This window comes from Georgenia wutianyii, from assembly GCF_006349365.1.
GTDB lineage: Bacteria > Actinomycetota > Actinomycetes > Actinomycetales > Actinomycetaceae > Oceanitalea > Oceanitalea wutianyii.
In genome coordinates this window covers 1,201,594-1,259,264 of record NZ_CP040899.1, presented here as the reverse complement: position 1 = coordinate 1,259,264, position 57,671 = coordinate 1,201,594, and the positions used below count along the sequence as shown (strand labels likewise).

Below are 57,671 nucleotides of genomic sequence, written 5' to 3'. Positions count from 1 at the left end.
CCTCGACGGCGGCGCCGTCGAACGTCGGCGGGGTGTTCTCGGTGGACTCGACGGTGATGTCGAGGGTGAGCACCGCGGTGAGGCCCTCGGGGTCTTCGGCGCTCTGCCCGTCGGTCACCTCGAAGGTGAGCGTCGCCGGGCCCGCGTAGGTCGGCGCGGAGGTGAAGGTGAGCGTCGTCGGGCCGACGACCGGGGAGCTGCCGTCGGAGTTCGTCGCCCGCACCTTGTCGGTGCTGGTGAGCCGCACCTCCTTGCCGCTGGGCGCGACGACGTAGTCCGCGAGCTCGATCTGGCGCGTCTCCCCCGTCGCGACGACGATCGGGTCGACGTCGGTGCGCAGCACCGGCCCGGAGTCCTCCAGGCCGGGGACGTCGACGAACGCGTAGGAGGTGAGCCCGTCGATGTCGGTCACGGAGTAGGTGAGCACCTGCCGCGAGGCCATGACGTCCACCTGGACCTCGTCGCCGACGACGCGGGCGTTCTCCGGTGAGCCGACGAGACCGACCGTGAGGTCCTCGCGGGTGCCGTCGGGGTCCACGTCGTTGTCGAGGACCGGGATCGTCACCCGCTCCTGGCCGAGGATGGTGATCGCCCGGACGAGGTCGTCCACGGCGACGGGCGCCTGCAGCGGCGCCTCGGCCGACACCTCGACGGTGACGATGCCGGTGGACCGCCCGCCCCGCTGGTCGGTCACGTGGTAGGGCAGGGCGAAGGTGCCCTCCGCCTCCGGGGTGGTGATCCGCAGCCGGCCGCTGTCGAGCTGCTCGACCCCGAGCTGCTCGACCGCGTCGAAGGCCGGGTCGGCGAGGTAGAGCGGGTCACCGTCCGGGTCGGTGTCGTTGGCGACCGGGTCGACGTCCACGACGCGGCCCGGGCGCGCGAGCACCTCGTCGTCGATCGCCTGGGGGGCCCGGTTGAGGTCCGGCGGGGCGATGACGGCGACCTTGGCCGTCGCCGAGGCGTAGGTGCCGAGCCGGTCGCGCACGGCGTAGGTGAAGGTGTCGGTCCCGCTCGCGCGGGAGAAGGCCTCGTAGTCGATGTACGTGGGGCCGACCTCGACGATGCGGCCCTTCGTCGGTGCCTGGTCGGCGCCGAGGAGCTGGACGGAGTCGCCGTCGGGGTCGATGCCGAAGAGCGGCACCTGGATGCGGATCCGCTCGCCGGCGAAGGCGCGCGACTCCACCGGGAGCGGCTGCGGCGGGGCGTTGCGCTCGCCGTCGTCGGCCTGGACGTAGATCGTCACCTGGGCCGAGGCGCGCTGGTCGGACTCGTCGACCACCTCGTAGACCGCGTTGATCGTCTGCGGCTGCTCGGGGGCACGGAAGCGCAGCGTGTCGCCCGAGGCGAAGAGGTGTCCCGCCTGCGGCTCCTCGACGAGCTCGGTCGCGAGCTCGAACTCCAGGCCCGCGGGGTGTGAGTCGTTGGACAGCACGGGGATGGTGACGAAGTCGCCGGCCCGGACGTTGGCGACGTCCGCCTGCGCCACCGGCGGCTGGACGAGCGCGTCGGGCGGGACCTGCATGACCACGACCTCACCGGTCGCGCTCGTCTCGCCGTTGGACACCTCGTAGGTGAGGCGCTGGGTGGCCTGGACGTCCTGGCTCGCGGTGATCTTGAGGATGCGGTGCTCGAGGACGGCGACGGACAGGCCCGAGCCTTCGGGCACGTCGACCTGGCGCACGGCGAGCAGCTGACCGCTCGGGTCCTCGTCGTTGGCGAGGACGTCGACGAGCACCTGGCCACCGGCGGGCAGCAGGCCGACGTCCTGGACGGCGACCGGCGCGGCCTCGGCGGGCTCGCGGACGTCGACGCGGATGAGGCCGGTGGCGCTCGCCCCGGCGTCGTTGACGACGATGTAGGTGAGGTAGTACGTCTGCGCGGCATCCGCCGAGAAGCGGAAGGTGCCGGTGTCGTAGTCCGGGACGACGCTCGCACCGGGGACCTGCTGGACGTCGGCCAGGCGCAGCGGCTCGGCCTCCCCGCCCGGGTCGGTGTCGTTGACGAGCGGCTCGACGACGGTCTCCTCACCGGCGATGGCGGTGACGAAGTCGAAGACCGGGACGGGCGGCAGCGCGCCGGCCGGGCGGACGTCGACCGAGAGCTCGACCTCCGCGGTGTCGGTGCCGTCGTAGACCTCGACGGCCACCGGCTTCATCCCCGGCGTCACGCCCGAGTCGACGAACGTGACGGCGCCGTCGGGGGTGAAGCGGACGATGTCGTCGGTCGAGGCGGTCGCCGCGACGACGACGACCTCGTCGCCGTCGGGGTCGCGCACGGTGTCCAGGACGTTGACGCTGCCGGTCGCGCCGGTGACGAGGGTGAGGGTGGCGGGGCGGACCTGCTCCGGCGGGCGGTTGACGTCCTCGGGCACGACGCTGACCCGGGCCACGGCCTCGGCCTCTCCCCCGCGGCCGTCGCTCACCGTGTAGCTCATGGCGACGGCGCCGCTCGCACCCTCCGCGACGGCGACCTGCAGGGCGCGCCCGCCCATGATCGGGCGGACGGTGCCGAAGGACTCGGCCGGGGTGTCGAAGGAGGCGACGGTGAGGAGGTCGCCGTCGGGGTCGGTGTCGTTCGCGAGCACCTCCAGGACGGTCGTCGACCCGGCGCGCACGCCGAGGTCGTCGTCCTGGGCGATCGGGTCGCGGTTCTCCTGCTCGCGGTCGAGCGGGAGCTGCTCCTCGATCTGCTGCTGGGACTCCTCCTCGTCGTCGCTCGCGGCCTGCGGGGGCACGACGTCGTCCCAGTTCTCGACGATCTCCATCGCGTCCTTGACCAGCCACACCGTGCCGGCGACGAGGTCGTTGAGGACGACGACGTCCCGGTTGACCCGGAAGACGAGGCGGGCGTCGGTGAGCGACTTGTCGATCGGCTCCTCGACGACCTCACCGTTGCCGCAGCGGGCCTGGTAGACGCCGGTCCCCCCGGCCCACGCGCCGTGGCCGCACCCGGCGACGACGACGGGGCGGCTGGGGGTGCCTGCCTGGGAGACGGGGTCGACCGTGGGCTCACCGCTGCCCAGGGGCACGCGGATCATGCCGTCGCGGGCGGCGACGAGGACCTCGCGGCCGGCACCGGAGGGCGCCTGGAGGGCGACCTGGGCGGTGTCGGCGAGGTCGGTGAGGTCGACCGGCTCGCTGCCCGGCCGCAGGAGGCTCACCCGGTCCTGCTCGTCGCGGACGAGGACGACGGCCTCCTGGCCGACGGCGCTCACCTGGATCTCGGCCTCGGCGAGGCGCTCGGGCTCCACTCCGAGGCCGGCGGGCTCGGGGGCCTCGTCGGTCTCGGCGTCGAAGCCGGCGGGCAGCGCGAGGAGGGTCGCGTCGGACGGGGAGACGCCGTAGGTGGTGCCGTCGACGCCGACGGCGATGACGCCGTTGGCACCGAGGCGAGCCGAGGCCTCGAGCTCCTCGTCGGCGAGCGTGCCCACGCGCCCGGTGTCGGTGGCGTGGAGCTGCCCGCTGCGCGAGTCGAGGACGGCGACGGTGCCGCCGCCGAGCTGGATCTGGCGCGGCCCGGGCAGCGAGACGGTCGTCGTCGTCGTCACGGTGGCCGGGTCGACCTGCTGGAGGAGGCCGGCGCCCTCGTCGACGAGGAAGACGTGCGAGCCGTCCTGGAGGACGTCGAAGCTGCCGCTGCGGGCGGCGAGGCCGCCGTCGAGCAGCTGGACCTGGCTGTTGAGACGGCCCAGGCGCATGTGCTCCTGGCTCGTCACCCACACCCCGCCGTCGTTGAGGTCGACGTCGGCCGTGGCCACGCCGTCGTACAGGACGCCGGCGACGACGAGACCCACCCCGAGAACACCGACGGTCACTCCGCTGACGACCTTCTGCCGGCGCCTGGGGTCGGTGGCCCGGCGGGCCCGACGGGTCGCCGGTCGTGCAGAGGCGCCGGTGGTCCCGGCCCGACCACGTCCGAATCGCACAGCTTCGCCCCAAGCTCTCGTGTGACAGGTAGGTGTCGGGCCCACGCCCTGACACCGCTCCGCACAGTAACAAATGTCAGGAACAAAGGTCCTACGTAAGGATGGGGAAATTTCCCCGGGTAGTCCTCCCCACGACCACCCGGCCTCAGGAAGGAGTACTGGTGTTGCGCGCGTGCTCCTCGTCCAGGGAGGGAAGCTGGTCGGAGCTGACGATCCGCGAGGCGACAGCGTGCTCGACGAGGCGGGCGCGCCGGTTGACGGCGAGCTGCTGCGGGCCGCCGCGCAGGCCGCGCACCCCGTTGCGGTCGAGCTTGTCGCACACGTTGTCGAGCTTGCGGTTGAACTTCGTCAGCGCCCAGCCCAGGCGGGCGGCCGCCTGCGCGGAGGTGGGGATGGCGGCGCTGCCGCGACCGGACAGGACCGGCTCGGACAGGGCGAGGACGAGCAGGTGCTGGGACTCGGTGAGGGTCACCGGGCCGATCGTCGTCTCCCCCACGTGCACCGGCTCGGCCTTGGCGGGGGCGAAGGTGGGGTCGGGGTTGACGAGGTTGACCTCGTAGGTCGTGGGCCCGGCGGTGAAGAGGATGGTCGTCCCGGCGTAGACGAGCGGCAGCCGGGCACCGGGGGCGAGCCACGCCTGGGTGTTGCCCTCGCTGTCGGCGAGGGTGGCCGACAGGCGCGAGCCGACGTTCTCGATCCACCACAGGTCGTCGACGTAGGCGATACGCAGGAACCGCCGGTGCAGGTAGGGGTTGTCGTCGATCTCCAGGGCGCCCTCGCGCCCGATGTAGAACGGCTCCTCCCGCTCGATGGGGAACCACTCCCCGCAGAACTCCAGCTGCAGCGTGGTGCTCACGTCACGTCCTTCCTCAGTCGACGCAGGCCTCGGCGGGACGCGCCGAGACCTGTCCCTGCTCGGAGATGGTCCTCAGCTCGATGCACACGCGCCCCACTGAGTCGACGACCAGCGGCGGCTCGGCCACGGGCTGGCTCTCGGTGACCTTCCCGCCGTCCGTCCGGGTCCACGCGTAGGTCACGTCACCGAGCTCGTCCTGCGGGGTCCAGGTGAACTCCACGGTCCCGTCACCCACCCGTTCCCCGCGCAGGTCCTCCGCGCTCGGCACGACGTCGGGGATGACGACGGTCCCGATGGTCCCGGTCGGCGCCGGGTCGGGCACCTCCTCCCCGCGCAGCGCTCCGGCGGCGACGATCCCGCCGGCGACGAGGACGGCGGCACCGGCGCCCGTGGCGACCCACCGCCACCGGGCGCGCGGGCGGGGCGCGGGCTCCTCGTCGTCGTCGGCGCGGAGGGCGGCGGACCGGCCACGGGTGCTCTCGGTCTCCTCGGGCACCCAGCCGACCTCGCCGACCGGCCGCAGCACGGTGTGCGGCTCCTCGTCGAGGACGGGGACGGGCGTCGCGCCCGTGGGGTCGACCGCGGTGACCGCACGCACGATCGTGCGGCCGTCGTCGCCGTCGTCGCCGACGACCGGCGCGGTGGCCGGGGACATCCACGAGGTGTCCGGCACCTCGATGTCGGTCATCGCCAGGCGCAGCTCCTGCTCGACGACCTGCAGCGCACGGCCGAGCTCGAGGGCCGACGCCGGACGGGCCGCCGGTGACTTCGCCATCGCCCGGGCCAGGACCTCCTCCAGCGAGGCGGGCACGTCCGTGCGGCCGATCGGCGGCACCGGGTCACGCTTGATCCGCATGGTGAAGTCGAGGCGGGTGTTCGGGCCGCCGGGCCGGGCGAAGGGCGAGCGCCCCGCGAGCAGCGTGTAGAGCGTGGCGGCGAGGGAGTACACGTCTCCCGCGACACCCGTGGAGTGCCCCTCGACGGCCTCGGGCGAGGCCCACGGGATCGACACGCCGCCGGACTCCGCCGCCCCGGTGAGGCCGGCGATGCCGAAGTCGCTGAGGGCGGGGCGCCCGTACTCCGTGGTGAGGATGTTCGCGGGCTTGATGTCGCGGTGGACGATGCCCGCCCGGTGGGCCGTCTCGACGGCGCCCGCGAGCCGCACGCCGATGCCGAGCACCTCGGGCACCCCGAGGGGGCGGACCTTGACCCGCTCGGCGAGGGTGGGCAGCGGGCAGTACTGCATGACGAGGTAGGGGCGCCCGTCCGCGGCCGTGTCCGCGTGGTAGATCGTGACGATCGAGGAGTGCGTGGAGAGCTGGGCCATGAGGTTGGCCTCGGCGACGAACTGCTCGCGGGACTGGCCCTCGGCCGCCTCCTGGGTGAGCACCTTGATCGCCACCGGCCGCCGCGGCAGGCGCTGCTGGTAGAGGAAGACGTCGGCGAACCCGCCCGAGCCCAGCAGCCGCTCGACAGTGTAGCCCGGCAGGTCCGGCGGCGACGCCGGCTGTCGACGTGGGCTCACTGCGCTCCCTCGACCCGCTGGACGGTGAGCTCGACGCCCACCCCGAGCTCGATGACCGCGCCCGGCCCGACCGGCACCCCGGTGCCCGGCTGGAGCCGGAAGGAGGGCTGGTCCGGCAGGTGGACGACGGTGCCGTTGGTGGAGTTCATGTCGGTGACGACGACGTGCCCGCCCGCCGGGCGGACCTCGACGTGGGTGGAGGAGATGTCGCGCTCGGGGTTCGACACGCTCACCAGCCGGGGCACCTCGGTGCCGGCGAAGCGCGTCGCCTCCGGGGCGCGCCCGAGGAGGACCGGCCGGTCCATCTCGATCCGCGGCCCGGTGGACAGGACGAGCTCGACGCCGGGCGCGGGGCGCACCACGGGCTCGAGGGCCACCGGCGTGGCGGTGGCCGGGATCTCCGACGTCGCGATCGTCTCGCCGTCGTGGTCGCCGTCGTCGACGGCCGGGGGCGGCGGCAGGTCGACGGGCGCACCCACGGGCGCCGCGGGGCGCGACAGGCCCGGCACCGAGTCGATGATCGGACCCGGGGCGAAGATGCCGGTGGCGTCCTCGTCGGACTCGGGCAGGCGGGTGGCCTCGAGGTCCGGCGGGCCGGACTCGGCGGGCTCCGCGCCGGCGGGCTCACCGGCGTCGACAGGCGCGGCGTCCGCAGGCGCGGCGTCGGCAGGGTCGGTGGCAGCCGCCGCGGGCTCCGAGCGGTGGGCGTGGACCTGCTCGGTCGACCAGAGGAGGAAGTCGTAGTCGTCGGAGTCCTCGGGCTCCTCCTCGACGAGGGCCGCGTCCGGAGCCTGCGGGACGGGCGGCGGGGCGGGTGCCTCGTCCGACTCCTCCTCGTCCGGCTCGTCGGCGGTGACCGCGGTCTCGGCCGCAGCAGCCGGGACCGGAGCCGGATCGGCCGGCGGGACCGGGACCTGCACCGGGGCGGGCGGCGCGACCGGAGCCTGCGTGACGGCAGGCGGGGCGACCGGAGCCGGAGCAGGGGCCGGCGGCGTGGCCGGAACAGGGGCAGGCGCAGGCGGCGGGGCGTCACTCACGTCGGCGACGGCCGCGGCGGTCCCCGCGTCCGCCGAGGCTGCGGGGCCGGAGGAGGACACGGGCGCGGCTGCCGGCCGGACGCCGACGGCGGCGGCGAGGGCGGGCATGCGCGCGACGGTGAGCTCGACGTCCTCCTCGTCCTCCGGCGGCGCGGGCGGCGGCTGGGGCGAGGCGAGCAGGCGAGCCGCGGACGCCCGGACGATGCCACCCGTGACGGGCAGCCAGCCGCCGTCGGTGGTCTCGGCGCTCACGGTGACGTCGGCGGCGGGCAGGAGCTCCTCGCGCCAGGTCGTCAGGCCCCGGCCGGAGACGATGCGCCCGCCCTGCTCGACGTCGATCTCGCCGCGGACGACGACGCGCAGCCCCTCGGGGTGCGCCTCGACGATGGCGAAGGACGGCAGCGCCGAGATCCCGGCGGCGGCGAGGTACTCGACCCACGCGCCGAGCCGGGTGCCGGTGGCCGACAGCTGCCACAGCTCGCGGGCGACGTCCTCGGGGACACCGGGAGGGAGCAGGGCGAGGGCGTCGTCGGTGACGAGCGCCGTCCAGCCGCCGGGCCGGTACTCGTGCCCGCTCATCGGTTCACCCCGGCGTCCGCGCGGGGCAGGGTCGAGCCCTGCTCCGCGCACTCCTCGCGCCGCTCGGTGGTCTCGAGGTCCTCGCCGCGGGCGGACACGACGACGACGGAGACGTTGTCGTTGGCCCCGCCGCCCTGCACCGCGCGGTCGAGGAGGGTCGCTGCCGCCTCCTGCGGGTGGCCTGCCGCGGCGACGACGTCGTGGATCTCGGCGTCCGCCAGCTCCCCGAACAGCCCGTCGCTGCACAGGACCAGCTGGTCCGGCCCGCCCACGCGCAGCATCCAGAAGTCGACGTCGGGCACCGGGCCGGTGCCCACCGCGCGGGTGATGACGTTGCGCTGGGGGTGGTGACGCGCCTCGTCGGCGCTGATCGTGCCGAGGTCGACCATCTCCTGGACGAGGGAGTGGTCCACGCTCACCTGCTCGATGTCCTCCTGGGTGCACCGGTAGACCCGGGAGTCCCCGACGTTGAAGACGAGCCAGAACGGCTCGCCGTCCTGCTCGGTGAGCACGGCCCCGGCCACGGTCGTGCCGGCGACGGCGTCGGTGCCGGCCATCTCCGCGCGGATCCGCTCGCCGGCGCGGCGCAGCGCCGCGACGACGTCCTCGGGGCGGACCGGGCCCTCGGTGCGGGCGAGGCCGGCGAGCTCGGCGACGGCGTGCCGGCTGGCCATGTCGCCGCGCGCGTGGCCGCCCATGCCGTCGGCGACGGCGAAGACCGGAGGCTCCGCCAGCACGGCGTCCTCGTTCGCCTGGCGTCGCCCGCCCGTGTCGGTGGCCACACCCCAGTGGATCTGCATCCGCGTCCTTCCCGCCGTTCCGTCAGGGGATCCTACGTGTCCGCGCGCGATCCACGTGCGCCACGCCTCAGCGGAGCGTGGGGAAAACTCCCCAGTAGGCGGCCGCGAGGAGCAGGACGAGGGCCCCGAGGTGGACGGTGACGAGCGTGATCGTACCGACGGTGCCGGTGCGGACCCCGCTGCGCCGCACCCGCAGCCAGCTCGACGCGGACCAGACGCCCACCGCCGTCGCGCCGACCGCAGCGAGCTGGACCCCCAGCCAGCCGCCGGTGACGACGACCGGGCTGCGCTCGTAGTTGAGCGCCAGGCCGGCGACGACGAGCAGGTAGGAGACGAACAGCACCCACACGGCGAGGACGGCGAGCGCCAGCGCGGCGCTCGCGCGGGCGAGCGGCGAGGGCAGCGGCTCGCTCGGCCGGCGGACGAGGCGGGTGAGCAGCCAGAGCAGCGGGCCGACGACGAGGAGCACTGCTCCCCCGACGAGCGTGAGGACGATCATGTCCCCCGAGGCGTACCAGCGCGGGCTGTCGAGGGGCTCGGCGCGGAACCGCTGCTCGGGCTGCCCGCCGGCGATGCGGGGCTGGGCGTCGGCCGTCTCCGGCAGGCCGAGCACCCAGCGCGCGACGGCGTCGGCGAACCCGGGGGCGAGCTCGCCGTCGATGCGGATGCCGTGGTTCGCGCCCTCGAAGTAGCGCAGGGTGTAGTCGCCGTTGTCGGCGACGGCGAGGTCCTCGATGACCTTCGCCGGCGCCTGGACGACCGGCATGGAGATGTCCTCGGTGCCGTAGACCATGAGCACCGGCTGGCGCATCTGCTGCTGGTAGGAGCTGACGTCGAAGTCGGCGTAGACGAACCCGCCCCCGGGCACCTCGCTGCCGAGCAGGCGCGGCACGGCCCGCAGCAGCTGCTCGGGCGCGCCCAGGGTGCGCAGGTAGGTGTCGGTGGCGAGGGCGAACTGCTCACGGGCGGGCACCACCGGCGCCGAGACGAGGACGACGAAGGCGACGTCGGGGTTCTCGGTCGCGGCGACGGGCGCGACGAACGCGCCCTCGCTCTCGGCGTACAGACCCACGCGTGCCGGGTCGACGCCGGGCCAGGCGGCCAGCGCGTCCCAGCTGTGGAGGTAGTCGCGCGCCATCGCCGGGTAGTCGCGGTAGCGGACGGTGTAGGTGTCCATGCGCTTGTCCGGGACGAGGGCGACGATCCCGGCGCTGGCCAGCGCCTCGCTCATGTTCCAGAAGTTGTCGTGCGTGGCCGTGCCGGCGCCGTGCATGAAGACGACACCGGGGCGCAGGCCGGGAGCGCCGACCGGCTCGTGCACGGTGGCCTCGACCGTCGCGCCGTCGAGCTCGACGGTGAAGGTCTCGGTCCTGGTCTCGTAGGTGCCGACCGGGTCGGTGACGACGTCGCCGCCGATGGCCGTGTCCTCGGACTGGACGATGAGCGCCTGATCGAGCGGCTGGGGGTTCCACCCCGGACCCGCGACGGTCCCGATGAGACCGAACAGGAGCACGGCGACCACGGTTACCGCGACTCGCCAGGACCTCACCGCAACAGGGTAGTCGGTGGCTCGTGACCCGGCCGCACGCACCCGCGGACGGGCGCGTGCGGCCGGGCGGTCAGAAGCCGAGACGGCCGAGCTGCTTGGGGTCGCGCTGCCAGTCCTTGGCGACCTTGACGTGGAGGTCGAGGTAGACCCGCGTGCCGAGGAGCGCCTCGATGCCGCGGCGGGCCCGGGACCCCACCTCCCGCAGGCGTGAGCCGCCGCGACCGATGATGATCGCCTTCTGCGAGTCACGCTCGACGTAGAGGTTGACGTGGACGTCGAGCAGCGGCGGACGGTCCCCGCGACCCTTGCGCTCGTTGATCTCCTCCACGACGACGGCCAGCGAGTGCGGCAGCTCGTCGCGCACCCCCTCGAGGGCGGCCTCCCGCACGAGCTCGGCGATCATCACCGTCTCCGGCTCGTCGGTGAGCTCGCCCTCGGGGTACAGCGGCGGGGACTCGGGCATCTGCTGCAGGAGCAGCTCGGTGAGGAGGTCGACCTGCTCACCGTTGACCGCCGACACCGGGACGATGTGCGCCCAGGAGCCGAGCTGGTCGATCTCCAGCAGGTGCTCGGCCAGCCGCTCGCGGCTCACCGTGTCGCTCTTCGTGGCGACGGCGATGACCGGCGTGCGCACCTCGGCCAGCTCGCGCGCGATGTACCGGTCGCCGGGACCGATCTTCTCGTCGGCGGGCAGGCAGAAGACGAGGACGTCGACCTCGCTGATCGTCTCGCGCACGAGGTCGTTGAGCCGCTGCCCGAGCAGGGTGCGCGGGCGGTGCAGACCGGGGGTGTCGACCAGGACGAGCTGGCCGTCCTCGCGGTGGACGATGCCGCGGATCGTGTGCCGCGTCGTCTGCGGGCGGTTGGAGGTGATCGCCACCTTCTGCCCGACCAGCGCGTTCGTCAGGGTCGACTTCCCTGCGTTCGGGCGCCCGACCATGGAGGCAAAGCCTGCTCGGTAGCCCTCGGGCCACGAGTACGTCATGAGTGCTCGTCCTCCTCGTCGGCGGCGGGCGGCTCGACCGCCCGCGCCAGGATCGTCGCGATCTGCCGGCGACGGCCGCCGGCACGTTCTGCCTGCAGGTGCAGGCCCCCCACCTCGACCTCGGCGCCCGGGATGGGCACCTTGCCGAGAGCCTTGGCGAGCAGTCCGCCCGCGGAGTCGACGTCGTCGTCGTCGAGCTCGAGACCGAAGAGCTCGCCGAGCTCGTCGACCGGCAGCCGCGCGGGGACGCGCACCGTGCCGTCCTCGAGGTGCTCGACGACCGGCTCGGCCCGGTCGTGCTCGTCGGTGAGCTCGCCGACGAGCTCCTCGAGCAGGTCCTCGATGGTCACGAGACCGGCGATGCCGCCGTACTCGTCGACGACCATCGCGATGTGGAAGTTCTTGGCCTGCATCTCGCGCAGCAGGTCGTCCACGAGGATGGTCTCGGGCACGAACACCGCCTCGCGCACGGTCGTCTCGACGGCGTCCCCGGCGGCCTCGGGGCGCATGTGCGTGCGGCGCAGGACGTCCTTGAGGTAGAGCACGCCGCGCACGTCGTCGACGGACTCCCCGACGACGGGCACGCGGGAGAACCCGGAGCGCACGAACAGGGCGAGCGCCTTGGTGAGCGGCTTGCCGGCGTCGATCGTCACCATGTCCGGGCGCGGCACCATGACCTCGCGCACGAGCGTGCTGCCGAGCTCGAACATCGACTGGAGCATCGTGCGCTCGTCGTCGGCGAGCTGCTCGGACTGGCTCACCCGGTCGACCATGTCGCGCAGGTCCTCCACGGCCTCCTCGCGCGCCTCGGCCTCGGTGAGCCGCGAGCGCGGGGTGAGCGCGCGGGCGACGGCGACGAACGGGCGGGTGAGCGCGAGCACGAGGCCGAGGAACGGCACGAGGGCGTGGAGCACCTGGCCGGGCTGACGGGTCCCCAGCCGCCGCGGCGTGGCCCCGGCGACGACGGCGATGAGCAGCGCGGCGACGAGGACGGCGACGAGCAGCACCTGCCACCACTCGGGCAGCAGGTCGGCGACGACGAGCGTGAGCGCGACCGCCGTCGTCATCTCCGCGAGCACGCGGGCCAGGGTGATCCCGGGCAGGGTCGTGTCCCGCTCGGCGGCGAGGCGGGCGACGCGCCCGGCACGGGGCCGCTCGGCGACCTGGAGCTCGGTGAGCGCGGTGCGCCCGATGCGGCGCAGCGCGGCCTCGGCGGCGATCAGCGCGGCCGTGAGGAGCAGGGAGACGAGGGCGAGCGCGAGCAGCCACCACTCGGGTACGTCGGGGAGGAGACCGTCCATCAACGCTCCGCGAGGAACGTCAGCAGCAGGCGGCGCTGCAGGGCGAACATCTCCTTCTCCTCCTCCGGCTCGGCGTGGTCGTAGCCCAGGAGGTGGAGGATGCCGTGGGTCGTGAGGAGCAGGAGCTCCTCGGCGGTGCTGTGACCCGCCACCTTCGCCTGCGCGGCCGCCACCTCCGGGCACAGGACGATGTCCCCGAGCATGCCCTCGACGGGCTCCTCACCGGGCCGGCCGGGCCGCAGCTCGTCCATCGGGAAGGACAGGACGTCGGTGGGACCGGGCTCGTCCATCCACTTCTCGTGCAGCTCGGACATGACGTCCGTGGTGACGAAGACGATGGACAGCTCGGCCTGCGGGTGGACGTGCATCTGCTCGAGGACGTAGCGGGCGAGCGCCGCGAACTCCTCCTCGGCGACGTCGTACCCGGACTCGTTGGCGACCTCGGTGCTCATCGGCGCGCCCCGTGGGACGGTGCGGTCGGGGTGGCGGCGTGGTGCGGCATGGGCAGGGCGCGAAGGCCCGACATCTCCTCGAGGACGGGGGTGGCGCACGCGGTGTGCGCTCACCCGATGCTACCAACGCGGCGCGCGCCGCGACGGCGGTGACGGGTCAGCGGGCCCCGCGGCGCTGGGCGGCGCGGCGGTCGGCACGGTTGCCCGCGGGCCCGGCGTCCCAGCGCTCGTAGGCGTCGATGATCTCCGAGACGAGCCGGTGGCGGACGACGTCGGCGGAGGTGAGGCGGCAGAAGGCGACGTCCTCGATGCCGGTGAGGATCTCCTCGACCACCCGCAGGCCCGAGCTCGTCCCCGAGGGCAGGTCCACCTGGGTGACGTCGCCGGTGACGACGACGCGGGAGTTGAACCCCAGCCGGGTGAGGAACATCTTCATCTGCTCGGGGGAGGTGTTCTGCGCCTCGTCGAGGATGATGAACGCGTCGTTGAGGGTGCGCCCTCGCATGTAGGCGAGCGGCGCGACCTCGATCGTCCCGGCCGCCATGAGCTTGGGGATCGACTCGGGGTCGAGCATGTCGTGCAGGGCGTCGTACAGCGGCCGCAGGTAGGGGTCGATCTTGTCGTTGAGCGAGCCGGGCAGGAAGCCCAGGCGCTCCCCCGCCTCCACGGCCGGCCGGGTGAGGACGATCCGGTTGACCTTCTTGGCCTGCAGGGCGTGGACGGCCTTGGCCATCGCGAGGTAGGTCTTGCCGGTGCCGGCGGGGCCCACCCCGAAGGTGATGGTGTGCTCGTCGATCGCGTCGACGTAGGTCTTCTGCCCGAGCGTCTTGGGGCGGATGGTGCGCCCGCGCGCCGAGAGGATGTCGAGGGTGAGGATGTCGGCGGGGCGCCCGCCCGTCGGCGCGGTGAGCATCGTGATCGCGCGGCCGACGGCGTCGGCGGTGAGCGCCTGGCCGGAGCGGGCCACCTGCGCGAGCTCGTCGACGAGCCGCTCGGCGAGCGCCACGTCCCCCGCCGGCCCGGCGAAGGACACGACGTTGCCGCGCACGTGGATGTCGACGGTCGGGAAGCCGGACTCGACGGCGCGGAGCACCTCGTCGCGCCGGCCGAGCAGGGAGACCATGGGCACGTCGTCCGGGACCGTGATCTGGTGGTGGAGCATGGCGTCCTGCGTGGACGCGTCGTCGCTGCGAGCCATGGGCGCGGGCTTGGGGCCCCGATCCTCCCGGTGTCGGTGACAGGTGTACGGGGAGTCTAACGACGGCGTCCAGCCGAAACTTCCCGGACGGGGGAGGTTCCTACCAGCGGCCCAGCCGTGCCGAGACGAGCGCCAGGGCGACCGGCCCGGCGGTGGAGGTGCGCAGCACGTGCGGCCCGAGCCGCACGACCCTCGCGCCCCGCTCGGCGAGGTCGGTGACCTCGCGCGGGCTCAGCCCGCCCTCCGGCCCGACGACGAGGAGCACCTCGGCGTCCGCGGCGGGCAGCGGCACCTGCGTCACCGGCTCGGTGGCCTCCTCGTGGAGGACGAGGACGGCGCCGCCGGCGTCGACGACGCGCGCGACGCGGTCGAGCAGCCCCCGGCCGACGACGAGCTCCTCGACGTGCGGGAGGCGCGCGCGGCGTGCCTGCTTGGTCGCGGCGAGCGCCACGGACTGCCAGCGCTCCCGGCCACGCCCGGCCTTCTTCCCGGCCCACACGGACACGCACCGCTCGCTCTGCCACGGCACGACGCCGTCGACGCCGACCTCGGTCGCCGTCTCGACGGCCTGCTCGTCCCGCCCGCCCTTGGCCAGCGCCTGGACGAGGGTGAGCCGCACGGAGGGCGCCGGCTCCCGGGTGAGGTCCGTCACCCGGACGGTGAGCTCCTCCCCCGCCGCGGCCGTGACCTCGCCGCGGGCGCGCACGCCCTCACCGTCGACGACGTCGACGACCTCACCGGGCCGCACCCGGCGCACGGCGACGGCGTGGCGGCCCTCCGGCCCGCTGACCGTGAGGGTGGCCCCGACCTGCGCGACGGCGAGGTCCTCGGGGCGGCCGAGGAAGACGGGCGCGCTCATCAGCGGCCCGAGAGCTTGTCCCGCAGCCGCGAGAAGACGCCGTTGGACGCGGAGGCCAGGCGCGGCTCGGCGCGCTCCTCGCCGCGCATCCGGGCGAGCTCGGTGAGCAGCTCGCGCTGCCGGTCGTCCAGCGCGGTGGGCACCTCGACGTCGACCTCGACCTTGAGGTCGCCGCGCCCGTTGCCCGACAGGTGGCCCACGCCGAGGCCGGGCAGGGTGAGGACCTCCTCGGGCTGGGTGCCGGGGGCGATGTCGATCTCCTGCACGCCGTCGAAGGTCTCCAGGCGCAGCACGGTGCCGAGCGCGGCGGCCGTCATCGGGACCTGGACGCGCGCGACGAGGTCGTCACCGCGGCGCGCGAAGACGGGGTGGGAGCGGACCTTGAGCTCGACGTAGAGGTCCCCGGCCGGGCCGCCGCCGGGGCCGACCTCGCCGCTGCCGGTGAGCTTGATCCGGTTGCCGGTGTCCACGCCGGCCGGCACGGAGACCGGGATGGCACGACGGGTGCGCACCCGGCCCTGGCCGGAGCACTCGGGGCACGGGTCCGGGATGGTCGTGCCGTGCCCGCCGCAGGCCGAGCAGGGCGAGGTCGTCATGACGTTGCCGAGGAAGGAGCGCGCCACCCGCTGGACGGAGCCGCGCCCGCCGCACACGGCGCAGGTCTGCACGCTCGTGCCGGGCCGGGTGCACGTGCCGTTGCACGTCCCGCACAGGACGGCGGTGTCGACCTGGACCTCCTCCTCGACACCGAAGACGGCGTCGCGCAGGTCGACCTCGAGCCGGATGAGGGCGTCCTGGCCGCGTCGGCCGCGCGGGGCGGGCCCGCGCGAGGCTCCGCCCGCGGCGCCGAAGAAGGTCTCGAAGATGTCGGAGAACCCGAAGCCGCCGCCGGCGCCCCCGCCGCCGAGCGCCGACTCCCCGCCGAGGTCGTACATCTGGCGCTTCTCGGGGTTGGACAGCACCTCGTAGGCGCGCCCGACCTCCTTGAACTGCTCCTCCGCCTCCGGGCCGGCGACGTCCGGGTGCAGCTTGCGCGCGAGCTTGCGGTAGGCGCGCTTGATCTCCTCCTGCGTCGCGGTACGCGGCACACCGAGGATCTCGTAGTAGTCGTTCACCAGGTCTCTTCCTGTGGGGTTGGGGCGGTGGAGGCGGGTCAGCCCTTGAGTATCCGCGAGAGGTAGCGGGCCACGGCGCGCACGGAGGACATCGCCGAGGGGTAGTCCATCCGGGTGGGCCCCAGCACGCCGAGCCTGGCCACGCCCTCGTTGCCCCCACCGTAGGCCGTGGCCACGATGGATGCCTCCGACAGCGACTCGTGCTGGTTCTCCTGCCCGATGCTCACGGCCACGGCGTCGTCGGCCGACATCTCCTCGAGCAGGCGCAGGAGGACGACCTGCTCCTCCAGCGCCTCGAGGACGGGGCCGATGGTGCGGGAGAAGTCGACGTCCGCGCGGGCGAGGTTCGCCGTCCCGGCCATGACGATGCGCTCCTCGGCGTCCAGCCGCAGCGTCTCGGTGAGCAGGCCGACCACCTGGGAGACGAGCGGGCGGTGCTCGGGGGCGAAGCGCCTGGTCGTGTCCTCCAGGGCGGTGCCGATGTCGGCGACCCGGCGCCCGATGCTCCCGGCGTTGATCCGGGCGCGGAGCTCGGCGAGCACGACGGGGTCCAGGGCGGTGGGGACCTCGAGGGAGCGCTGCTCGACGCGGCCGGAGTCGGTGATGACGACGACGAGCAGCCGGCGGTCCGACAGCGGCACGAGCTCGACGTGGCGCAGCGCGGAGTTGCGCAGCGAGGGGTACTGGACGACGGCGACCTGGTGGGTGAGCTGGGCGAGCAGGCGCACGGTGCGCTCGACGACGTCGTCGAGGTCGACGGCGCCGTCGAGCAGGTGCGCGATGGCGCGCCGCTCGGCGGCCGTCAGCGGCTTGAGGGTGGAGAGCTGGTCGACGAACAGCCGGTAGCCCTTGTCGGTGGGCACGCGCCCGGCGGAGGTGTGCGGCTGGTGGATGTAGCCGCGCTCCTCGAGCATCGCCATGTCGTTGCGGATGGTCGCCGGGGAGACGCCGAGCGCGTGGCGCTCGACGAGCGCCTTGGAGCCCACCGGCTCGCGCGTCTCCACGTAGTCCTCGACGATCGCCCGCAGCACGTCGAGCTGGCGGTCCTGAGCCATGAGGTCCCTCCTCCCGCGCGGTCGGCCCGGGTACGACGGTGAGGCCGGCGGTCAGCACTCACCGACCCAGAGTGCCAATTCTACGCGCCACGCCACCCCGTGTCCCGTGACCTCACCCACGGCGCGCCTAACCTGCGGGGGTGATCGATCGCTACGGCTCGGACGTCCTCGCCTCCGACCCGCACCGCACCGGTGCCCACGCCCACCGCCGCACGACCCAGGACCAGCCGGCCGAGACCGGCCTCGTCGTCGAGGACGTCGAGACCGGCTGGGTGGGCGCGGTGACCCGGGTGGAGAAGTCCGGTGGGGTGCACGTCGTCGTCCTCGAGGACCGCAAGGGCCGCACCCGCACGTTCCCGCTCGGGGCGGGCTTCTGGGTGGAGGGCAAGCCGGTACGGCTCGTGCCCCCGGCGCGCCGGGCCGCCCCCCGCGGGCCGGTGACGGCCGGTGGGCGCCGGCTCACGGCGTCGGGCTCGATCGCGGTCGAGCAGGACCGGGCCCGGGTGGCGCGCGCGTCGCGCATCTGGGTGGAGGGACGTCACGACGCCGAGCTCGTCGAGCGGGTGTGGGGCGACGACCTGCGGGTCGAGGGGGTCGTCGTCGAGCTGCTCGAGGGCGTGGACAACCTCGCCGCGGTGCTCGCGGACTTCCGTCCCGGACCGACCCGCCGCGCGGGCGTGCTGGTCGACCACCTCGTCACCGGCTCCAAGGAGACCCGGCTCGTCGCCGAGGCACTGCGCTCGCTCGGCCCGCGGGCCGCGGCCAACGTCAAGGTGCTCGGCCACCCGTACGTCGACGTGTGGCAGGCGGTGCGGCCCGAGCGGGTGGGGCTGCGGGCGTGGCCGGACGTGCCGCGCGGCACGGACATCAAGGTCGGCACGCTCGCCGCGCTCGGCTGGCCGCACGCCGACCAGGGCGACGTCGCCCGCGGGTGGAAGCGCATCCTGGGCACCGTGCGGAGCTACAAGGACCTGTCCCCCGCCCTGCTCGGTCGCATGGAGGAGCTCATCGACTTCGTCACCGAGATCCCCGAGTAGGTGGCGCCCACCGTCCGGCCCGGGGCCGAGGCCCGGGCACTGCTCGACACGCGCACCGCGCTCGCCGGGGCCGCCGCGGCCGTGCTGGCCGAGGAGGAGGCGCTGCGGCGAGGCGTCGTGGAGCGTGTCGAGGCGTACCGCGACGCACGGCTGCGGACCGAGCTCGCCGGGATCGACGTCGAGCGGCTGAGGGAGACCACCGAGCGCAACCTGCGCCTGCAGGCCCTCCAGGACGCGGGCGTGCGGACGGTGCACGACGTGCTCGACGCCGGGCCCGCCCGGCTCGAGGCGCTGCCCGGCGTGGGGCCGCACACGGCACGTGCCGCGGTGGCCGCCGCCGACCGTCTCGCCGGGGCGCTGCGCGCCGGCTTCCCGGTGCGCGTGGAGCCGGGTGAGGACGGCCCGCTCGGGCGGGGGCTGGCTGCCCTGCTCCACCGCCTCCACGGCCTGGACCTCCTGCTCACGCCGCACCGGACGGAGCTCGCCGACTTCGCCTCCACCGTGGCGGTCCAGGCGGCCCAGGCCGCACCCGCGCGCAGCCGCCTGAGCCTGCTCCTGTCCCGTCCCCGCACCCGCGACCGCGCCCGCCGGGCACTGGCGTCCCTGGCCGGCTGGGAGCCGTGGCTCGCCCGGACCGGCCTGCCCGACGTCGTCACGCGCCTCACCGCCCACCTCGCCGCGCCACGACCCGGCCCGCTCGCCGTGTGGGAGGCGTTCGAGCGCGACGCCGCGACGTACTACGCCCTGCTCGGGGAGGTGGTGCCCGGCGTCAACGCCGTGGGCCACGGGGCGCTGCCGGCCGACCTCGTCGAGCGGATCGAGGCCTTCCCGCTCGACACCTCGCTGCTGCGCGTGCGGCTGCGCGGCTACCAGGCGTTCGGGGCGAGGTTCGCGCTCAACCAGGGGCGGACGCTCCTCGGCGACGAGATGGGCCTGGGCAAGACCGTGCAGGCGATCGCCGTCATGGCGCACCTGGCCGCGCGCGGTGAGGACCGGGCGCTGGTCGTGTGCCCGGCGAGCGTCGTCGTGAACTGGTGCCGGGAGGTCACCGCGCACAGCGACCTGCGGGTGCACCGGGTCCACGGCCCGGGCCGGGACGCCGCCCTGGCCGCGTGGCACCGCGAGGGCGGCGTCGCCGTCACCACGTTCGAGACCCTCCGCCACCTCCCCCTCCCCGCGACAGCGGACTTCCGCGCGACAGCGGACTTCCCCGCGACAGCGGACTTCCGCCCCGCCGAGACGCCGCCGCCCGCCGTCCTCGTCGTCGACGAGGCGCACTACGTGAAGAACCCGCACGCCCGCCGCAGCCAGGAGGTCGCCGCCTGGGCGGAGGCCTGCCCGCGCGTGCTCCTCCTCACCGGCACGGCGCTGCTCAACCGCGTCGAGGAGCTCCTCTCGCTCACCGGCCTCCTGCAGCCCGAGCTCGTCGCCGCGCTGCCCGCGCACCTGCGCCTCCTCGACGCCGAGACGTTCCGCCGGCACATCGCGCCGGTCTACCTGCGGCGCAACCTCGAGGACGTGCTCGTCGAGCTGCCACCCCGCCTCGTGGTCGACGAGTGGGAGCAGTTGACCCCGGCCGCCGAGCACCGCTACCGCGAGGCCGTGGCGAGCGGGAACCTCATGGCCATGCGGCGTGCCGACCTCACCGTGCCCGACCCGGCGGACTCGGCGAAGCTGGAGCGCCTCCTCGAGATCGTCGAGGAGGCGCGCGACGGCGGCCAGCGCGTCGTCGTCTTCTCCTTCTTCCGCGACGTCGTCACCCGGGTCGCCGAGCAGGTGGAGCGGCTGCCCGGCGTGCGCTCCTACGGTCCGATCACCGGCTCGGTGCCGGCGGCCGAGCGGCAGGAAATCGTCGACGCGTTCTCCGCGGGCGAGCCCGGCGCCGTGCTCGTCAGCCAGATCGCGGCGGGCGGGGTGGGGCTCAACGTGCAGGCGGCGAGCGTCGTCGTCATCACCGAGCCGCAGCTCGTGCCGGCCGTCGAGGACCAGGCCGTCGGGCGGGTGCACCGGATGGGCCAGGTGCGGCCGGTGCAGGTCCACCGTCTGCTCACCGAGGACAGCGTCGACGAGCGCATCGAGGAGCTGCTCGCCGGGAAGCGGCAGGTCTTCGACACCTACGCCCGCGAGTCGAGCCTCGCGCAGGGCGCGCTCGGCGCCGTCGATGTCACCGAGGGCGAGCTCGCGCGCCGGGTGGTCGCCGCCGAGCAGGCCCGGCTCGGCTACGGGCCGGTGTGGGACGACCTCGAGGACGCGGCCGGCCCTGCACGTTGAGTGCGCGGTAGCGCCCGTACGCTCCGGCGGGATCGCCCGGAAGCCGCCCGGAGGGCCCGCCGGTCCCGTGATCGCCCCCGCCGTCTTAGGGCACGGGCGCCCACGCGCCCGGCCCCGGACCTGGCCCTTGCGCAGGCGGTCCAGCCCTTCCCCGATCTCGTGATCTTGGGGGTCAGCCGGCCGGACGCCATGAGGTCATGGACGCCGGTGAGGTCCTCGACGCCACCGCCCAGGGAGCCGATGAGGTCGACCTCCTTGACGATGAGGTCGTTCATGTTGATCTCGGCGTCGAGCCTCCCCATCCCCACCTGGACGACGCGTCCGCCGGGACCGACGATGTCGACGGCCCCCGCCGTCGTCGTACCGAAACCGGCGAAGTCGAGGATGACGTCGAGACCGAGGTCGGCCAGCTCCGTGATGTCCGAGACGCACCGGACGACACCCAGCGACTCGGCCAGCGGCCACACCTCCTCGCGGACCTCCGCCGCGTACACCTCCGCCCCCAGGACGACGGCGACGGCCGGTCGCACGGACCGGCGCCCTCGCTCGGGCACGACGTCCACGTCTGCCGCGAGGAATCGCGACCACGCCCTCAGTCGGTGAGCGCCCGCACCACGGTGTCGGCGAGCAGGCGCCCGCGGCGGGTGAGCAGGATGCGCCCGGCGCGGGCGGCGGGCATGTCGATCAGCCCCTCGGCGATGAGCCCGGCCACCGCCTCACGGTGCCGCTCGGGGACCCGGCCGGTCCCGGGCTCCAGCTCCAGCCCCTCGGCCAGGCGCACGCCGAGCAGCACCCGCTCGAGCTCGCGGGCGGCGTCGTCGAGCACCTCGCGCCCGGCCCCCGGGCTCGTCCCCTGCTCCAGGCGCTGGGCGTAGGCCCGCGGGTGCTTGACGTTCCACCAGCGCACCCCGCCGACGTGGCTGTGCGCGCCGGGACCGACGCCCCACCAGTCCGCACCGCGCCAGTAGGCGAGGTTGTGCCGGCACGCGCGCTCCGGCGTGCGGGCGAAGTTCGAGACCTCGTACCAGGACAGCCCGGCGGCGGTGAGGACGTCGTCGGCGACCTCGTACTTGAGGGCTGCGTCGTCGTCGTCGGGCATGGGCAGCTCGCCGCGGCGCACCTGCGCCCCCATCCTCGTGCCCGGCTCGATGCCCAGCGCGTAGGCGGACACGTGGTCCGGCTCGAGGGCGACGGCGGCCTCCAGGCTGGTGCGCCAGTCCTCGAGCGACTCCCCCGGCGTGCCGTAGATGAGGTCGACCGACACGTCGAGCCCGGCGTCCCGTGCCCAGCGCACGACGTCGGGCAGACGCGCCGGGTCGTGGGTGCGGTCGAGGGTGGCCAGGACGTGCGGCACCGCGGACTGCATGCCGAAGGACACCCGGGTGAACCCGGCGGCGGCGAGCTGCTCGAGCGAGGCGGCCGTCACGGAGTCGGGGTTCGCCTCCGTCGTCACCTCCGCGCCGTCGGCCAGGCCCCACGTCGCGCGCACGTGCCCGAGCATGGCCGCGAGGTCGGCGGCGGGCAGCAGGGTGGGCGTGCCGCCGCCGACGAACACGGTCGACACCTCGCGGCGCGCCACCCCGGCCCGCTCGAGCACGCCGGCGGCCAGGTCGATCTCGCGGCGGGCGGTGTCCGCGTACGCGGCCTGGCTCGCCCCGCCCCCGAGCTCGGTGGCCGTGTAGGTGTTGAAGTCGCAGTACCCGCAGCGCACCCGGCAGAACGGCACGTGCAGGTAGACCCCGAGGTCCCGCTGCGCGGAACCCACGGCGGCGGAGGCGGGCAGCGCCCCGTCCGCGGGGACGGGGTCGCCCGCGGGCAGCGCCGGGCTCACTTCCTGCCCTTGGCGTCCTTGCCCGTCGGCGCGTCGGAGGACAGGGCGGCGATGAAGGCCTCCGGCGGGACCTCGACCCGTCCGATCGACTTCATGCGCTTCTTGCCCTCCTTCTGCTTCTCCAGGAGCTTGCGCTTACGGGAGATGTCACCGCCGTAGCACTTGGCGAGCATGTCCTTGCGCAGTGCGCGGATGGTCTCGCGGGCGATGATCCGGGCGCCGATGGCCGCCTGGATCGGCACCTCGAACTGCTGCCGGGGGATGATCTCGCGCAGCTTGCCGGCCATCTCCACGCCGTAGGCGTAGGCCTTGTCGCGGTGGACGATCGCGCTGAACGCGTCGACCTTCTCACCGTGGAGGAGGATGTCGACCTTGACGAGGTCGGCCGACTGCTCGCCGTCGGCGTCGTAGTCGAAGGACGCGTACCCGCGCGTGCGGGACTTCAGCTGGTCGAAGAAGTCGAAGACGATCTCGGCCAGCGGCAGGTGGTAGCGCATCTCCACCCGCTCCGGGGAGAGGTAGTCCATCCCGTCCTGGGTGCCACGGCGCTGCTGGCACAGCTCCATGACCGTGCCGATGAACTCCGACGGCGTGATGATCGTCGCCCGCACCACCGGCTCGTAGACCTCGGCGATCTTCCCGTCGGGGAACTCGCTCGGGTTGGTCACCTCCGTCCGCCTGCCGTCCTCGGTGACGACGCCGTAGACGACGTTCGGGGCGGTGGAGATGAGGTCGAGGTCGAACTCGCGCTCGAGGCGCTCGCGCACGATCTCCAGGTGGAGCAGCCCGAGGTAGCCGCAGCGGAAGCCGAAGCCGAGGGCCACGGAGGTCTCCGGCTCGTAGGTGAGGGCGGCGTCGTTGAGCTTGAGCTTGTCCAGCGCGTCGCGCAGCACCGGGTAGTCCGAGCCGTCCACGGGGAACAGGCCGGAGTAGACCATCGGCTGCGGGTCGCGGTACTCACCGGCCGCCTCGGTCGCCGGGCGCGCGGCGTTGGTCACCGTGTCACCCACGCGCGACTGGCGCACGTCCTTGACGCCGGTGATGAGGTAGCCCACCTCACCCACGCCGAGCCCGTCGGTGGGCCGCGGCTCCGGGGAGCTGACGCCGATCTCGAGGAGGTCGACGTTCGTGCCGGTCGACATCATCGTGAGCTTCTCGCGCGGCTTGATCGCGCCGTCGACGACGCGCACGTAGGTGACGACGCCGCGGTAGGTGTCGTAGACCGAGTCGAAGATCATCGCCCGCGTGGGGGCGTCCGGGTCACCGACCGGGGACGGGATGTCCCTGACGATGCGGTCGAGCAGGGCGGTCACCCCGACGCCCGTCTTGCCCGAGACCTGCAGGCAGTCCTCCGGGTCGCCGCCGATGAGGCCGGCGAGCTCGTCCGCGTACCGCTCGGGCTGGGCGCCGGGCAGGTCGATCTTGTTGAGCACCGGGATGATCGTGAGGTCGTTCTCCATCGCCAGGTAGAGGTTGGCGAGGGTCTGCGCCTCGATCCCCTGGGCGGCGTCGACGAGGAGCAGCGCGCCCTCACAGGCCGCGAGGGAGCGGGAGACCTCGTAGGTGAAGTCGACGTGCCCGGGCGTGTCGATCATGTTGAGCGCGTAGGCCGTGTCCCCGACCTGCCAGGGCATGCGCACGGCCTGGGACTTGATCGTGATCCCGCGCTCGCGCTCGATGTCCATGCGGTCGAGGTACTGGGCCCGCATGGCGCGGTCGTCGACGACACCGGTGAGCTGGAGCATGCGGTCGGCCAGCGTCGACTTGCCGTGGTCGATGTGGGCGATGATGCAGAAGTTGCGCAGCAGCTCGGGGGCGGTCGCCCCTGGGGCGATCGCGGCGGTCAGCTTGGGGCTGGGGATCGGGGACACTCACGTTCCTTGAGGGACGACGACGGACGGCCACCGGCCGCGCGAGGACACACTGCTCCCTATCGTCCCACGCCGAGCAGGGGCGCGAGAATCTCCCCGGCCCGCGGCGGGGCGCTCAGCGCAGGAGGAGGGCGAAGGCGCTGGCGAACGCCCCGAGCACGCCGAGCGGGATGGCCGCCACGGTGCCGAGGAAGGCGACGAGCGTCACCCGCAGGTCATCCTTGAGGTAGGGCGCGTTGACGGTGCCGCCCGCGGCCCGGACCGCCGCGCGCTGGGCGGCCTCCACCCTGGGGAGCCAGCGGGCGGTGCGCACCCGGCCCTCCGCCGCGGCCTCGCCCCACGCGGCGAGGGTCTCGTCGGCCGGCCCCTGGGTGTGCCCCTCGACCACGACGACGACGCCGCTGCCCGGGATCGTCACCGGGCGGTCGGCCAGGCCCTCGGTCACGCGCTGCAGCCGCCGGCGGCGCACCGCGAGGACGACGACGGGCACCGCGAGCACCCCGGCCAGGACGAGCGGCAGCCAGCCCGTCCAGCGCTCGGCCTCCAGGCCCAGGAGCAGCGCGAGGAGGGCGAAGACGCCCACGGGAACCGCGGCCCCGGTGAGCAGGAGACGGCCCGGACGTCGCACGAGACGCACGATGTCGGCGACCGTGCGGTTCATGGCGTCGCTGTTGCCCGTCATGCTCCAAGCCTACGGCGCACCGGTCACCGGCGGGTGACCCCGCCAGCGGGTGCGACTCCCCTCACCCCTCGCTACGGTCTGGCGAATGTCCCGGACCGACAAGAACACAGACATGCCCTGGCTCGACCGGCTCCACGACGCGCTCGGCCTACGGACCAGCCCACGGATCTTCTTCGGAGCAGCGCTGCTCGCGCTCCTCTTCGTCGTCGGAACGATCCTGTTCACCGAGCAGGTCGACGCCGCCTTCGCGGCCGCCTCCGGCTGGATCATGACGAACCTCGGCTGGTTCTACGTCCTCGGCGTCACGCTCTTCCTCGTCTTCCTCCTCTACCTCGCGGTGAGCCGCTTCGGCCGCGTCCGCCTCGGGGACACGCGGCCCGAGCACTCCGGCCCCACCTGGTTCGCCATGCTCTTCGCCGCCGGCATCGGCTCGATCCTCATGTTCTGGGGCGTCGCCGAGCCGATCAACCACTACGCCAACCCGCCCATGCAGGACGTCCCAGGCGAGTCGGCCGACGCCGCCCGGCAGGCGATCGCCTTCACGCTCTACCACTTCGGCCTGCACACCTGGGCGATCTTCGCGCTGCCCGCCCTCGGCTTCGCCTACTTCATGTACCGCCGCAACCTCCCCCGCGGGTGAGCTCGATCTTCCAGCCGATCCTCGGGGAGCGGATCCACGGGCCGGTCGGCGCCGCGATCGACGTCGTCGCCATCGTCGGGACGATCTTCGGCGTCGGCGTCTCGGTCGGCCTGGGCACCCTGCAGATCAACAGCGGCCTCAACTCCCTGTGGGGGCTGGAGGAGGGCCGGCTCGTCCAGGTGGCGATCATCGTCGCGGTCTCGGTGATCGCCGTCATCTCGGTGAGCGTGGGCCTGGAGAAGGGCATCAAGAGGCTGTCCAACCTCAACATCGTCATGGCCGTGGGCCTGCTCGCCTTCGTCATCGCCACCGGGCCGACCCTCTTCGTCCTCAAGGGCACCATCGAGTCCGTCGGCGTGTACGCCTCAGCCCTGCCCCAGCTCTCGTTCTGGAACGACACCGTCAACGACTCCGGCTGGCAGAGCTCGTGGACCGTCTTCTACTGGGCGTGGACGATCTCCTGGTCGCCCTTCACCGGCATCTTCATCGCCAAGATCTCCAAGGGCCGCACGATCCGTCAGTTCGTCAGCGGCGTGCTCGCCGCGCCGGTCCTCTTCTCCGTCGTGTGGTTCGGCGCGTTCGGCTGGTCGTCCTTCGCCATCGAGAACGACGCCCCGGGCACGCTCGTCGACCCCGTCGTCGGACAGGGGGACGTCGCCACGGCGCTGTTCACCTTCCTCGAGAGCTACCCGTTCACGACGACGATGCAGATCCTCTCCATCGTCCTCGTCGTCATCTTCTTCACGACGTCCGTCGACTCCGCCGGCCTCGTCATGGACATGATGAGCAACGGCTACGAGGAGCCGGCGCCCGCCCGACAGCGGGTGTTCTGGACCGTGGCCATGGGCGCCGTCGCCGCGACGATGCTCGCCGCGACCGGCGAGGGCGGGCTCGCCGCCCTGCAGCAGGTGATCATCGTCGTCGGGCTGCCGTTCTTCGTCATCGGCTACGTGATGATCTACACGATCCTCGCGGCGCTGCGGGAGGACGCCGGGGAGAGCCCGCCGCTGCGGGCGCTGCGCTGGCGCCGCGTGCTGCCGCCGGAGGAGGCGGCGCGCCGCACCGAGGACGACGCCTACGACAACGACGAGTTCGTCGTGGTCCCCGAGCTCGAGCCCGGCCAGGAGCCCGTGCCGGTGGACCCGCTGCTCGCCGAGGAGGACGATGGTGCGCGAGAACGCTCCGGCAGCGCCCGAGGATGACGGGCGCCACACAACTGCTCCGGACGCTCCCCGCCCGGGCCTGGTAGAGTTTTTCGCTGAGCCTCCGCCAGGTCGTGCGGGGGCCGGCGCGCAGCCGACCACGGGTATCCCCACGCCCCAGTCCCGGCAGCACGCACAGCCCTCACCGACCCATCCGTTCTTGGCGAGACGTAGGAGAAGTACCACCAGTGGCGAACATCAAGTCCCAGAAGAAGCGCATCCTCACCAACGAGAAGGCGCGTCTGCGCAACAAGGCCGTGAAGTCCGAGCTCAAGACGCACGTGCGTCGTGTGCGTGAGGCGATCAACGCCGGCGACAAGGAGACCGCGACGACTGCGCTCCAGACCGCCGGCCGCAAGCTCGACAAGGCCGTGAGCAAGGGCGTCATCCACGCCAACCAGGCCGCTCAGCGCAAGTCGAAGCTGGCCAAGCAGGTCGCGGGTCTCTGAGACCCGGTCCCCTAGGACCCGGCCCTCCCGGAACGACGGCGCCGCGCCCCCTCATGGGGTGCGGCGCCGTCGTGCATGCAGAAGGCGGGCGCCGCCCCCTCACGTCCGCCGAGGTCGCACGTTTCGATCAGCGGTCGCCGGACAACTCGGCGGACCTCGGAGCGTGCGGCCTCGACGTCGGGCCACAGGGCACCCGCCGTCCCGGGCGCGCCCTCCCGCCGCCGCCATACCGCCGCCCGCCCCGGCGCCCCGCCAGCCCTGCCAGCCCGAGGAGTTCGATGCCCGGTTCGACGCCCCGCCGGGCCCCGCTGCCGCTGTGGCTCGCGGCGTTGCTCGCCGCGCTCATCGGGGCCGTCATCCCGCTCCAGTCCCGCATCAACGGTGAGCTGGGCGGACAGCTCGGCGACGCCGTCCTCGGTGCGCTCCTGAGCTTCGGCGGTGGGCTCGTCGTCATGACGCTCCTCGCGCTCGCCCTGCCCAAGGTGCGGCGCGGGGTCGCGCGTCTGCCCGGGGCCGTGCGGCGGCGCGAGCTGCCGCCGGGGTACCTGCTCGCCGGGACCATCGGCGCCTTCCTCGTGCTGTCGCAGTCGGCGGTGGTCGCGGTCGTCGGGGTCGCGGTCTTCACCGTCGCCGTCGTCGCGGGCCAGACGCTCGGCGGGCTCCTCACCGACGCGATCGGCTTCGGCCAGCCGGTGCGCCGCCGCCCGACAGCCACGCGCGTGGTCGGCGCCGTCGTCGTCCTCATCGCCGTCGGGCTGTCCGCGTCCTCCTCCCTCACCGCGGGCCGCCCGTGGCTCGAGCTCCTCGTCCCGGCGCTGCTCCCCCTGCTCGCCGGGCTCCTCACCGGCTTCCAGTACGCAGCCAACGCCCGGACCGGGACGGTGGCCGGGTCCCCGCTCGCCGCGACCGTGGTCAACTTCGTCGCGGGCACGGTCGCGCTGCTCCTCACCGCGCTCGTCCGCGGGCTCGACCTGCCCGCCACGTGGCCCTCGGAGTGGTGGCTGTACACCGGCGGGCTCTACGGCATCGTCTTCATCGCCGGGTCGGCCGCGCTCGTCCCGCACACGGGTGTGCTCGTGCTCGGGCTCGGGTCGATCGCCGGGCAGCTCCTCGCCTCGCTCGCCCTCGACGTGCTCGCCCCGGTCTCCGACGCCGGCGTCTCGGCGGGCACGGTGGCAGGCACGCTGCTCGCCCTCGTCGCGATCGCCATCGTCTCCCTGCGGGGCGGACGGCTCCGCACCTGAACCGGCGCCTCCTCGCGCGGAATCTGCCACCAAGTGACGGACACGCCGGCGACACGCCGACGGCGAGCGCCTTCCCGGGCACGCCCGGAGGACTTGGTGGCAGGTTCTGGGCACCCGAGGGCTGGCACGATGCCCCCGTGACCCTCGACTCCGTCCGCCGGGCCTACGACGCACTGGCCGAGGACTACGCCGCGCTGCTGCCCGACACTCGCGCCGAGTCCGCCCTCGACCTCGCCGTGCTCGACGCCTTCGCCCGCGAGGTCGCCGGACCGGTCCTCGACGCCGGGTGCGGGGCCGGGCGGATGAGCCGCTACCTCGCCGACCGCGGCTGCCGGGTGCACGGGGTGGACCTGTCCCCCGGCATGGTGGAGCGGGCGCGCCGCGACCACCCCGACCTCACGTTCGACGTCGCCGCCCTCACCGACCTGCCGTTCGCCGACGCGACGTTCGGCGGCATCGTCCTCTGGTACTCCACGATCCACACCCCGCCCGCCGGCCAGCCGGAGGTCCTCGCCGAGGTGAGGCGGGTGCTGCGGCCCGGCGGGAGCGTCGTCGTCGCGTTCCAGGCGGGCACCGGCTCACGGGACCTCGCCCCCGCCTACCGACGGGTGGGGCACGACGTCGTCCTCGAGCGGCACCTGTTCGCCCCCGACGACGTCGCGGCCTGGCTCGCCGGGGCGGGTCTGCGGGAGACCTGCCGGCTCGTCCGGCGTCCGCAGGGCCGCGAGGCCGACGACCAGGCGGTGCTGCTCACCCGCGCCGAGGGGTGATCTCGCCCGCGGGTGTGGGCGGCGGGCCGGAGGTGTCCGCGGTCCGTGGCAGGCTTGGGGGGTGCCCCCGAAGACCCGTCGCAGCGCCCCCTCCGGACTGAGCTGGGAGGAGGCACCGCTCGCCCCCGTCGTGCTCGTCCGCGGTGGGGAGGGGCTGCTGAGCGACCGGGCCGTCGCCCGGATCGTGGCCCAGGCCCAGGAGGCCGACCCGGGCACCGAGATCAGCCGGCTCGACGCCGCGGGGTACGAGTCCGGGCGCCTGGAGATGCTCGCCAGCCCCTCCCTGTTCGGGGAGGCGCGCTGCATCGTCGTCTCCGGGGTGGAGAGCTGCACCGAGGCGCTCGTCGAGGACACGATCACCTACCTCCGCGCGCCGGCGGAGGACGTCTGGCTCGTCCTCCAGCACGGCGGCGGCGTGCGCGGCAAGCGCCTGCTCGACGCCGTGACCAAGGCCGGGCACCCCGTCGTCGTGTGCGAGCCGCTCAAGCGGGACGCGGACAAGACGGCGTTCGTCGCGGCGGAGTTCCGCCGGGCGCAGCGGCAGGTCGACCAGCAGGCCGTCCAGGCCCTCGTCCAGGCCGTCGGCTCGGACCTGCGCGAGCTCGCCGCGGCGTGCGCCCAGCTCGTCGCCGACACCACCGGCCGGGTCACCGCCGAGGTCGTCGAGCGCTACCACGGCGGGCGCGTCGAGGCGACGGGCTTCAAGGTCGCCGACGCCGCGATCTCGGGCAACGCCGGCCTGGCGATCACCCTCCTGCGCCACGCGGTGGAGACCGGCGCCAACCCGGTCGTCCTGGTCGCCGCCCTCGCCGTCAAGCTGCGCACGATGGCCAAGGTCGAGGCCATGTCCGGGCGCGGCGGGGCCGGTGGCCTCGGGCTGGCCCCGTGGCAGGTGGACCAGGCGCGGCGAGAGCTCGCGGGCTGGACCCCGGAGGGCCTGGCGCGGGCGATCACCGCCGTCGCCGCCGCCGACGCCGAGGTCAAGGGCCTGAGCCGCGACCCGGTGTTCGCCGTCGAGCGCGCCGTCCTACGCATCGTCACCAGCCGGGGGCGGCGGTGAGCGACCCGTCGGGCACCGGGCCGGTCGACCGGTACCGGGTGGTGCCCGCCGCCTACCTCGTGCTGCTGCGGGAGGGCGCGGGCGGCGAGGAGGTCCTCCTCCAGCTCCGCAGCGGCACCGGCTACATGGACGACCACTGGGCGTGCGGCGCGGCCGGGCACGTCGAGGCCGGGGAGAGCGTCCTGGAGGCCGCGGTCCGCGAGGCCCGCGAGGAGCTCGGCCTCGAGGTCTCCCCCGCCGACCTCCTCCCGCTCACCACGCTCCACCGCACCGGTGGCACCGGGCGCGCGATCGACGAGCGGGTCGACTTCTTCCTCGCCTGCCGCCGCTGGGACGGCGAGCCCGCGCTGCGCGAGACGAAGGCGAGCGACCTGCGCTGGGTGCCGCTCGACGCCCTGGACTCCCTGCCCGGACCGGTCGTCCCCCACGAGCGGCTCGTCCTGGCGGCCCTCGCGGCCGGCCCGGTTCCGCCGGTCATGACGTTCGGCTTCCCTCAGCACTGACGTCCTCAGCACAGTTCTTCCTCAGCACTGGGCCACCAGCTCCTCACCCGACCCCGCGAGGACGACCGCGCCGCACTCGTCGGTGCGCAGCACGAGCGCGCCGCGCCGCCCGTAGAGCTCCAGGGTCTGCGGCGAGGGGTGGCCGAAGGTGTTGTCGCGGCCGACGCTCACCAGCGCGAGGCGGGCGGCGACCTCCTCGGCGAGCGCCGGCAGCTGGGCGGGTGAGCCGTGGTGCGGGACGAGGACGACGTCGACCTGCCCCAGGTCACCGGCCGCCTCGCGGAGCAGCCCGCGCTGGCCGTCGGGCTCGAGGTCGCCGAGGGCGAGGACGCTGAGCCCCGGTGCCTCGAGGTGCAGGACGAGGGAGAGGTCGTTGGCCGACGAGTCGTCACCCGGTGCGGCGAGGTCGACCGCCCGCGCCGTCGGCCACAGCGCGCGCCACGCGACCGGCCCCACCTCCCCCGTCTCCCCCGCCCCCGGCCGGTCGACGTCGGCACCCTCCTCGGCGAGCGCAGCGAGCACGCGCCGCTCCGCGTCGGCCGGGGCGCCGTGCGGGGAGAGGAGCGCCTCGTGGACGACGACGCCGCGCAGCACCTCCTCCAGGCCACCGACGTGGTCGGCGTGCAGGTGGGTGAGGACGAGGAGGTCCACCTCGCGCACCCCGAGGTCCGCGAGGCAGGCGGCCGCCGCGTCCCCGGCCGGCCCGACGTCGACGACGACGGCGGACCGCGCGCCGGTCCGCAGGACGAACCCGCTGCCCTGACCGACGTCGCACTGCGCGGCGACCCAGTCCTCCGGCACCCCCGCGAGGAGCCCACCGACCGCCCGGCGCGGTCCGGGCACGAGAGCGAGGACGACGACCAGGACGGCGACGCCCGCCCCGACCGCCCTGGTGCGCGGCCCGCGCCGCGCGAGGAGGAGGCCGGCGAGGGTGAGGGCGGCGAGCAGCGCGGCGCCCGCCGGGCCGGCGACCCACGGCAGGCGTGCGCCGGGCAGCGCGGCCCACCACAGCGCGACGTGGGCGATCCACGCGGTGGACCACCCCGCGGCGGTCGCCAGCGGGCCGGTGAGCCCGGGCAGCCAGGGTGAGACGACGGTGGCGAGCACGCCGAGCACCGTGGCCGGTGGGACGGCGGGAGCGGCGAGGACGTTGGCGGGCACGGCGTAGGTGGCGACGGCCGGTTCGAGGAGGATGACGACGGGGGCGCAGCACACCTGCGCGGCGGCCGGGACGGCGAGGACGTGCGCGAGGGTGCGCGGCATCCGGGTGGCGAGCGCCGCCGCCCACGGGCCGGAGAGGAGGACGAGCCCAGCGGTCGCGAGCACCGAGAGGACGAAGCCGTAGGAGCGGGCGAGCCAGGGGTCGAGCAGGAGGAGGACGACGACGGCCGAGCACAGCGCGGGCAGCGCGCGGGCGGGCCGCCCGAGCAGGAGCGCGGCGAGCGCGACGCCGCCCATCGTCGCCGAGCGCAGGACACTCGCCTCGGGACGCACGAGGACGACGAAGCACACGAGCACGAGTCCCCCGACCGCCGCGCGCACCCACCGGGGTGCCCAGGCGAGCACCGCGAGGACGGCGCCGAGGACGATGGCGACGTGGGCGCCGGACACCGCCGTGACGTGGGTGAGGGAGACGGTCCGCATCGCGGCGTCGAGGTCCGCGGGCAGGCGCGAGTCGTCGCCGACGGCGATCCCCGGGACGAGCCCTCGGGCCTGGGGCGAGGCGTCGGCGACGCCGGTGACGAGCCCGGCCCGCATCCGCCCGGCCAGCCGCTGGTGGGCGGGCTGCGGGGCGAGGACCTCGGGCGGGTCGTGGACGACGAGGAGCGCGACGACGTCGTCCCCGGCGTCGGTCCGCACGAGGCGCCCGGTGGCGTGGACGCGGCTGCCGAGCTCGACGCCGCTCCACGCGGGCGGGGCGAGGACGAGCAGCGGTGCCCGGGCGCGGGCGGCGAGTCCGCGGCCCTCGACGAGGTCGGCGCGCACGGGTACCCGCACCCGCTCCCCGCCGCCGCGCTCGGGCGTGACCGGCAGGACGTCGGGGTCCCCGGTGACCTGCCCGCGCACGGTGACGACCGCCCCGGCGTCGAGCAGCCGGTCGAGCAGCTCTCCCGCCCGGGCGTGGACCTGCGCCGCGCCCGAGAGGAGGACGAGGGCACCGACGGCGAGCGCGAGGGCGGCGGTCGCCTGCGGCGTGGGACCGGCACGGTCGCGGTGCCGTCCGCGGGCCGGCAGTCCTCGGCCCGCGCGTCCGCGCGACGGCGCCCTCCCGGCGCGGGCGCCTCCCTTCCCTCGGCCGCCCCGCAGCGACCATGCCGCACGCGCCGCGCCCGCGAGGAGCACGGCCGCGGCCCCGGCCGAGACGAGGGGCGGGAGGAGGACGCCGGTGAAGGCCGCCGCCCAGGCGGCGAGCGCGGCGGGCAGGAGCCGCAGGTCGAGCGTCACACCCGGACCTTGGGGCGCAGCCGCTCGAGGGTGGCCGGGCCGATGCCCGGGACCTCGAGGAGCTCGTCGACCGAGTGGAAGGACCCGTTGGCGCCCCGCCAGTCGAGGATCCGCTGGGCGATCGCCGGGCCGACGCCGGGCAGCGTGTCGAGCGCGGCGAGGTCGGCCGTGTTGAGGTCCACCACCGCCTCGGCCGGGGCCACCCCCTCCGCGGTGCCGGCCGGCCCGGGTGGACCGCCGGTCGCGTCGGGCGCCCCGGGCGGCGCCTCGCCGACCCGCGGGACGTAGACCTGCTCCCCGTCGAGGAGCGGGCGGGCGAGGTTGACGGCCGCGAGCTCGGCGTCGGGCAGCGCGCCCCCCGCGGCGGTGACGGCGTCCCCCACCCGTGCGCCCGCGGGCAGGGTGCGCAGCCCGGCCTCGACGACCGCCCCCGCGACGTGGACGACGACGGGCGCGGGCGTCGCCGGGGCACCCTCGGTCGGCGCCGCGGCCGGCGCGGCGTCGGGTGGACCGGTGGTGGGTGGTGTCGCGACCGGTGGTGTCGGGTCGCCGGCCGGGGCCGTCGCCGTCAGCTGCGGCACCGGGACGGCGTCGCTCGGCCCGAGGACGACCGACCGCGCGAGGACGACCCCGGTGAGCACCGCCACCGTGAGGAGGACGACGAGGACCGCCCGGCCCGAGACGGCCCACCGGCGGCGCGGGGGCCCGCGGTGGGCGCCGGCGTCGGCCGGCGGGTGGACGATCCGGTCGAACTCGCGCCCGGCCTCCTCGAGGTCGAGATGGCCGGCCGTGGCCGTGTAGGCCCGGCGGGTGAGGGCCCTGAGCCGGGCCGCGGAGTCGGGTCCGGCCCGCCGCGTCGCACGCATGGGCCGACGGTAGGAGGGCCTGCTCACCCCCGGGTCCCGCCTCGAGACGAGCGGGGAGGAGGTGGCCGCGACGTCGCGCTGGGGAGCAGCCGCGCCGCCTGCGGCCGGTCGCCCCGGCTACCCAGGGGCCAGCGCGACGCCGAGCACGCCCGGCCCGGTGTGCGCCCCGACGACGGCGGTCACCTCGCTGCGCAGCACGCCCGCGACCTCGGCCCCGGTCTCCGCCAGGCGCTCCTCGAGCGCCCCGGCGAGCTCGTCCGCGGCCTCGGCGGCGGCGAAGTGGTGGACGGCCACCCGGACGGGGCCGCCGTCGCCGCGCGGGGTGGCCGCGCGGGGTCCGCCCGCCGCCCGCACGGCGAGCTCGACGAGGCGACGCCGGGTGCGTGCCCCGCCGCGCACCGTCTCGGCCACTGCCAGGCGCCCGCCGCGCAGGGTGAGGATCGGGTGCACCCCGAGCGCCGAGCCGAGGTAGGTGCGCGCGGGGCCGATCCGCCCGCCCCGGGCGAGGTGGTGGAGGTCGGGCACCATGAACAGGACGTGGGACCGGGCCGCGACCTCGCGGGCGGCGGCGAGGACGCGTGCGGCGTCGGCGCCGGCGGCGGCCCGCTCGGCGGCGGCGACCGCGGCGAGCCCCGTGCCCCCGGCCACGGTGCGGGTGTCGACGACGTGCACGGGCGCTCCGCGCCGGGCGGTGACCTCCTGCGCCGCCGCCCTGGCGGCGTCGACGGTCCCGGACAGCTCGGCGGACAGGTGGAGGCAGACGACCGCCCCCGCACCGTCGTCGAGGGCGGCGTCCATGGCCGCGGCGAGGTCGGCGCGGCTGGGCTGGGAGGTGGTCGCCGTCCCGCCGGCGCGCAGGTGGGCGGCCAGCACCTCCCGGCTCGCGGCGTCGTCGGGACGGTCGGCACCCTCGACCTGCACGCGCAGCGGCACGACCCGGATCCCCAGCGCGTCCGCGGTGCTCCCGGGCAGGGAGGCGGTGGAGTCGGTGAGGACGGCGACCACGGTCAGTGGGCGTCGTGGCGGGTGCGGACGACCGCGACGACCGGGGCCCGGTTCGCCACGCCCCGGCTCACCGAGCCGAGGAGGAGGCCGGCGAGCCCACCGCGTCCCCGGCTGCCGACGACGACGATGCTCGCCTCGGCCGCCGCGTGGACGAGGGCGCGTACCGGTCGCTCGTGGACCAGGCGCAGCTCCGCGGGAACGTGGGGGAAGCGCCGTCGCCAGGTCTGGAGCCGCTCGGCGGTGTGCTCGGCGTGCAGTCGCGCCACCTCGCGGTAGTGGTCGCCGAGGACGGGGATGTCCTCGAGGAGGGCGTGGTCGTCCTGGCTCGCCTGGACGACGACGAGGTCGGTCCCGCGCCGGGCCGCCTCCTCGAAGGCGTACTCCATCGCCTCGGGTGCCCCCTCCTCCGGGTCCATGCCCACGACGACGGGCGCCGTGTCCCCGCCGGGCGGCACGTCGCGCACGACGACGACGGCGCAGGCGGCGTGGGCCGCGACCTTCTGGGCGACGGACCCCATGAGCGCGTCGTCGGACTCCCCCAGCCCGCCGGAGCCGACGACGACGACCACCGCGCGTCGTGACGCCTCGACGAGCGCCTCCGCCGGGGACTCGACGAGCACATCGCGGGTGACCTCGAGCCCGGGGTGGGACTCGAGCACCCGCTCCACGACGGCCGACACGATGCGCTCACCGGTCTCGGTCACCTCGGGCGGAGGCGCGAAGTCCCAGGCGTGCGCGTGGGTCACCCACGGGAAGGCGTAGACGATGTGGAGGCCGGCGGAGCGGCGTGCGGCCTCGCGGGCCGCCCAGTCGACGGCGAGCTCGGCGTTCGCCGACCCGTCGGTACCGACGACGACGCTCCCGGTCGGGGGCTCCTCGGTGACCATCGCACTCCTCACGCAGGCTCGGGCGCGGGCGGGACGGGCCCGCGCCCCCATCCTGCCACGAGGGGTGAGGCGGGGTCCGCGCCGCCCGAGACCCCGCGGCCGTCTCAGTCCCGGACGCGCCCGACCTCGGCGCCGGACGTCGCGACGAGGCCCCGGGCCTGCAGCGCCGGGATGATCCCCCGGATGAGGCGGGTGACGTCCGCGGGGATCGAGCCGGGCAGGACGACGAACCCGTCCGCCGCGCCGGCCTCGAGCCACTTCTCGATCGTCGTGACGACGTCGCCGACGGTACCGACGGCCTCGAGCGCGCCCTCCCAGGAGCCGGTGCCCCCGGCGATGTCGCTGAGGAGGTCGGCCCGCGCCCGGGCGGACTCGTAGTCGGCTGCGATGACGGTGCGCAGGTCGACGAGGACGCGGACGGGCGGGCGCCCTGCGGCCCGTGCCGCGGAGCGCACGGCGAAACGCAGCTCGCGCGCCCACCCGAGGTCCGCCTCGCGCAGCCGGACGACGTCGGCGAGCTCGGCCACGGCCGGCAGCTCGGCCTCCTGCTCCAGCGGCAGGACGACGGTCGGCCGCTGGCTCGAGCGGGCCTCGGCGGTGCGGATGAGGTCCTCGAGCAGGTCACCGAGCTGCGGCAGCGCGCTGACGCGCTCGTCCCGCCCACGGGAGACCTGCAGGCCGGCCCAGGAGCCGCTCTTGCGGTTGAACTGGGCGAGCTCGGCGGCGACGGCGGCGTCCGCCCGGCCCAGCTGCACGCTGGGGACGAGCCCGGTGCCGCCGGCGCTGGGGCTGATGCGGCGGGCGGCGATCACGGGGTCGAGCCAGGCGTTGGCGCGCGGCGAGGCGTCGGCCCGGAGGCGGAAGTCCTCACCGAGCGTGACGAAGGAGACCCCGCCCTTGTGCGCGGCACGGGCGTAGGAGGCGAGGCGCACGAGGTTGGCCTGCTCGGCGGGCAGCCCGGCGGCCGCGCCGCGGTCGTGGGCGGGGGCGCCGAGGCCGGAGAGGTCGAGGGCGATGGTCGCCGTGGTCGAGGTGGTCTCGGTGGTGCGGGTGGGGAGGAAGGCAGTGGACATGACGGGTCACCGTTTCGGCTCGCGGCGCGTGTGACGCGCCCGAAGGAAGTGGGCTGGGCCGCCGGGTCCGGCGCGCGGCGTGTCACTCGCCGGCGGCCGGGGCTGGCCCAGGGGTGATGCGCCGGCTCGGGGCCGAGGCATCGCGGGTATGTCTCAGGCGGACATACAGGGGCGAGCCCACATGCACATCGAGGCGCCGCTTCGGCTGGTGATCGGCCGGGGGCTCTGGTGCGTGGTCATCGCCGTACTTCCTTCGTGCTCGGCACCTGTCGGTGCGCCGCGTTGCCCCGCGCTCGTCGCGGGGCCAGGTCATCACCCGGGGCACCCACCGCACGTGGCGGGTTGCCGACCAGCAAGCCGGGGCTTAGCGCGCTCGAGGCGCGCACTGGTGCTCTGAACCTGGCGCAGACGCTAGTCGCGCCACGTTCCGCGTGTCAACCACCCCGTCTCACCCCCCAAGACGCGGCTCGACGGGTCCCCACCCTGTCCTCCCCGCCCACCGCCGCGCCGCCGCGCCTGACGCCTCCGGCCTCACGCCCCGGGGCCGACCGCGGGTGAGACGGCCGAGCGCGGGTGACACCGCGCCCGCGCCCGGCGGTCTCACGCGCGGTGGCGCTCAGAGGCAGTCGCGGCCGCGGCCCAGCTCGCCGCCGGGCACCGTGATGACCTCGCGACAGCCGACTTGCGCGCGAGAGCCGACTTCCAACAGCCGACTTCCGCGCGGCGAGCCCTCAGTAGTAGACGGCGAGCGGGCCGTTCGGGCCGGGGATGACCCGGACCGGGGTGTCGAAGACCCGGGTGAGGACGTCGTCGTCCATGATCGACTCGCACGTCCCGAACTCCGCGATCTTCCCGTCCTTGACGGCGCAGATGTGGTCGGCGTAGTGGCTGGCGAAGTTGATGTCGTGGAGGACGACGACGATCGTGCGTCCCAGCTCGGCAGCGGCGCGGCGCAGGTGCTGCATCATCTGGACCGAGTGGCGCATGTCGAGGTTGTTGAGCGGCTCGTCGAGGAGGACGAACTCGGTGTCCTGGCACAGCACCATGGCGACGTAGGCGCGCTGGCGCTGCCCACCGGAGAGCTGGTCGAGGTAGCGGTCCTCGAGGTCGCCGAGCTCGAGGAAGTCGATCGCCTGGCTGACGAGCTCCTCGTCGGCGGCGGTGAGGCGGCCCTTGGAGTAGGGGAAGCGGCCGAAGGCGACGAGCTGGCGCACGGTGAGCCGGGTGACGAAGTGGTTCTCCTGGCGCAGCACCGACACGATCTTGGCGAGGTCCTTGGAGGCGGTGCTCGTGATGTCGTAGCCGGCGATCTCGATGGTCCCGGCGTCCAGCCCGAGGAGGCGGCCGATCATCGTGAGCAGCGTCGACTTCCCGGCGCCGTTGGGGCCGATGAGGGCGGTGATGCCACCGGTGGGGATGGTGAGGTCGACCGGCCCGATGACGACCTCGCTGCTGTAGTCCTTGCGGACGTCGGACAGGGTGATCACAGGCGGCCCTTTCGCAGGATGACGACGAGGAAGACGACACCGCCCACGAGCTCGATGATGATCGAGACGACGCCCTGGGCGTAGAAGACGTGGTTCATGACGAAGTACGCGCCGGCGAGGACGACGAAGCCGATGAGGACGGCGACGGGGAAGACGTGGCGGTGGTCGTGGGTGTCGGCGAACTGGTAGGCGAGAGTCGCGACGAGGAACCCGAAGAACGTCATCGGCCCGACGAGCGCGGTGGACACGGCCATGAGGACGGCGACGAGGACGAGCACCTTGACCAGCTCGGCGCGGTGGCTCAGGCCCAGGCCCGTCGTCGCGTCGCGTCCGAGGGCGAGGACGTTGAGCCGCCTGGCGCGCAGCCACAGCAGGGTCCCGGCGGTGAGGACGACGGGGACCGCGATCGGCAGGTAGGCGGCGTCGGCGTTGGAGACCGAGCCGAAGAGCCGGGCGGTGAGCACGTCGAACTCGCTCGGGGTGAGCAGGCGCTGCATGAAGGTCGAGACCGACCCGAGGCCGCCGCCGATGATGATGCCGATGAGGAGCATCACGTGGAGGTTGGCGTGCTTGCCCGACAGCAGCCAGCTGTAGAGGGCGACCGCGAGGCCGACCATGAGCCCGACCTGGAGGAGGAACTGGGGCACGCCGGTGAGGGCGACGACGCCCGCGGCGCCGAGGAAGTACACCGCCGCCGTCTGCACCGCCATGTACAGGGACTCGAAGCCCATGATCGAGGGCGTGATGATCCGGTTGTTCGTCACCGTCTGGAAGCTCACCGTGGCGATCGCCTGGCTGAAGGCGACGATCGCCATGACGAGGACGTTCTTCATCCGTAGCTGGGCGATGCGCCAGAAGCCGTCCGAGCCGGCGGGCATCGGGTTGTCCCACCAGACGAGGCCGACGGCGAGGGTGAGGGCGAGGCCGGCGAGCCCGGCGACGACGAGCCAGTACCGGCGCCGGGAGCGGGCGGTCGGCAGCGGGCCCGAGCTGCGGCGCCGAGCGGGGACGGCCGGGACCGGGACGGGTGCGGTGGTCCGAGCGGGCATGAGGCTAACCACGGCGTCGCTGCCGCAGGACGAGGACGACGAAGACGGCTGCGCCGACGACGCCGAGGATGAGGGACACCGGAACTTCGAAGGGCATGATGATGGTCCGTCCGACGAGGTCGCAGGCCGCGACGATGCCGATGCCGAGCAGGCAGACCCACGGCAGGTTGCTGCGCAGGTCGTCCCCCCGGATGAGCGAGACGATGTTGGGGACGATGAGGCCGAGGAAGGGCAGGTTCCCGACGACGACGGTCACGACGCCGGTGGCGACGGCGATGAGGCCGGTGCCGAGGAGGATGACCTTGTTGTAGTCGAGGCCGACGTTGGTCGCGATCTCCTTGCCGAGCCCAGCGACGGTGAACCGGTCCGCGACGACGAAGACGACGACCACCACCACCGCGACGATCCACAGCGGCTCGTACTGCCCGCGCAGCACCGAGGTGAAGCTCCCGGCGAACCACACGCCGAGGTTCTGCAGCATGTCGGTCTGCAGCGCGACGAACGTCGACACCGAGCCGACGACGGCGCCGAGCATGATCCCGACGATCGGCACGATGAGCGAGGAGCGCAGCGACACCCGGCGCAGGACGAGGAAGAAGAGCACCGTGCCGATGAACGCCGCGACGATGGCCCCGCCCATGCGCGCGGCGATGCTCGCGCCGGGGACGAGGAGGGTGACGGCGAGGAGGCCGAGGCCCGCCCACTCGGTCGTGCCGGTCGTCGTCGGCTCGACGAACCGGTTCTGCGTGAGCAGCTGCATGACGAGCCCGGACATGGCCATCGCCGCGCCGGCGAGGACGAGGGCGATCGTCCGCGGGACACGGGTGATGGCGAACATCTGCGTCCCGTCCGGCGCACCCGTGACGTCGTAGACGCCGGTGAAGAGGGAGGCGAGGAGGAGCAGGCCGACGACGGCGGCCCCGACGAGGAGCCGCCAGTCCAGCAGCCGGCCGGCGGACCGGGCGCGGGGCCCGGCGTCAGTGGTGGTCATGCTCATCCGCTCTGCGTGCGTGGTGGGGCCGGCGCGCGCCGGCCCCACCGCGGCGTGGTCAGCGCGTCGCCTCGAAGGCGTCGGCCAGGGAGTTGAAGAACTCGGTGTAGGTCTGGATGCCCTCGTTGGTGTACGTGTCGGCGGGCATGTACACGAGGCGGTCCTGCTGGATCGCGGTGACGCCGGCGAGCGCCTCGGAGTCCTCCAGGACCTGGGCGGCCGGGGTGTACTCCGGGTCGTCGGCGCCGACGGCGGCGTCGCGGTCCATGACGAGGATCCAGTCCGGGTTCGAGTCGGCGATGGCCTCGACGGAGATGTCGTCGCCCTGGTGGTCCTCACTGGCCTCCGGGACCTCGAGCGCCGGCGTGAGGCCGAGGATGTCGAAGACCGGGCCGAGGGTGCGGCCGTTGCCGGGGGCGGAGTAGCCGATCTCCCCGCCGGAGGTGATGACGGCCATGACGGTGTCGGCCGGGTCGTAGGCGGCGCGCGCCCGCTCGATGGCGGCGTCGAGGTCGGCGACGAGCTGCTCGGCCTCGGACTGCTTGCCGAAGATCTCCCCGAGCACCGTGGTCTGGCGCTTGAGCTCCTCGGCGAAGGGCTCACCCTCCCGCGGGTCGAGCTCGAGGACGACGGCGTCCGGCACGAGGGAGGCGAAGTCGTCGTGGTACTGCGCGAAACGCTGACCGTTGATGATGAGGTCGGGCTCGGCGGCGACGACGGCCTCGAGGTTCGGCTCGCGGTGGTTCCCCAGGTCGATGACGGACTCGTCCTGCGTGTAGGAGAGCGAGGACGGCATGAGTGCGACCGCGGCGGCGCTCAGCTCGATGCCCCAGGCGTCGAGGGTCTCGAAGGTGCGGTTGTCCGTGGCGACGACCGAGCGGGGCGGGGTCGCGATGGTCTGCGGGCCGTTGTTGTCCTCGACCTCGACGGTGCCGGCCTCGGCCGTGGCGTCGGCGGTCTGCGCGGGGGCGGCGTCCTCGGCGTCGGCCTGACCGCAGGCCGCGAGAGCCAGGGTCGCCGCGACGGCGGCGGCGGCGAGCCGCACCGGGCGGCGGAGCGGGGAAGCGATGCTCATGGGTGTCCTTCGTCTGACGTGGTCTGGGGCCGGACCAGGTGGCGCCTTGCCTGGCCGCGTGCGGTCAATCTAGCGCTTAGGTAAGGCTTACCTTCAAGGCCCTGGACCCATTTATGCGCCATCCACGTTTCGTAATTCATGGCCGCGCCGACGGCGAACCCGCGCCGCCCCGCGGGTTCCGCGCCCCCGGCGGCGTTCCCGAAATCGCGGACGTCGTGACGCACCTCACGCTTCCCCGGGGTGCGCGTCGCGTCGTCATGGGGTGTCGGTGGGGCGTGGGACCGTGGAACCGACGACGAACGGAGGACCAGGTGAGCACGGAGCAACGCGCGCAGGAGGTGCTGCGCACCCTCGTGGGCGACCCGGGGGCACGGCTGCGCGAGGACCAGTGGCGCGCCGTCGAGGCGCTCGTCGTCCACCGGCGCCGGGCACTGGTCGTCCAGCGCACCGGGTGGGGCAAGTCGGCGGTGTACTTCGTCGCGACGGCCCTGCTGCGCGAGGGGGTCGAGGGCCGCCCGCCCGCCGGGCCGACGATCATCGTCTCCCCGCTCCTCGCGCTCATGCGCGACCAGATCGGCGCGGCCGCCCGCGCCGGCATCCGGGCGGTGACGGTCAACTCGGCCAACGTCACCGAGTGGCAGGACGTCCACGCCGCGATCAGGGCGAACGAGGTCGACGTCGTCCTCTGCTCGCCGGAGCGGCTGAACAACCCCGCCTTCCGGGCCGAGGTGCTGCCCGCCCTCGCCGCCGAGGCGGGCCTCGTCGTCGTCGACGAGGCGCACTGCATCTCCGACTGGGGCCACGACTTCCGGCCCGACTACCGGCGCATCCGCACCCTCCTGGAGGACCTGCCGCCGCGGGTGCCGGTACTGGCCACGACGGCGACGGCGAACGACCGGGTGAGCGCGGACGTGGCCGAGCAGCTCGGCGCGGGCGAGGAGGACGACGACGTCCTCGTCCTGCGCGGCTCCCTCGACCGCGAGTCCCTCCACCTCGGGGTCGTCCAGCTGCCCGACCAGGCCCGGCGCGTCGGGTGGCTCGCCCAGCGCATCGAGGCCTGGCAGGGGTCCGGCATCGTCTACACGCTCACCGTCGCGCAGGCCGAGCAGGTCGCCGAGCAGCTCCGCGCGGCCGGCCTGGAGGTCGAGTCCTACACCGGCCGGACCGAGCCGGCCCGCCGTGAGCAGCTCGAGCAGGACCTGCGCGCCAACCGGCTGCGCGCCCTCGTCGCGACGTCGGCACTGGGCATGGGCTTCGACAAGCCCGACCTCGCCTTCGTCGTCCACCTCGGCGCCCCCTCCTCCCCCATCGCCTACTACCAGCAGGTGGGCCGCGCCGGGCGTGGCGTCGACCGCGCCGATGTCGTCCTCCTGCCGGGGCCGGAGGACCGCGACATCTGGGCCTACTTCGGCTCCCTCGCCTTCCCGCCGGAGCCCGCGGTACGCCGGGTGCTCGCCGAGCTCGGGGACGAGCCCATGTCCACGGTGCGCCTCGAGCCGCTCGTCGACCTGCGCCGCACCCGCCTGGAGACGATGCTCAAGGTGCTCGACGTCGACGGCGCCGTCGAGCGCGTGGCGGGTGGCTGGCGGGCCACCGGCCGGCCGTGGGTCTACGACAGCGCGCGCTACGCACGCGTGGAGGAGTCGCGCGAGCGGGAGCAGCAGGCGATGGTCGAGTACGTCGGTCTGGGGAGCGGGGAGTGCCGCATGGCGTTCCTGCGCGCCCAGCTCTCCGACCCCGACCTCACCGACGGCTGGCGGTGCGGGCGCTGCGACCTGTGCGGCGGGCTCACCCTCGACGCGACGGTCGACGCCACCCACCTGGCGCAGGCGCAGGCCGCGCTCGACCGTCCGGGCGTCGACGTCGCCCCGCGCAAGCAGTGGCCCACCGGCATGCCGGCCGTCGGCATCGACCTCCAGGGACGCATCCCCGCGGGTGAGCTCGCCGAGCCGGGCCGGGCCGTCGCGCGGCTCGACGGCCTCGGCTGGTCGGCGGCCCTGCGTGAGCTGTTCGAGCCGGCACCGGACCGCCCGGCCGGCCGCGAGGCGCGGGGCGGGCACGACGGCGACCTGCCCGTCGCCCTGCGCGGCGCCGTCGAGCGGGTGCTCGGGGACCAGCTCGCCACCCTGGCCGCCGCGGGCGGACGCGTCGAGGGCGTCGTCCTCGTCGCCTCGGCCACCCGCCCCCGGCTGCTGCTCCACCTCGCCCGGGGCGTGGCCCACCTCGCGCAGGTCCCGATCGTCGGAGCGGTCAGCCCTTCCGCCGACCTGCCGCCGGGCCGCCACGACGTCAACTCCGCGACCCGCCTCGCCGGCGTCCACCGGCGCCTCGGTCTCGACCTGGACGACGCCGCACGCGACGGGCTGCCGGGCCGCTCGGTGCTCCTCGTCGACGACTGGACCGACACCGGCTGGACGCTCACCGTGGCCGCGCGGCTGCTCCGCCGGGCCGGGGCCGCCGCGGTGCACCCGTTCGTCCTGGGCCAGCGCTGAGCCCGGCCGGCCCCTAGGATCCCCCCGGAGGTGCCCATGACCGCGTTCACCGTCGACCTCGCCGACGCGCACGACCCCCTCGTCCTCGCCGTCGACGTCGGCTCCACCGCCAGCCGGGGCGGCCTGTACGACGCACGCGGCCTGCCGGTGGCCGGCCTGCGCCACAAGGTGCGCCACGCCTTCACGACCGCCACGGACGGCACGTCGGTCATCGACCCCCGGCAGGTGCTCGCGGAGGTCTCCGAGATCCTCCAGGCCGTGGCCCGCCCGTACCTCGCCGGACGGATCGCCGGGGTCGCGCTCGACACGTTCGCCTCCTCGCTCGTCGGCGTGGACTCCGGGGGCGACCCGCTCACCCCGTGCTTCACCTACGCCGACTCCCGCTGCGCGCCCCAGGTGGCCGAGCTGCGCGCCGAGCTCGACGAGGCCGAGGTCCAGCAGCGCACCGGGTGCCGGCTGCACACGAGCTACCTGCCCGCACGGCTGCGCTGGCTGCGGGCCACCCGGCCGGAGGTCGTCGCGCGCGTCGCGCGGTGGCTGTCCCTCGGGGAGCTCCTCACCCTGCATCTCGCCGGCACGACCGGCGTCGGCACCTCCACCGCGGCGTGGACGGGGCTGCTCGACCGCCTCGGTGGCCACTGGGACCCGCAGATGCTCGCCGTCGCCGGCGTCGCGCCCCACACCCTGTCCCCGGTCCACCATCCCGACCAGCCCCTGCCCGGCGCCACCTCCCGCCTCCCCGCGCTCGACGGCGCCGCCTGGTTCGCCGTCGTCGCCGACGGCTACGCGGCCACCGTGGGCACCGGCGGGCGCACGGGTGGGGGCCTCGTCGCGTCCTTCGCGACGAGCGGCGCCGTGCGGGCACAGGTCCCGGCGGCCGTTCCGCGCACCCCGCCGGGGCTGTGGGCCTACCGGGTGGACGGCGCGACCGCGCTCCTCGGTGGGGCGCTCAACGACGTCGGCCGCGCCGCCTCCTGGCTCACCGACACCCTGCGCCTGGACGGCGGGCTCGACGAGCTCCTCGTCCCCGACCCCGAGCCGGGCACCCCGCTCGTCCTGCCCTTCCTCAGCGGGGAGCGCAGCACAGGGTGGGCGGCCGGCGCCCGCGCCGTCCTCGCGGACGTCTCGGCGGCGAGCACGCCGCAGGCCCTGGCCCGGGGCGTGCTCGAGGGGGTCGCGCTCACCTACGGGCGGGTCGTGGCACAGCTGCGCGAGGTCACCGAGCCACGGGAGGTGCTCGCGAGCGGGCGGGCGAGCCAGGCGCTGCCCCACCTGCTCCAGCTGGTCGCGGACGTCACCGGACTGCCGGTGACGCCGGTGACGATCAAGCGCTCGACCCTCCACGGGACCGCGCTGCTCGCCCTGGACACGCTCGCGCCCGGCGTCGAGCGGGCGACCCCGACCACCGGGCCCACGCTGGACCCGGTGGCGGGACGCGCCGACTACTACGCCGAGCGGGCCGCGGCCTTCGAGGAGCTCTACGCCGCGGTGGTGGCCTGAGGGCTCACAGGTTGTAGGTGATGTCGGCGTCCGCGCGCAGCTGCTCGAGCAGCGCCTGGACGATCTCGCTCTCGTGCTGCTGCTGGAGCTGCGCCTCGATCTGCGGACGGACCTCCTCCAGGGGCGGCAGCTCCCCACCCTCGCCGGCCTGCCCGGCCGCCTCGTCGTAGAGCGCCTGGATGTCCTCGTCGGCCGGCGTGAACTCACCGGCTTCGTCGGCGACGAGCTGCTCGACCGAGGTCTGCAGCCGGAGCTCGTCCATGGCCTCCTCACGGCCCAGGCCCTGCTGCTCGAGCATGCTGAAGAGCTCGTCGGCCGAGCCCAGACCGCTGGACGCGGCGAGCTCCTCGGCGGCGGCGTTGACCTCCTCGTCCGTCGGCGCGATCGAGCGCGCCTCGGCCTCGGCGAGGAGGAGCTGGGTGTCCACGAGCCCTTCGGCCGTCTGCTGCTTGAGCTGGTCCTGGTCGACCTCCTGGCCCGTCATCTGCGACTGCATGAAGGCCTGCTGGAGCTGGCTGGCGTAGACCTGCTCGAACTCCTCGCGCGTGATCTCCACGCCGTCGACGACGGCGACGACGTCCGGCAGCCCTTCGAGGTCGGGCTCCGGCGCGGTCGGCATCGCGTCCGTGGGAGCCGTCTCCTCGGCGCTGGGCGCCTCGGCGGTCGGGTCGGTGGCGGCGTCGTCGTCGGCCGATCCGCAGCCCACGAGGGCGAGCAGGACGGCAGCGGTCGCCACGGCAACCTTGGTGCGCATGGGTGATCCTCTCGGGAGATGAGCCCCAAGCGTGCGGCCCTCCCCCACCGGGCGCAAGTACCCGTCCCCGTCCCACACCCCGGCGCGGGGCCGCGAGGCAGGGCAGGGATCGCGGTGAGCACAGCGCTCAGCGCGTCCGGCCGCGCCCCGAGGTGCGACGCCGATTCCGCCCAGAGCGGAGCCCCGCTCAGCCCGCCCGGAGGTCGACGGCGTCGGCGTGGGCGGGCAGGTCCTCGGACTCGGCGAGCGCCCGCAGCGGGCCGGCGACCTTCCGCAGCGCGGCGTCGTCGTACTCGACGACCTGGACAGGCTTGAGGAAGGCCATGACGCTGAGCCCGGAGGCGAAGCGCGCCGTGCCGCCCGTGGGCAGCACGTGGTTGGACCCGGCGAGGTAGTCCCCGAGCGGCACCGGGCTCCAGGGCCCGACGAAGATCGCGCCGGCGTTGCGGATCCGGTCCGCGACGGCGGCGGCGTCGGCGGTCTGCACCTCCAGGTGCTCGGCGCCGTAGGCGTCGCACACGGCGATGCCCTGCTCGATGTCGGTGACGAGGACCGTGCCGGACTGCGGGCCGGTGAGCGCGGTGCGCACCCGCTCGGCGTGCGTCGTCGCGGCGGCCTGGCGCTCGATCTCGGCGTCGACCGCGTCGGCGAGCTCGACGCTGTCGGTGACGAGCACGGAGGCGGCGGCGGGGTCGTGCTCCGCCTGGGAGATGAGGTCGGCGGCGACGAACCGCGGGTCGGCGCCGGCGTCGGCGAGCACGGCGATCTCGGTCGTGCCGGCCTCGGCGTCGATGCCCACGCGGCCCATGACCGCCCGCTTGGCGGCGGCGACGAAGATGTTGCCCGGCCCGGTGACGACGTCGACGGGCGCGCACAGCCGCTCCCCGTCGCCGGTGCCCGGCTCACCGGCCGCCCCGTAGGCGAACATCGCCACGGCCTGCGCGCCACCGACGGCGTAGACCTCCTCGACCCCGAGGAGGGCGCACGCCGCGAGGATCGTCGGGTGCGGAAGGCCGCCGAAGGCCTGCTGGGGCGGGCTCGCGACGGCGAGCGACGGGACGCCGGCCACCTGCGCGGCGACGACGTTCATGACGACGCTCGAGGGGTACACCGCCAGCCCGCCGGGCACGTACAGGCCCACCCGGCTCACCGGCACCCAGCGCTGGCGCACGTGCCCGCCGGGGAGGATCTCGGTGTCCCGCTCGGTCGGGAGCTGTGCCTCGTGGCCGGCGCGGTTGTGCACGACGGACAGCTCGAGGGCCTCGCGGACCTGCGGGTCGAGGTCGGCGAGCGCCTGCTGCAGCGCCTCCGCGGGCACCCGCAGGTGCTCGGGCCGTACGCCGTCGAAGCGCTCGGCGAGGTCGCGCAGGGCGAGGGCACCACGGTCGCGGACGTCCGCGATGATCGGGAGCACCTGGGCCAGGGCGGCCTCGACGTCGAGGGTGGCGCGCGGCAGCACGCCGGCGAGGTCGGAGACGTCACTTCCGCGGAGATCGATTCGCCTGAGCATGGCCCTGATCGTAATCCGCCCGGCCTCCGCCCCGCCGGGACGTCCGCCGTCGTGTCCCCCACCCCGCCGCCCGCCCCACCCCTTTCCGCCGAGAGCTGGATCGTGCACGGGTTCGCCGCCGGGCGGCCGGGCACGGCATGATCGGTGCATGGGTCAGGACCAGGTCGTTCCGGTCGAGGGCGAGATCCGCCTCGGCCAGTTCCTCAAGCTCGCCTCGCTCGCCGACTCCGGCGCGCAGGCACGCGAGCTCATCGCCGACGGCGCGGTGAGCGTCGACGGTGAGGTCGAGACCCGCCGGGGCCGGCAGCTGGCCGCCGGGGCCCGGGTCGAGGTGGACCTGCCCACCGGGCCGGTCGCCGTCGTCGTGGGCTGAGCGCTACAGACCGGGCGCCCGGAATCTGTCGCGAGCCGCACACCGGGGCGGCTCGCCCGCTGGCTAGCGTGACGGTGTTCCCCGCGAAAGGTGCTGCCATGACCGCCACGACCGTCCTCGCCGACTCCCTGCCCGCCGGCCTCGTGCGCGACGCCTCGCTCGTCGTCGGCGGCGCCGTGGTGACCGGAGTGCTCTCGCAGGTCGTCGTGCCGCTGCCGTTCACCCCCGTGCCGCTGTCCCTCGGCACCTTCGCCGTGCTCCTCGTCGGTGCGTCCCTCGGGCCGCTGCGCGGCACCCTGAGCCTGGCCCTGTACGTCCTCGCGGGGATGGGCGGCGTGCCCTGGTTCGCCGAGCAGACCGCCGGCTGGCACACCGCCTCCTTCGGCTACGTCCTCGGCTACGTCCTGGCCGCGGGGCTCGTCGGCGCGCTCGCCCGCCACCGCGCGGACCGCCGCCCGCTCCCCATGCTCGCCGCCGCCCTGCTCGCGACGACCGCGGTGTACGCCGGCGGGGTGCCGTGGCTCATGGTGAGCCTCGGGGTCGGGCTCGGGGAGGCGCTCGTCCTCGGTGTGCTCCCCTTCCTCCTCGGCGACGCGCTCAAGGCCGCAGCCGCCGCCGGCCTCCTGCCCGCCGCATGGCGCCTGCTCGGCCGCTCCGCACACTGAGCCGGCCCGGCCGAACCCTGCGTCGGAGCGTCGAAACCTGCCACCACGTACCCCGACGCGGCGTCAAGGCAAGCCTGCGACCTTGATCCCGGCCCCGACACGCCGACCGGGGCCGACTTGATGGCAGGATCTGGCGCCGACGACCGCGCGCCGCGGATCCGGCGAGCGCTACTCGGTGGCGAGGTCCAGGCCCAGTGCGAGGTGGTCGGAGACGTCCTGCCGTCGCACGAACGTCCGGCGCACGGGCGGCAGCGTGCCCTGCCCGAGGGCGTGGTCGAGCTGCAGCCGCGGGCGCGGTGAGGGGTAGGTGACGCCCCGTACGAGGAGCCGCATCCCCGAGGCCCGGCGGGCGAGCCCGCCGGGCAGGTTGAGGTCGCCGAGGAGCACCGCCGGGCCGGGCAGTGTGCGCAGCCAGGCGGCGGTCCGGCGCAGCTGGACGGCGTTGACGCCGGGCACGAAGGACAGGTGGGTGGAGGCGACGGTGAGCGGGCCGGCCGGCGTGTGCACGCGGGCGGCGAGCACCACCCGCGGCTCGTCGCGCAGCAGCATCACTCCCCCGCCGGGCACGGGCACCGGCAGCCGGACGAAGGGCGCCGGCGCCAGCCGCAGGACGTGCCAGGACTCCACCGGCAGGCGGGAGAGCAGCGCGATGCCGTAGGCGTCGTCGGAGGCGTCCTCGTCCGCCGCCAGGGCGGGACGCCACTCGAAACCGGGCTCCCCGATCACCGCCGGGACGAACCGCCAGCGCGCCGCGCCCGCCGCCTCCGCCGCGAGAGCCGCGACGTCCAGCCGGCCGGAGCGCGGCTGGCCGCGGTCGACCTCCTGGAGGGCGAGGACGTCGGCGCGCAGGGAGGCCACGGCCCGTGCGAACCGGGTGGCGTCCACCCGCCCGTCGGGGCCGCGGCCGTGGAACACGTTCCACGTCGTCAGCCGGGTGAGGCCCGGCACCGTCGGAGCCGGGGCCACGCGAGCACTCTAGTTGCGGGTCCCGAGCCAGGCCCCTCGGGCGTCAGGTGAGGCAGCCGGGCCCGAGGAGCGCCTTGAGGTCGCCGAACAGCGCGGTGGACGGCTCGACGCGGAAGGAGTCCTCCAGCCGCATCGTCGTGGAGCGCCCCGGGCTGGTGAGCCGCAGGCGCACCTCCGAGCGTCCCGGGTGGTCGGTGAGGATGCCCTTGAGCCGCTCGACGAGCGGCGCGGTGCACCGGTTGGCGGCGAGCGTGAGCTGCACCGGCCCGTCGGTGGCCTGGGAGACGTCGGGCAGGCTCATCTCCGCGGCGTAGATCGTCGGGATGTCGTCGCGGCGGTTGAGCCGTCCCCGCACCGTGATGATCGAGTCCTCGGCGAGCATGGTGGAGACGGTCGAGTAGGTCTGGGGGAAGAAGAGCACCTCGATGGCGCCCTCGAGGTCCTCGACCGTCGCGATGGCCCACGGGTTGCCGTTCTTCGTCATCTTGCGCTGCAGCGAGGTGACGAGACCGGCGACCGTCACCGACGAGCCGTCGGCGCGCGTCTCGTCGGTGAGCAGGGTGGCCACCGAGACGTCCGCCGCCCGCTGGAGCACGTGCTCCAGCCCGAACAGCGGGTGGTCCGAGACGTACAGGCCGAGCATCTGCCGCTCGAAGGTCAGCTTCTCCCGCTTGTCCCACTCGGGCAGGTCGGGGATGTCGATGGTGAAGCCGGAGCCGGCCGCCCCGTCGTCGCCGCCGAGCCCGGCGAAGAGGTCGAACTGGCCGACCGCCTCGTTGCGCTTGACGTCGATGACCATGTCGATGGCCTCCTCGTGACGGGCGAGGAGCGCCCGTCGCGTGTGCCCGAGGGAGTCGAAGGCACCGGCCTTGATGAGCGACTCGATCGTGCGCTTGTTGCACACGACGGCGGGCACCTTGTCGAGGAAGTCCTGGAAGGAGGTGTAGGCGCCCTTCTCCTCGCGGGCCGCGATGATCGCCTCGACGACGTTCGCGCCGACGTTGCGCACCGCCGCGAGACCGAAGCGGATCTCCTCCCCGACGGCCGCGAAGGAGCCCACCGAGGTGTTGACGTCCGGCGACAGCACGCTGATGCCCATGTGCCGGGCCTCACCGAGGTACAGCCCCAGGCGGTCCTTGTTGCCCTGCGTCGAGGTGAGCAGGGCGGCCATGTACTCCGTGGGGAAGTTGGCCTTGAGGTAGGCGGTCCAGTAGGAGATGATCCCGTAGGCCGCCGAGTGCGCCTTGTTGAAGGCGTAGTCGGAGAAGGGCAGGAGGATGTCCCACAGCGTCTTGACCGCCTGCGGGGAGTAGCCGCGCTCGAGCATGCCGGCCTCGAAGCTGGCGAACTGCTTGTCCAGCTCGGCCTTCTTCTTCTTGCCCATCGCGCGACGCAGCAGGTCGGCCTGGCCCAGGGTGTACCCGGCGACCTTCTGCGCGATCGCCATCACCTGCTCCTGGTACACGATGAGGCCGTAGGTGGTGCCGAGGATCTCGGCGAGCGCCTCCTCGAGCTCCGGGTGGATCGGCTCGATCTTCTGCTGGCCGTTCTTGCGCAGCGCGTAGTTCGTGTGGGAGTTCGCGCCCATCGGGCCGGGGCGGTAGAGCGCGCCGACGGCGGAGATGTCCTCGAAGTTGTCGGGGCGCATGAGGCGCAGCAGGGTGCGCATGCCGGCGCCGTCGAGCTGGAACACCCCGAGCGTGTCGCCGCGGCCGAGCATGGCGTAGGTCAGCGGGTCGTCCAGCGGGAGGCGCTCGAGGTCGGGCACCTCCTTGCCGTTGCGCTCGATGTTCTCCAGCGCGTCGTCGATGACCGTGAGGTTGCGCAGGCCGAGGAAGTCCATCTTCAGCAGCCCGAGGTTCTCGCACTGCGGGTAGTCGAACTGGGTGATGATCGCGCCGTCCTGCGGGCGCAGCATCACCGGGATGACCTCCTGGAGCGGCTCGCTGGACATGATGACGGCGCAGGCGTGCACGCCCCACTGCCGCTTGATGCCCTCCAGGCCCTGCGCGGTCTCGACGACGGCCTGGGCGTCGGGGTCCGAGGCGTGCAGCTGGCGGAACTCCTCGGCCTCGTTGTACCGCTTGTCGCGCGGGTCGAAGATGCCGGCGAGGGTGATGTCCTTGCCCATGACCGACGGCGGCATCGCCTTGGTGAGCTTCTCCCCCATCTGGAAGGGGTAGTCCAGGACGCGCGCGGAGTCCTTGAGCGCCTGCTTGGCCTTGATGGTGCCGTAGGTGACGACCTGCGCGACGCGGTCGTCGCCGTACTTCTCGGTGACGTACCGGATGACCTCACCGCGCCGGCGCTCGTCGAAGTCGACGTCGAAGTCGGGCATCGACACGCGGTCGGGGTTGAGGAAGCGCTCGAAGATCAGGCCGTGCTGGAGGGGGTCGAGGTCGGTGATGCGCATCGCGTAGGCGACCATCGACCCGGCGCCCGAGCCACGACCCGGGCCGACGCGGATCCCGCGGCTCTTGGCCCAGTTGATGAAGTCGGCGACGACGAGGAAGTAGCCGGGGAAGCCCATCTGGGTGATGACGTCGACCTCGTAGCGGGCCTGCTTCTCGACGTGGTCGGGCACGCCGTCCGGGAAGCGGTAGGCCAGGCCCTTCTGCACCTCCTTGACGAACCACGAGTGCTCGTCCTCGCCCTCGGGCACGGGGAAGCGCGGCATGTAGTTCGCGCCGTCGGCGGCCGTGCGGAAGGTGACGTCGCACTGCTCGGCGACGAGCAGGGTGTTGTCGCAGGCCTCGGGCAGCTCGGCGAACAGCCCGCGCATCTCGGCGGCAGAGCGCAGGTAGTAGGTGTCGCCGGTGAAGGCGAAGCGGCTGCCGCCCTCGTCGTACGTGGGCTCGGTGAGCTTGGAGCCGGACTGGAGCGCGAGCATGACCTCGTGGGTCTTGGCGTCCTCGGGGCGCGTGTAGTGGGAGTCGTTCGTCGCGATGAGCGGCGCACCGATCTCCCGGGCCAGGCGCAGGAGGTCGCTCGTCACCCGGCGCTCGATGTCCAGCCCGTGGTCCATGAGCTCGACGTAGTAGTTCTCCTTGCCGAAGATGTCCTGCATCTCCCCGGCGGCCCGCAGCGCCTCGTCGTACTGGCCCAGGCGGATGCGGGTCTGCACCTCCCCCGAGGGGCAGCCGGTGGTGGCGAGGAGGCCCTCGGCGTGGGTGGAGATGAGCTCGCGGTCCATCCGCGGCCACTTGCCCATCTGCCCCTCGAGGGAGGCACGCGAGCCGAGCCGGAAGAGGTTGTTCATCCCCTTGTTGTTGCGCGCGAGCAGCGTCATGTGGGTGTAGGCACCGCGCGCGGAGACGTCGTCCTTGGCCTGGTACTCCTCGCCCCAGCGCACCCGGGACTTGTCGAAGCGTGAGGTGCCCGGCGTGACGTAGGCCTCCAGGCCGATGATCGGCTTGACGCCGTGCCGCTGGGCCGCGGACCAGAAGTCGAAGGCCCCGAAGAGGTAGCCGTGGTCGGTGATCGCCAGCGCCGGCTGACCCAGCCGGGCCGCCTCGGCGAGCAGCTCGTCGACCTTGGAGGCACCGTCGAGCATGGAGTACTCGGTGTGCACGTGGAGGTGGGCGAAGTTGTCGGATCCTCCAGCAGCCATGCCGGTCAGTCTAGGTCGGACCACCCACGTCCCCGGCCTCGGCCGAGGGAGATCCTGGTCGCTCGGCGTGTCGTCCGGACGGGCTCCCGGCGGTGAGCGTGCGGGCCATGTCCTGGTGCCAGATCCCGGCGTCGAGGTACCGCTCGCCGCTCACCGGCGCGTACCCGAGGGCGCGGTAGAAACCCATCGCCGCCTCCTGCGCGCTGAGCACGACCTCGACGGCGCCCGGCGCGCCCACGGCGTGGCGCTCGAGGGCGAGGTCCTCCAGCGCCCGCACGAGCAGCGCGCCCACCCCGCGCCCGCGGTGCTCGCGGAGCACCGCGAGCCGGCCGAGGTGGACGTGGCCCGGCGCGTCGAGGAGGAGGCGTCCGGTGCCGACGACGGCGTCGCCGTCGAGCGCGAGCTCGTGGCTCGTCGTCGGGGCCTCGTCGAGGTCGTCGACCTCGAGCTCGGCCGGTACGCGCTGCTCGTCGACGAAGACGGCGAAGCGCACCGCCCACGCCTCCTCGAGCTGGGCGCGGGTGGTGACGAGGCTGGTGCGCACGCTCACCGCACGCCCTCGCGCACCGCCTCCAGTGCTGCGGCGAGGTCCTCGGGGTACTCGCTCGCCACGACGACGGGGTGCCCGTCGCGCGGGTGGGCGAAGCCGAGGCGAACTGCGTGCAGCCACTGGCGGGTGAGCCCGAGCTTGCGGGCGAGCACCGGGTCCGCCCCGTAGGTCGTGTCACCCACGCACGGGTGACGCAGCGCCGAGGTGTGCACGCGGATCTGGTGCGTGCGGCCGGTCTCGAGGTGGATCTCGAGCAGCGAGGCGCCGGGCATCGCCTCGAGCGTCTCGTAGTGGGTGATCGAGGGCTTGCCGCCGGCGACGACGGCGAAGCGGTAGTCGTGCCGGGGGTCGCGGCCCACGGGGGCGTCGATCGTCCCGGCGAACGGGTCCATGTGGCCCTGGACGAGCGCGTGGTAGACCTTCTCGACCGTGCGCTCCTTGAAGGCGCGCTTGAGCACGGAGTAGGCGAGCTCTGTCTTGGCGACGACCATGAGGCCCGAGGTGCCGACGTCGAGGCGGTGGACGATGCCCTGCCGCTCGGCCGCCCCCGAGGTGGAGACGCGGTAGCCGGCGGCCTGGAGCCCGCCGACGACGGTGGGGCCCTCCCAGCCGGGGCTGGGGTGGGCGGCCACCCCGACGGGCTTGTCGACGACGACGACGTCCTCGTCCTCGAAGACCACCCGCAGCCCGGGCACGGGCTCCGGCGGGGCGGCGGCCGCGGCGGGCGGGTCGGGGATCGTGACCTCGAGCCAGCCGCCCGCGACGAGTCGGTCGGACTTGCCGAGCACGCGCCCGTCGAGCAGCACCGCGCCCGCTTCGGCGAGCTCGGCCGCGCGGGTGCGGGAGAAGCCGAGGAGCCGGGCGAGCGCCGCGTCGACCCGCTCGCCGGCCAGGCCGTCGGGCACGGGCAGGGAGCGGGTCTCAGGCATCGCCGTCGTCCGCGAGTCGGGCCTCGCGCCGGCTGCGGGGACGCCGGCGCGGCGTCTCCTGCGCGGGCGGGACGGGCTCGTCCTGCTCGGCGGCCGGGGACGGCTGGTCGGGGGCCGCGGGGCGGTCGGACTCCTCCCGGGGCGCGCTCGCGCCGGTGGGCGTCCAGTCGGGCGTCGGGGTCTCCGCGACCGGCACGGCGCCCGGAGGGGCGACCTCGCTCGCGGAGGGGGCCCCGGAGACCCAGGTGGCGACGTCGACGTCGTCGTCGGTGGGGCGCGGGACCTCGCCGGAGAACTCGTCCTCGGCGTCGAGCGGCTCCTCGCTCAGGTCCTCGTCCTCGGTGCCGGGACGGGGCTCGGCGTCCTCCTGCCCGTCCGACACTCGGGTGCCGTCGACCTCGAGGCCGAGGAGCGCGAGGATCGCGATGAGCACGGCGGCGGCGACGATGGCGATGTCGGCGACGTTGCCGACGAACCAGCCGTTGTAGTTGATGAAGTCGACGACGTGGCCGCGCGCGAAGCCGGGCTCGCGCAGCAGCCGGTCGTAGAGGTTGCCGATCGCCCCGCCGAGCAGCAGGCCCAGGGCCACCGCCCACGCGGTCGAGCGCAGGCGCCGGGCCACCCGCACGACGACGATGACGACGCCGATGCTGATGACCGTGAAGACCCACGTCATCCCGGTGGCGATGGAGAACGCCGCGCCGGGGTTGTAGATGAGCTGGAGACCGAGGAGGTCACCGACCAGCGGGACGATGACGCCCTGCGTGAGGTTGGCCTCTGCGAGGTACTTCGTCACCTGGTCGGCGACGGCGATCCCCACCGCGAGTGCGACGAGGAGGGCGATCCGCCCGCGCCGGCGCCGCTGCTGCTGCGTCATGCCTGTCCTTCCATGCCGACGGCGGCGGTCCGGTGGACCGCCGCCGTCGTCAGAGCTCAGCGACCGAACTGCGCCGAGGAGTCGCCACCGCGACCGGAGATGTTGCCCCGGCCCTCGACGTCGGAGAGCAGCGACTCGAGGTAGCTCTTGAGGCGGGTCCGGTAGTCCCGCTCGAAGACGCGCAGCTCGTCGATCTTGCGCTCGAGGAGCGAGCGCTCCTGCTCGAGCTGGGCGAGCGTGCGGTTGTGGGTGTCCTCGGCCTCGCGGACGATCCGCTCGGCCTCGGTGCGGGCCTCGTGGAGGATCCGGTCACCCTCCTGCTTGCCGTTGTTGACGTACTCGTCGTGCACGCGCTGGGCGAGGGCGAGCATCCCGGTGGCGGAGGTCGGCTCGTCGCCGCTCTCGACGGGAGCAGCGGCCTCGGCGACCGGCGCCGCGGCCTGCGGCGCGAAGGCCGGCTCCGGCTCGGGCTCGGGCTCCGGCTCGGGGGCGGGAGCAGGGGCCGCGGGCTGCTGCGGCTGCTCGCCGCTGCTGAGCTCGGCGATCCGCCGCTCGGCGGCCGCGAGCTTCGCCTTGAGCTCCTCGTTCTCGTTGCTCAGGGAGCTCAGCGTGTTGACGACCTCGTCCAGGAAGTCGTCGACCTCGTCCTGGTCGTAGCCCTCCCGGAACTTCGTCGGCTGAAACTTCTTGTTCAGCACGTCGTCTGCTGTGAGCAGCGCCATAGTCGTCACCTCGGTAGTTCGGTCGTTCGGTCGTGAGCGCCCGCGCGGCTCACGGGACCACGTTAGCGGAACGTTACTAGAGCGAGCGCATACGCGCCGCGAGCCGTCACATCAGGGACAGCGCGGCTGCGACACGCATCGCGATGCTCACCCCGAGGAACAGGATGATGAACCCCAGGTCGAGCGCGATCCCCCCGAGCCGGAGCGGGGGGATGTAGCGACGCAGCCAGTTGAGCGGCGGGTCGGTGAGCGTGTAGACGGCTTCCGCGACGACGAGGAGCACGCCGCGCGGACGCCAGTCCCGGGCGAAGACCTGCACCCAGTCGAGGACGAGCCGCCCGATGAGGACGAGAAGGTAGAGCAGGAGCAGGAAGTAGACGATCGAGAAGAGCAGGTCCACGTCAGCTCTGGTTGAACAGGCGGCCGGGGCCGCCGTCGGGCTCACCGGCGCCGGCGACCTCGACACTCGCGGGGGACAGCAGGAAGACCCTGTTGGTCACCCGCTCGATCGAGCCGTGCAGCCCGAAGACGAGCCCGGCGGAGAAGTCCACCATGCGCTTGGCCTCGGTCTCGCTCATGCCGGTGAGGTTCATGATCACGGGGGTCCCGTCGCGGAACGCCTCGCCGATGACCCTGGCCTCGTTGTAGGTGCTCGGGTGGACCGTGCTGATGCGGCGCAGGTCGTGCTCGACCGGCTCGGGCGCGGGCACGACCCGCATCGGCGTCACCTGCACCGGCCGCTCGTGACGGTCGTGGCGCTCGGCGCGCGGCTCTGCCACGGCGGACTCCTCGTGACGGGGGGCGTCGAGCTCGTCGACATAGTCACCCTCGTCCTCGGACAGTCCGAGGTACGCCATCGTCTTGCGCAGTGCTCCGGCCATGACTGCTCCCGTCCTCTCTGCGATCACACCTCGTGCCGCTCCTGTGATGTGACGCTAGACCAGCGCCGTCCCCTCGGCACGGACGAGTCGCGGCGTGTCGCGCGCGGGTGTCAGGCGGGGTGGACGACGCCGGCGAGACGGCCGGTGCGCCCGTCGCGCCGGTAGGAG

General features: G+C 74.2%; 48 protein-coding genes, 1 pseudogene and 1 riboswitch (2 of these 50 only partly in view). Of the genes and pseudogenes, 12 read left to right on the top strand and 37 right to left on the bottom strand.

Going from position 1 to position 57,671, the window contains the following annotated elements; genetic code table 11:
- The 13 genes from FE251_RS05610 to hrcA form a co-directional block, all read right to left on the bottom strand.
- Nucleotides 1-3,814 carry the 5' portion of a fibronectin type III domain-containing protein gene (locus FE251_RS05610; RefSeq protein ID WP_139948212.1) on the bottom strand. The gene continues 2,273 nt to the left of window position 1, outside the view, so the window shows 3,814 of its 6,087 coding nt (coding positions 1-3,814); its start codon is at nt 3,812-3,814; the stop codon falls past the left edge of the window.
- A gap of 256 nt (nt 3,815-4,070) precedes the next feature.
- Complete coding sequence (locus tag FE251_RS05605) at nt 4,071-4,781, bottom strand: FHA domain-containing protein (protein ID WP_139072009.1); 711 nt, start codon at nt 4,779-4,781, stop codon at nt 4,071-4,073.
- 13 nt (nt 4,782-4,794) lie between these two features.
- On the bottom strand, nt 4,795-6,306 hold the full coding sequence (locus tag FE251_RS05600) for a serine/threonine-protein kinase (RefSeq protein ID WP_139948211.1): 1,512 nt from the start codon (nt 6,304-6,306) through the stop codon (nt 4,795-4,797).
- Entirely contained in the window at nt 6,303-7,922 is a 1,620-nt protein-coding gene (locus FE251_RS05595; RefSeq protein ID WP_139948210.1) for an FHA domain-containing protein, read from the bottom strand. Before FE251_RS05595 ends, FE251_RS05600 begins: the two co-directional genes overlap by 4 nt.
- Complete coding sequence (locus FE251_RS05590; protein ID WP_139948209.1) at nt 7,919-8,722, bottom strand: PP2C family protein-serine/threonine phosphatase; 804 nt, start codon at nt 8,720-8,722, stop codon at nt 7,919-7,921. Before FE251_RS05590 ends, FE251_RS05595 begins: the two co-directional genes overlap by 4 nt.
- Nucleotides 8,723-8,789: 67 nt before the next feature.
- Nucleotides 8,790-10,271 carry an alpha/beta hydrolase family protein gene (locus FE251_RS05585; RefSeq protein WP_139948208.1) on the bottom strand — a complete coding sequence of 494 codons (1,482 nt, stop codon included), beginning with the start codon at nt 10,269-10,271 and terminating at the stop codon, nt 8,790-8,792.
- Nucleotides 10,272-10,341: 70 nt separating this feature from the next.
- Complete coding sequence (gene era, locus FE251_RS05580; protein WP_139072004.1) at nt 10,342-11,256, bottom strand: GTPase Era; 915 nt, start codon at nt 11,254-11,256, stop codon at nt 10,342-10,344.
- On the bottom strand, nt 11,253-12,557 hold the full coding sequence (locus FE251_RS05575) for a hemolysin family protein (RefSeq protein WP_139948207.1): 1,305 nt from the start codon (nt 12,555-12,557) through the stop codon (nt 11,253-11,255). Before FE251_RS05575 ends, era begins: the two co-directional genes overlap by 4 nt.
- Entirely contained in the window at nt 12,557-13,009 is a 453-nt protein-coding gene (ybeY, locus tag FE251_RS05570; protein WP_139072003.1) for an rRNA maturation RNase YbeY, read from the bottom strand. The genes FE251_RS05575 and ybeY overlap by 1 nt, the downstream gene beginning before the upstream one ends.
- Before the next feature lie 157 nt (nt 13,010-13,166).
- Entirely contained in the window at nt 13,167-14,207 is a 1,041-nt protein-coding gene (locus FE251_RS05565) for a PhoH family protein (RefSeq protein ID WP_139072002.1), read from the bottom strand.
- Between the two features lie 100 nt (nt 14,208-14,307).
- Nucleotides 14,308-15,066, bottom strand: a complete 759-nt coding sequence (locus FE251_RS05560; RefSeq protein ID WP_139072001.1) for a 16S rRNA (uracil(1498)-N(3))-methyltransferase — start codon at nt 15,064-15,066, stop codon at nt 14,308-14,310.
- The gene (dnaJ, locus tag FE251_RS05555; protein WP_139948206.1) at nt 15,066-16,181 is read right to left on the bottom strand and encodes a molecular chaperone DnaJ; all 1,116 of its coding nucleotides are present in this window, start codon (nt 16,179-16,181) and stop codon (nt 15,066-15,068) included. The genes FE251_RS05560 and dnaJ overlap by 1 nt, the downstream gene beginning before the upstream one ends.
- Nucleotides 16,182-16,219: 38 nt before the next feature.
- The gene (gene hrcA / locus FE251_RS05550; RefSeq protein WP_139071999.1) at nt 16,220-17,236 is read right to left on the bottom strand and encodes a heat-inducible transcriptional repressor HrcA; all 1,017 of its coding nucleotides are present in this window, start codon (nt 17,234-17,236) and stop codon (nt 16,220-16,222) included.
- Nucleotides 17,237-17,376: 140 nt separating this feature from the next.
- On the opposite strand from hrcA, the gene FE251_RS05545 reads away from it, so the two are divergent.
- Both FE251_RS05545 and FE251_RS05540 read left to right on the top strand, forming a co-directional pair.
- A complete protein-coding gene (locus tag FE251_RS05545; protein WP_139948205.1) occupies nt 17,377-18,273 on the top strand; it encodes a DUF3097 domain-containing protein in 897 nt (298 codons plus the stop codon).
- Nucleotides 18,274-20,544: a DEAD/DEAH box helicase gene (locus FE251_RS05540; RefSeq protein ID WP_139948204.1), complete on the top strand. Its 2,271-nt coding sequence runs from the start codon at nt 18,274-18,276 to the stop codon at nt 20,542-20,544.
- On the opposite strand, the gene FE251_RS05535 is transcribed toward FE251_RS05540, so the two are convergent.
- From FE251_RS05535 to FE251_RS05520, 4 genes are all read right to left on the bottom strand, one after another.
- Complete coding sequence (locus tag FE251_RS05535; RefSeq protein WP_168202658.1) at nt 20,493-21,098, bottom strand: zinc-binding dehydrogenase; 606 nt, start codon at nt 21,096-21,098, stop codon at nt 20,493-20,495. The two genes, FE251_RS05540 and FE251_RS05535, sit on opposite strands and share 52 nt — an antisense overlap.
- Nucleotides 21,099-21,136: 38 nt before the next feature.
- Nucleotides 21,137-22,375 (bottom strand): radical SAM family heme chaperone HemW, encoded by a 1,239-nt coding sequence (hemW, locus tag FE251_RS05530; RefSeq protein ID WP_139948202.1) that lies wholly within the window; start codon nt 22,373-22,375, stop codon nt 21,137-21,139.
- The gene (gene lepA, locus FE251_RS05525; RefSeq protein WP_139948201.1) at nt 22,372-24,246 is read right to left on the bottom strand and encodes a translation elongation factor 4; all 1,875 of its coding nucleotides are present in this window, start codon (nt 24,244-24,246) and stop codon (nt 22,372-22,374) included. Before lepA ends, hemW begins: the two co-directional genes overlap by 4 nt.
- 115 nt (nt 24,247-24,361) lie before the next feature.
- The gene (locus FE251_RS05520) at nt 24,362-24,928 is read right to left on the bottom strand and encodes a hypothetical protein (protein WP_139948200.1); all 567 of its coding nucleotides are present in this window, start codon (nt 24,926-24,928) and stop codon (nt 24,362-24,364) included.
- 112 nt (nt 24,929-25,040) lie between these two features.
- Between FE251_RS05520 and FE251_RS15985 the strand changes: the two are divergent.
- The 6 genes and pseudogenes from FE251_RS15985 to FE251_RS05490 all read left to right on the top strand — a co-directional run bounded on the left by FE251_RS15985 (nt 25,041) and on the right by FE251_RS05490 (nt 30,796).
- Nucleotides 25,041-26,770, top strand: a pseudogene (locus FE251_RS15985) (BCCT family transporter).
- Nucleotides 26,771-26,958: 188 nt separating this feature from the next.
- Complete coding sequence (gene rpsT, locus FE251_RS05510) at nt 26,959-27,219, top strand: 30S ribosomal protein S20 (protein WP_139073541.1); 261 nt, start codon at nt 26,959-26,961, stop codon at nt 27,217-27,219.
- Between the two features lie 278 nt (nt 27,220-27,497).
- Entirely contained in the window at nt 27,498-28,463 is a 966-nt protein-coding gene (locus FE251_RS05505) for a DMT family transporter (protein WP_139073542.1), read from the top strand.
- A gap of 137 nt (nt 28,464-28,600) precedes the next feature.
- Nucleotides 28,601-29,233 (top strand): class I SAM-dependent methyltransferase, encoded by a 633-nt coding sequence (locus FE251_RS05500; RefSeq protein WP_139948199.1) that lies wholly within the window; start codon nt 28,601-28,603, stop codon nt 29,231-29,233.
- 61 nt (nt 29,234-29,294) lie between these two features.
- Nucleotides 29,295-30,293, top strand: a complete 999-nt coding sequence (holA, locus tag FE251_RS05495) for a DNA polymerase III subunit delta (RefSeq protein ID WP_230976560.1) — start codon at nt 29,295-29,297, stop codon at nt 30,291-30,293.
- Nucleotides 30,290-30,796: an NUDIX hydrolase gene (locus tag FE251_RS05490; RefSeq protein ID WP_139948198.1), complete on the top strand. Its 507-nt coding sequence runs from the start codon at nt 30,290-30,292 to the stop codon at nt 30,794-30,796. The genes holA and FE251_RS05490 overlap by 4 nt, the downstream gene beginning before the upstream one ends.
- A gap of 21 nt (nt 30,797-30,817) precedes the next feature.
- On the opposite strand, the gene FE251_RS05485 is transcribed toward FE251_RS05490, so the two are convergent.
- From FE251_RS05485 to FE251_RS05445, 9 genes are all read right to left on the bottom strand, one after another.
- Nucleotides 30,818-33,241, bottom strand: a complete 2,424-nt coding sequence (locus FE251_RS05485; RefSeq protein WP_139948197.1) for a ComEC/Rec2 family competence protein — start codon at nt 33,239-33,241, stop codon at nt 30,818-30,820.
- Nucleotides 33,238-34,107, bottom strand: a complete 870-nt coding sequence (locus FE251_RS05480) for a ComEA family DNA-binding protein (protein WP_139948196.1) — start codon at nt 34,105-34,107, stop codon at nt 33,238-33,240. The genes FE251_RS05485 and FE251_RS05480 overlap by 4 nt, the downstream gene beginning before the upstream one ends.
- A gap of 117 nt (nt 34,108-34,224) precedes the next feature.
- Nucleotides 34,225-35,112 (bottom strand): DegV family protein, encoded by an 888-nt coding sequence (locus tag FE251_RS05475; protein WP_139948195.1) that lies wholly within the window; start codon nt 35,110-35,112, stop codon nt 34,225-34,227.
- Between the two features lie 2 nt (nt 35,113-35,114).
- On the bottom strand, nt 35,115-35,999 hold the full coding sequence (locus FE251_RS05470) for a universal stress protein (protein WP_168202657.1): 885 nt from the start codon (nt 35,997-35,999) through the stop codon (nt 35,115-35,117).
- 104 nt (nt 36,000-36,103) lie between these two features.
- Nucleotides 36,104-37,072, bottom strand: a complete 969-nt coding sequence (locus FE251_RS05465; RefSeq protein ID WP_139948194.1) for an LLM class oxidoreductase — start codon at nt 37,070-37,072, stop codon at nt 36,104-36,106.
- Between the two features lie 274 nt (nt 37,073-37,346).
- A riboswitch (SAM riboswitch) is annotated at nt 37,347-37,472 on the bottom strand.
- 331 nt (nt 37,473-37,803) lie between these two features.
- Entirely contained in the window at nt 37,804-38,559 is a 756-nt protein-coding gene (locus tag FE251_RS05460; RefSeq protein WP_139073549.1) for an iron ABC transporter ATP-binding protein, read from the bottom strand.
- Entirely contained in the window at nt 38,556-39,608 is a 1,053-nt protein-coding gene (locus FE251_RS05455) for an iron chelate uptake ABC transporter family permease subunit (RefSeq protein WP_139948193.1), read from the bottom strand. Before FE251_RS05455 ends, FE251_RS05460 begins: the two co-directional genes overlap by 4 nt.
- Nucleotides 39,609-39,612: 4 nt before the next feature.
- Complete coding sequence (locus FE251_RS05450; protein WP_139073654.1) at nt 39,613-40,599, bottom strand: ABC transporter permease; 987 nt, start codon at nt 40,597-40,599, stop codon at nt 39,613-39,615.
- 58 nt (nt 40,600-40,657) lie between these two features.
- A complete protein-coding gene (locus tag FE251_RS05445; RefSeq protein ID WP_139948192.1) occupies nt 40,658-41,674 on the bottom strand; it encodes a siderophore ABC transporter substrate-binding protein in 1,017 nt (338 codons plus the stop codon).
- A gap of 311 nt (nt 41,675-41,985) precedes the next feature.
- Here FE251_RS05445 and FE251_RS05440 point away from each other — a divergent pair, with 311 nt between their 5' ends.
- On the top strand, nt 41,986-44,166 hold the full coding sequence (locus FE251_RS05440; protein ID WP_330998314.1) for a RecQ family ATP-dependent DNA helicase: 2,181 nt from the start codon (nt 41,986-41,988) through the stop codon (nt 44,164-44,166).
- Nucleotides 44,167-44,202: 36 nt separating this feature from the next.
- On the top strand, nt 44,203-45,666 hold the full coding sequence (locus FE251_RS05435; protein WP_139948191.1) for a gluconokinase: 1,464 nt from the start codon (nt 44,203-44,205) through the stop codon (nt 45,664-45,666).
- Nucleotides 45,667-45,670: 4 nt separating this feature from the next.
- On the opposite strand, the gene FE251_RS05430 is transcribed toward FE251_RS05435, so the two are convergent.
- Entirely contained in the window at nt 45,671-46,420 is a 750-nt protein-coding gene (locus FE251_RS05430; protein WP_139948190.1) for a SurA N-terminal domain-containing protein, read from the bottom strand.
- 187 nt (nt 46,421-46,607) lie between these two features.
- Nucleotides 46,608-47,930 carry a histidinol dehydrogenase gene (gene hisD / locus FE251_RS05425; RefSeq protein ID WP_139948189.1) on the bottom strand — a complete coding sequence of 441 codons (1,323 nt, stop codon included), beginning with the start codon at nt 47,928-47,930 and terminating at the stop codon, nt 46,608-46,610.
- Between the two features lie 148 nt (nt 47,931-48,078).
- On the opposite strand from hisD, the gene FE251_RS05420 reads away from it, so the two are divergent.
- Together FE251_RS05420 and FE251_RS05415 are read left to right on the top strand one after the other, a co-directional pair.
- A complete protein-coding gene (locus FE251_RS05420; RefSeq protein WP_139948188.1) occupies nt 48,079-48,303 on the top strand; it encodes an RNA-binding S4 domain-containing protein in 225 nt (74 codons plus the stop codon).
- 98 nt (nt 48,304-48,401) lie between these two features.
- On the top strand, nt 48,402-48,968 hold the full coding sequence (locus FE251_RS05415; RefSeq protein ID WP_139948187.1) for a biotin transporter BioY: 567 nt from the start codon (nt 48,402-48,404) through the stop codon (nt 48,966-48,968).
- 168 nt (nt 48,969-49,136) lie between these two features.
- Here the strand turns inward: FE251_RS05415 and FE251_RS05410 are convergent, their stop codons facing one another.
- From FE251_RS05410 to pgeF, 9 genes are all read right to left on the bottom strand, one after another.
- Nucleotides 49,137-49,934, bottom strand: a complete 798-nt coding sequence (locus FE251_RS05410; protein ID WP_223147568.1) for an endonuclease/exonuclease/phosphatase family protein — start codon at nt 49,932-49,934, stop codon at nt 49,137-49,139.
- A gap of 43 nt (nt 49,935-49,977) precedes the next feature.
- Nucleotides 49,978-53,544 carry a DNA polymerase III subunit alpha gene (gene dnaE, locus FE251_RS05405; protein ID WP_139073557.1) on the bottom strand — a complete coding sequence of 1,189 codons (3,567 nt, stop codon included), beginning with the start codon at nt 53,542-53,544 and terminating at the stop codon, nt 49,978-49,980.
- A 10-nt stretch (nt 53,545-53,554) separates the two neighbouring features.
- Entirely contained in the window at nt 53,555-54,094 is a 540-nt protein-coding gene (locus FE251_RS05400; protein WP_139948186.1) for a GNAT family N-acetyltransferase, read from the bottom strand.
- On the bottom strand, nt 54,091-55,023 hold the full coding sequence (locus FE251_RS05395) for an RluA family pseudouridine synthase (RefSeq protein WP_139073559.1): 933 nt from the start codon (nt 55,021-55,023) through the stop codon (nt 54,091-54,093). Before FE251_RS05395 ends, FE251_RS05400 begins: the two co-directional genes overlap by 4 nt.
- Nucleotides 55,016-55,900: a signal peptidase II gene (lspA, locus tag FE251_RS15980; protein ID WP_139948185.1), complete on the bottom strand. Its 885-nt coding sequence runs from the start codon at nt 55,898-55,900 to the stop codon at nt 55,016-55,018. Before lspA ends, FE251_RS05395 begins: the two co-directional genes overlap by 8 nt.
- Nucleotides 55,901-55,956: 56 nt before the next feature.
- The gene (locus FE251_RS05385; RefSeq protein WP_139948184.1) at nt 55,957-56,622 is read right to left on the bottom strand and encodes a DivIVA domain-containing protein; all 666 of its coding nucleotides are present in this window, start codon (nt 56,620-56,622) and stop codon (nt 55,957-55,959) included.
- 106 nt (nt 56,623-56,728) lie between these two features.
- Nucleotides 56,729-57,022, bottom strand: coding sequence for a YggT family protein (locus FE251_RS05380; RefSeq protein ID WP_139073560.1), 294 nt, complete (start codon nt 57,020-57,022; stop codon nt 56,729-56,731).
- 1 nt (nt 57,023) lies between these two features.
- Nucleotides 57,024-57,503: a cell division protein SepF gene (locus tag FE251_RS05375; RefSeq protein ID WP_139073561.1), complete on the bottom strand. Its 480-nt coding sequence runs from the start codon at nt 57,501-57,503 to the stop codon at nt 57,024-57,026.
- A gap of 110 nt (nt 57,504-57,613) precedes the next feature.
- Nucleotides 57,614-57,671, bottom strand: the end of a protein-coding gene (gene pgeF, locus FE251_RS05370; RefSeq protein ID WP_139948183.1) for a peptidoglycan editing factor PgeF. The gene runs 701 nt beyond the window's last position; 58 of the gene's 759 nt are visible here — the last part of the coding sequence; the start codon falls outside the window, past its right edge; the stop codon is at nt 57,614-57,616.

Coding starts and splice junctions, on each gene's coding strand:
- FE251_RS05385 (WP_139948184.1), bottom strand. CDS start 56,622: ATGGCGCTGCTCACAGCAGACGACGTGCTGAACAAGAAGTTTCAGCCG.
- lspA (WP_139948185.1), bottom strand. CDS start 55,900: ATGACGCAGCAGCAGCGGCGCCGGCGCGGGCGGATCGCCCTCCTCGTC.
- FE251_RS05505 (WP_139073542.1), top strand. CDS start 27,498: ATGCCCGGTTCGACGCCCCGCCGGGCCCCGCTGCCGCTGTGGCTCGCG.
- era (WP_139072004.1), bottom strand. CDS start 11,256: ATGACGTACTCGTGGCCCGAGGGCTACCGAGCAGGCTTTGCCTCCATG.
- FE251_RS05430 (WP_139948190.1), bottom strand. CDS start 46,420: ATGCGCACCAAGGTTGCCGTGGCGACCGCTGCCGTCCTGCTCGCCCTC.
- FE251_RS05560 (WP_139072001.1), bottom strand. CDS start 15,066: ATGAGCGCGCCCGTCTTCCTCGGCCGCCCCGAGGACCTCGCCGTCGCG.
- FE251_RS05395 (WP_139073559.1), bottom strand. CDS start 55,023: ATGCCTGAGACCCGCTCCCTGCCCGTGCCCGACGGCCTGGCCGGCGAG.
- FE251_RS05420 (WP_139948188.1), top strand. CDS start 48,079: ATGGGTCAGGACCAGGTCGTTCCGGTCGAGGGCGAGATCCGCCTCGGC.
- FE251_RS05520 (WP_139948200.1), bottom strand. CDS start 24,928: ATGACGGGCAACAGCGACGCCATGAACCGCACGGTCGCCGACATCGTG.
- FE251_RS05415 (WP_139948187.1), top strand. CDS start 48,402: ATGACCGCCACGACCGTCCTCGCCGACTCCCTGCCCGCCGGCCTCGTG.
- FE251_RS05590 (WP_139948209.1), bottom strand. CDS start 8,722: ATGCAGATCCACTGGGGTGTGGCCACCGACACGGGCGGGCGACGCCAG.
- FE251_RS05565 (WP_139072002.1), bottom strand. CDS start 14,207: ATGGCTCGCAGCGACGACGCGTCCACGCAGGACGCCATGCTCCACCAC.
- FE251_RS05575 (WP_139948207.1), bottom strand. CDS start 12,557: ATGGACGGTCTCCTCCCCGACGTACCCGAGTGGTGGCTGCTCGCGCTC.
- ybeY (WP_139072003.1), bottom strand. CDS start 13,009: ATGAGCACCGAGGTCGCCAACGAGTCCGGGTACGACGTCGCCGAGGAG.
- FE251_RS05455 (WP_139948193.1), bottom strand. CDS start 39,608: ATGCCCGCTCGGACCACCGCACCCGTCCCGGTCCCGGCCGTCCCCGCT.
- FE251_RS05595 (WP_139948210.1), bottom strand. CDS start 7,922: ATGAGCGGGCACGAGTACCGGCCCGGCGGCTGGACGGCGCTCGTCACC.
- FE251_RS05480 (WP_139948196.1), bottom strand. CDS start 34,107: ATGCGTGCGACGCGGCGGGCCGGACCCGACTCCGCGGCCCGGCTCAGG.
- hisD (WP_139948189.1), bottom strand. CDS start 47,930: ATGCTCAGGCGAATCGATCTCCGCGGAAGTGACGTCTCCGACCTCGCC.
- FE251_RS05450 (WP_139073654.1), bottom strand. CDS start 40,599: ATGACCACCACTGACGCCGGGCCCCGCGCCCGGTCCGCCGGCCGGCTG.
- hrcA (WP_139071999.1), bottom strand. CDS start 17,236: ATGGCTCAGGACCGCCAGCTCGACGTGCTGCGGGCGATCGTCGAGGAC.
- FE251_RS05435 (WP_139948191.1), top strand. CDS start 44,203: ATGACCGCGTTCACCGTCGACCTCGCCGACGCGCACGACCCCCTCGTC.
- FE251_RS05375 (WP_139073561.1), bottom strand. CDS start 57,503: ATGGCCGGAGCACTGCGCAAGACGATGGCGTACCTCGGACTGTCCGAG.
- FE251_RS05465 (WP_139948194.1), bottom strand. CDS start 37,072: ATGTCCACTGCCTTCCTCCCCACCCGCACCACCGAGACCACCTCGACC.
- FE251_RS05470 (WP_168202657.1), bottom strand. CDS start 35,999: ATGGTCACCGAGGAGCCCCCGACCGGGAGCGTCGTCGTCGGTACCGAC.
- FE251_RS05445 (WP_139948192.1), bottom strand. CDS start 41,674: ATGAGCATCGCTTCCCCGCTCCGCCGCCCGGTGCGGCTCGCCGCCGCC.
- dnaE (WP_139073557.1), bottom strand. CDS start 53,544: ATGGCTGCTGGAGGATCCGACAACTTCGCCCACCTCCACGTGCACACC.